We start from the raw sequence: 57671 nt of genomic DNA, 5'->3' as shown, positions 1-57671 counted from the left end.
AGCCGCCGACGACCTTGCCGCGCGGCAGCCGGAACTCGCGTCCGAGGGCGTGCCCGGGCAGGTCCCAGTCGTGGCCGGCCATGCTCGGGCCGTGGATGCCGTCGGCCAGGTGGGACGGGAGGTCGGCGGCCCGGTAGTCGGGCCCGGCCTCCAGCAGGAGCACGCGCCGGTCCGGCTCCTCGCTCAGCCGGGCGGCGACGACGCACCCCGCGGACCCGCCGCCGACGACGATGACGTCAGGAGTTGTCGCATCCATGCGCCCGCCCTGATCCCGCCCGCCGACCGCGCCGGTGCGCGAGTCGGACCGCTCCCAGGGTCGCGCCGGACGGCGCCGGCGTCAACGTCCGGGAACGAGCGGGGCGACGGCGGGGCTCAGCGTTCGCCGGCGAGCTGGGCGGGGCGCTCCGCGGCACGGAGGACGTGCTCGCGCAGGTACTCCGCCATGGCCCAGCCCGTGGCCTCCTCGTGGGCGAGCAGCGCGCGGGCGTCCTCGGGCCGTCGGCCGGTGAACCACCGGGTCACCGACACCCCGTGCCCGGGCCGGTGGGTGACCTCGACCCGGTCGCCGGCCTGGATCGGGCCGGGCGTGAGCACGCGCAGGTAGGCCCCGGTGCGGCCGTGGTCGCTGAAGCGCCGGACCCAGCGCTCCTGCCCGAGCCAGCGGCCGAACGTCGCGCACGGCGTGCGCGGTCCCGTCACCTCGATCTCGAGGGTCTCCCCGATGCGCCAGCGCTCGCCGATCTCGGCGTCGTCGACGGCCAGGCCCGCCACGCGGAGGTTCTCCCCGAAGCGGCCCGGCGGCACCGGCTCGGCCAGCTGGCCGGCCCAGTGGTCGGCCTCGGCCTGGTCGACGGCGTAGAGCGCCTTCTCGCGCCCGCCGTGGTGCTGCCGGTCGGCCTGGACGTCGCCGCGCAGGCCGTAGGCGCCCACGCGCTCCGGACCGTCCACCGGGTGCTTGTCGATGGCGGTCACGCCCACGGTGCCGGCGTCGGGCCGCAGCCGGGCGACCCGGCACACGTGCGTGACGACGGCGGACCCGGGCGCGGTCACTTCTTCCCGGTCGGGGCGTCGGACGTGAGGGCGGCGATGAAGGCCTCCTGGGGCACCTCGACCCGGCCGATGTTCTTCATGCGCTTCTTGCCCTCCTTCTGCTTCTCGAGCAGCTTGCGCTTGCGGCTGATGTCACCGCCGTAGCACTTGGCGAGCATGTCCTTGCGGAGCGCACGGATCGTCTCGCGCGCGATGACACGCGAGCCGATGGCGGCCTGGATCGGCACCTCGAACTGCTGGCGCGGGATGAGCTCCTTGAGCTTCGACGCCATGGTCACGCCGTAGGTGTAGGCCTTCTCCTTGTGCACGATGGCGGAGAAGGCGTCGACCTTCTCGTGGTTGAGGAGGATGTCGACCTTGACCAGCTCGGCCTCCTGGTCGCCGTCGGCCTCGTAGTCCAGCGAGGCGTACCCGCGGGTGCGGGACTTGAGCTGGTCGAAGAAGTCACCGACGATCTCGGCCAGGGGCAGGGTGTACCGGATCTCGACGCGGTCCTCGGAGAGGTAGTCCATGCCGCGCAGGGACCCGCGCCGGCCCTGGCTCAGCTCCATGATCGCGCCGATGAACTCGCTCGGGGCCAGGATCGTCGCGCGCACCACGGGCTCGCGGATCGCGCTGATCTTGCCCTCGGGGAACTCGCTCGGGTTGGTCACGTGGACCTCCGTGCCGTCCTCGGTGACCACGTCGTAGGAGACGTTCGGCGCGGTGGAGATGAGGTCGAGGTTGAACTCGCGCTCGAGCCGCTCGCGGACGATCTCCAGGTGCAGCAGCCCGAGGAACCCGCAGCGGTAGCCGAACCCGAGGGCCACGGAGGTCTCCGGCTCGTAGACGAGGGCGGCGTCGTTGAGCTTGAGCTTGTCCAGGGCGTCGCGCAGCAGCGGGTAGTCCGAGCCGTCGATGGGGTACAGCCCGGAGAAGACCATGGGCTTGGGCTCGCGATAGCCGCCGAGCGGCTCGGGGGCCGGCTTGGACAGGTTGGTGACGGTGTCGCCGACCTTGGACTGGCGCACGTCCTTCACGCCGGTGATGAGGTAGCCGACCTCCCCCACCCCCAGGCCCTGGGACGGGATCGGGTCGGGCGAGATCACGCCGATCTCGAGCAGCTCGTGGCTGGCCCGGGTGCTCATCATCTCGATGCGCTCGCGCGGGCTGAGCTGGCCGTCGACGACGCGCACGTAGGTGACGACGCCGCGGTAGGTGTCGTAGACGGAGTCGAAGATCATCGCCCGGGAGGGGGCGTCGGCGTCGCCGACCGGGGCGGGGATGTCCGCCACGATCCGGTCGAGCAGCTCGGTGACGCCCTCGCCGGTCTTGCCCGAGACCTTCAGGCAGTCCGCGGGGTCCCCGCCGATGAGCCCGGCGAGCTCCTCGGCGTACTTCTCCGGCTGCGCCGCCGGCAGGTCGATCTTGTTCAGCACCGGGATGATCGTGAGGTCGTTCTCCAGCGCCATGTACAGGTTCGCCAGGGTCTGCGCCTCGATGCCCTGGGCCGCGTCGACGAGGAGGATCGCGCCCTCGCAGGCCGCCAGGGAGCGGTTGACCTCGTAGGAGAAGTCCACGTGGCCCGGGGTGTCGATCATGTTCAGGGCGTAGGGCTGCTCGCCCACCTGCCACGGCATGCGCACGGCCTGGGACTTGATGGTGATGCCGCGCTCGCGCTCGATGTCCATGCGGTCGAGGTACTGCGCGCGCATGTCCCGCGGCTGCACCACCCCGGTCAGCTGCAGCATGCGGTCCGCCAACGTCGACTTGCCGTGGTCGATGTGGGCGATGATGCAGAAGTTGCGCAGCAGCGCCGGCGGGGTCGCCGCCGGGCGGATCTGCGCGGCCTGGGCCGGGCTGGGGATCGGTGACACAGCTACCTCTACGCGTGGTGCACGGGCGGCACGTCGGACAAGAACTCGCCCCATGGTCCCACGCCGGGGCACCGGTCGACGACGGCGCTGTTCGCCCACGGATGACGCGTCCTCCCCCGGCGCCGTCGCCGTGCGAGCCTGGTGCCCATGACCGCGACCGGGGACTTCCTCAACCAGGTGGTGCCGACGCTGGTGCGCCTGGCCCGGCGCCCCGGCGGCCTCCTGCTCACCGCCGCCGGCCTGGGCGTGGGCGTCTTCGGCGCCCTGGGCCTGCTCGCCGGCCTCACCGGGACCGGCGGAGGCGCCTGGGTGCCGCTCGTCCTCGCGCTCGTGCTCGCCGTGCCGGTCCTCGTCCTCGCGGTGCGCCGCGAGCGGCTCCAGCGCCAGACCCGCGACCTGCACGTGCGCACCGTGCACCAGCCCTCCCGCGACGTCGTCGTCGTCGAGCCCGGCGCCGTGCCCGACCCCGTGCAGGCCGAGATGGACGCCCTCAGCGCCGCGATGGCCGAGAACGCCGTGCGCACCGCGCGGTTCCTCCCGCGGGTGGAGGCGGCCCAGCGGGCGGCCCTGGCGGCGGCCGGGGGCCCGGTCCGCGCGCCCTATCTCAAGGACGACCTGCGGGTGACCTTGGTCGCCCTGCTCGGCACGCTGGCCGCCGTGCCGCTCTCCGCGATCGGCGCCGTCGCGACCGCCGCGGCGCTGCTGGCCCGCTGACGACCTGCCCGGCGACCGATCTGCCCGGCGACTACCCTGCCCGGATGAGCAGCAGCATCTGGCGCCGCGCCCTGGGGGTGGCGGGTGCCGCGGCCGCGTCCGCCGTCGCCGCACGCCTGCGCAAGGACCGGCCCGCCGCACCACCGCGGCCGCACCGACCCCGGTCCGGCGCCGCCCGCCGGGGCGCCACCTCGCCCGCGGCGAGCCCGGGCGAGCGTCAGGTCCAGGCGGCCTCTCGGGAGACGACCGAGTACGACGTCGCCCGGCTGGGCCTGCCCGACCTGACCTACGCCGCCCGGCACGACGACCAGCCCGACCCCGGCGAGGTCGTGTGGACCTGGGTGCCGTACGACGACGACCCCGACCGGGGCAAGGACCGGCCCGTGCTCGTCCTGGCCCGCGAGGGCGCCGGGCTGGTGGTCGCGCAGATGACCTCCCAGGACCACGACAAGGACGCCGCCGACGAGGCCCGGTGGGGCCGGCGGTGGATCGACGTCGGGTCCGGGGCGTGGGACGCGCGGGGCCGGCCCAGCGAGGTGCGCCTCGACCGGCTGCTGTGGGTGGACCCGGAGGCCGTGCGCCGCCAGGGCGCCGCGCTCGCCCCGGCGCGCTTCGCCGAGGTGGCGCGGGCGCTGCGGGAGCTGCACGGCTGAGGGACGAGACGCCGGCCACACGGCGCGTGCTCGCGGCCCCGGGGGCGCTCCTGCTAGTGTGCTTCCTTGGGTTTGCCGCCTGGTCGGCGGCTGCCCGGCCACCGACCAACCACGAGGTATCCCCACGCCCCAGTCCCGGTCGCGGCACATCCCTCACCGACCGTTGACAGATCGCTCAGGCGAACGTAGAGAGAGTCCAGACGTGGCGAACATCAAGTCCCAGATCAAGCGCATCCGCACCGCCGAGAAGGCGCGCCTGCGCAACAAGGCCGTGAAGTCGGAGCTCAAGACGCACGTGCGTCGGGTCCGCGAGGCCATCAGCACCGGTGACAAGGACGCGGCCAGCGAGGCGCTGAAGACTGCCGGCCGCAAGCTGGACAAGGCGGCCAGCAAGGGCGTCATCCACGCCAACCAGGCCGCGAACCGCAAGTCCAAGCTGGCCAAGCAGGTCGCCGCTCTCTGAGCCGGCTCCGGCCAGGTCGGGTTCGCGCCCGACGGCCGCACGACAGCACCGCACGGCGCCGCTCCCCCCGGGGGCGGCGCCGTCGCCGTCTGTGCGCCCGGCACACGGCCGCGCCGGGGTTCACAGGTGCGAGCGGTTCACACCCGGGCCCGGCGGGCGGCGCCCGCCGCGGCCATCGCGTCGGCGTAGTGGCCCACGATCGCCTCGCCGAGCACGTCCCAGGAGCGGGGCAGCACGCGACGCCGGCCGGCCTCGCCCATGCGGGCCCGCATTGCCGGGTCGGCGACGAGGACGCGCACGGCCCGCTCCAGGGCGGCGTCGTCCTCGGGCGCGTAGAGGTACCCGGTCTCCCCCTCGGCGACGACGTCGAGCGGGCCGCCCGCCGCGGGCGCCACCACGGGCAGGCCGCTGGCCATGGCCTCCTGCAGGGTCTGCCCGAAGGTCTCGGTGGTGCCGGTGTGGACGAAGACGTCCAGCGCCGCGTAGGCCCGGGCCAGGTCCTCCCCGTCGAGCCGGCCCAGGAAGGTCGCCCCGGCGCCGAGGTCACGCTCCAGCGCCGGGCGGGAGGGGCCGTCGCCCACGAGCACCACCCGGGCGCCACGCACCCGTGTGAGGCGGGCCAGCCGCTCGACCCGCTTCTCCGGCGCCAGCCGCCCCACGTACCCCACCAGGGCCGTCCCGGCCGGCGCCCCGGCCAGGAGGCGGGCCCGCAGCGCCGCACCGGCGGGCGAGGTGCGGTGGCGGGGGTGGTAGGTGGCGGCGTCGACCCCGCGGCCCCACCACCGGGTCCGGCCGATGCCGTTGGCGGCCAGGTCGGCGAGGGTGGCGGAGGACGGCGCCAGGGTGAGGTCGGCGTGGGAGTGCACGTGGCGCAGCCACCGCCAGATGCTCGGCGCGGTGGCGGCCAGGCCGTGCTTGCGCGCGAAGCCGGCGACGTCGGTCTGGAAGACCGCGACCGTGGCCACGCCCCGGCGCCGGGCGACGTACAGCGCCTGGGCGCCGAGGCCGAAGGGCGAGGCGGCGTGCAGGACGTCGGGGCGGAAGGCGTCCAGCGCGCGCACCAGCGCGGGCGAGGGCACCGCGGCGCGGAAGCCGCGATAGCTGAAGGCCGGCACCTGCACCACCGGGTACCCGGCGTAGGTGCTCGGCGCCGGGCCCGGGCACACGACGACCGCCTCGTGCCCCCGGCCGGCGAGGTGGTCGAGGACCCGCAGGACCGAGGTGGTGACCCCGTTCGCGGACGGCAGGAAGGACTCGGTGACGACGGCGACGCGCACGTGCCCACCGTGGCCACCCCGGATGGCCCCGCGGGAACCGGGAGCGGTGTGTCCGGTGACGCCTCGGTGAACGCTCGGTCAGCGCCGCGGGCCGCTATCAGGCCTCGAGCGCGATCCCGCGCTGCTCCTTGAGCAGCAGCGCGCCCGCCGCGGCGAGGACGAACGCGATCGCGAAGACGGTGAAGACCAGCCAGAGCTGCCCGACGTGCATGAGCGCGGGGACGGCGAGCGGGGCGAGGATCGAGGCGAGGCGGCCGAAGCCGGCGGCCCAGCCGGCGCCGGTGCCCCGCACGGCGGTGGGGTACATCTCCGGCGTGACGGCGTAGAGGGCGCCCCAGGCGCCCAGGGCGAAGAAGGACAGCAGGCACCCGGCGGTGATCACGCCGGCCGACGTGCTCGCGCTGGCGAAGAGGGCGGCGGACGCGGCGGCGCCGAGGAGGAACGTGGCCAGGGTGGGGCGCCGCCCCCAGCGTTCGATGAGGAAGGCGGCGACCGCGTAGCCGGGCAGCTGGGCGGCGGTGATGATCACCGTGTAGCCGAAGGACCTGACCATGGTCATCCCGTCGGCGACGAGGAGCGTCGGCAACCAGGTGAACGCCCCGTAGTAGGCGAAGTTGAGAAAGAACCACACCGCCCACAGCCCCGCCGTGCGGGTGCGCAGGTCTGGCCGCCACAGGGCGCGGAACCCGCGGGTGGGGCCGGCGTGCTCGACGGGCGGGGCGGCGAGGTCGCCGGCGGGGCGACTGGCGGCCGCGGGTTCGGCGGGCGCGGGTTCGGCGGGCGCGGGTGCCTTCGGGCGGAACATCGGGGCCGAGTCCTCGAACGCGCGGACCGCCGCCTCGGCCTCGGCCTCCCGGCCGGCCGCCTCGAGGAACCGCACCGACTCGGGGATGGACCGGCGCACGTACAGGGCGTAGACCGCGGGCAGGGCGCCGATGGCGAGGGCCCAGCGCCAGCCGTCGTCGTGCGGGGCGACGACGAGGAAGCCGACCAGGGCGGCCGCGAGCCAGCCCACCGCCCAGAACGCCTCGAGGATGACGACGAGCCGGCCGCGGACCCGGGTGGGCGCGTACTCGCTGACCAGGGTGGAGGCGACCGGCAGCTCCGAGCCGAGCCCGAGGCCGACGACGAAGCGCAGCACCAGCAGCGCCGCGACGGAGCTGACCAGCGCGGAGGCGCCGGTGGCCAGGCCGTAGACGAGCAGGGTCAGGGCGAAGACGTTGCGGCGGCCGAACCGGTCGGCGAGCAGCCCGCCCAGGGTCGCGCCCAGGGCCATGCCGACGAACCCGATGGAGCCGATCCAGCCGAGCGTCGTGGGGTCGAGCTGCCACTGCTTCGACAGCGCCGCCATGACGAACGAGATGAGGCCGACGTCCATCGCGTCCAGCGCCCAGCCGATGCCCGACCCGCCGAGGAGGCGGCCGTGGGCACGGGTGAAGGGCAGCCGGTCCAGCCGCTCGGAGCGGGTAAGAGCGGGGGCCGCGGGGCGCCCGGAAGGCGTGATCACGGACAAAACGGTAGTCACCTGCCCCGGCAGACGGGCGGGGCGTCTCGTCGTGCGGCTCCCCCGGCCGCCGGGCCGCGCGGTTGCGCGGAGGTGCCGGCTGCGGGACGGCGCGCGCGGTCGATGGCGGTGGCTGGTGGTGCCGGCGTCGGATCAGTGGCGGCGGCCGTGCGCGGCCGCGACCTTGAGCACGGCCCGCTCGACGGCGAAGACCGGGTCGCGGCCCTGGCCCTTGACCTCGGCATCGGCGGCGGCGACGGCGGTGATGGCGGCGGCGAGCCCCTCGGGGGTCCAGCCGTCGAGCTCCTTGCGGGCGCGGTCGATCTGCCAGGGCGCCAGGCCCAGCTCGCCGGCGGAGATCCCCGACCGCCCGCGGGTGGCGGCGACCTTGGCGAGCGTGCGCAGCTTCATCGCCAGCGCCGCCACGAGCGGCACCGGCCCGGTGCCGGTGGCCACGGCGTGGCGCAGCAGCGCGACGGCGTCCCCGGCGTGACCGGCGACGGCGGCGTCAGCCACCTTGAAGCCGGTGGCCTCTACGCGCCCGCCGTAGTAGCGCTGCACCACCTCCGCCGTGACGACCCCGGTGGTGTCGGCCAGGAGCTGTGTGGTGGCCGCCCCGAGCTCGCGCAGGTCCGCCCCCACCGCCTCCACCAGGGCCTGGACGGCCTCGGCGTCGATGCGGCGGCGGGCGCGCTTGAAGTCGGCGCGGACGAAGTCCACCTTGTCGGAGTCCCGCTTGAGCGGCTCGCAAGCCACCACCGGGTAGCCGGCGGCCGCGATGGCGTCGAGCAGCTTCTTGCCGCGCGTGCCGCCGTTGTGCCGCACGACGAGCCAGACGTCGTCGGGCACGGCGCGCAGGTAGACGAGCGCGTCCTCGAGCAGGGCGTCGGTCATCGCCTCGGCGCCCTCGACGACCACGCACCGGCGCTCGCCGAAGAGCGACGGGCTGGCGACCATCTCGAGCTGGCCGTGCTCGTAGGCAGCGGCCTCGAGCCGGGTGACCTCGACGGCGGCGTCGATCGCGCGGGCCTGCTCGAGCAGGCGGTCGACGGCGCGGTCGGCGAGCAGGCCCTCGGTGCCGCGGACGAGCACCACCGGGGCGAGCTCGACCTGGTCCCAGGTGAGGCCGGGGCTGGTGGTCTTGCGGCGGGAGGGAGGCACGTCCCAAGGGTGCCATGAGCCGCCGACATCGCCGCGCACCCTCACGGCGGCGGGCACCTGGCGGCGGCTCCCAGGCCGTCGCCGGCCGGGACGACGGCGATCGTGCCGCAGGCGTCGGTGCGCAGCACCGCGGCGCCGATCCCCGCGTAGAGCTCGAGCGCCCCGGCGGCCGGGTGGCCGTAGTCGTTGCCTTCCCCGACGCTGACCACCGCGAGGCGCGGAGCGAGCAGCGCCGCAAGCGCGCGGTCCTGCCGCGCCGAGCCGTGATGGGCCATGACGACGACGTCCACCGGTGCCGCGTCCGGCCCGGCGGCCTGGCGCAGCGCACGCAGCAGGCCCGCCTGCCCGGCGATCTCCAGGTCGCCCGGGGCCAGGACGCGCAGACCGGGGCGGCGCAGGTCCAGGGCGAGGGAGAGGTCGTTGACGTCGTCGGCCCCGGAGAGCGCCGGGACCGCGCGGGCCGGCGGCCACAGCACCGTCCAGGCGACGTCCCCGGCGCGCCCGCGCGTCCCCGGGCCGTCGGCCACCGGCCGGGCGACCGGCACGCCGTCGAGCTGGCCGAGGACGGCGGCGACCGTGGCGGCAGGCTCCGGGCCGGGGCCGAGGAGCACGCCGGCGACGTCGACGGCGGCGAGCACCTCGGCCAGGGCCCCGACGTGGTCGGCGTGGGCGTGGGTCAGCACGAGCAGGTCGAGGCGGCGCACGCCGGCCTCGTGCAGGCAGGCCACGGCCGCCCCGCCGGCCGGCCCGACGTCGACCATGACGGCGGCGGCCGGCCCGGAGCGCAGCAGGAACGCCCCGCCCTGGCCGACGTCGCACTGCACCGCCAACCAGCCCGGCGGTGGCCCGGGCCCGGGGAGCAGCCCGCCCGCCAGGTGCCGTGGTCCGGGCAGCACGAGCACCACCAGCGGCAGGAGCGCCGGGACCGCGGCCCAGCGCGGGGCGCGCGGGCCGGCGCGGGCGAGCACCGCCACCGCCGCCGCGGTCAGGACGGCCAGGGCGACCAGCCCGCCCGGGCCGGGCAGCCAGGGCAGCTGCGCGCCGGGGGCCGCGGCCAGGGCGCGGGCGACCGTGGCGATCCACCAGGTGCACCCGGCGGCCAGGTGCACCAGCGCGTGCGCCCCGCCCGGCCACAGCGGCGCCAGCAGCGTGGCCGCCACGCCCAGCACGGTCGCCGGCGGCACGGCGGGCGCGGCGAGCAGGTTCGCGGGCACGGCGTAGGTCGCCACGGCGGGTTGGAGGAGCACCACGACGGGCGCGCACGCCGCCTGGGCGGCGGCGGGCAGCGCCACCGCGGCCGCCAGCCAGCGGGGCACCCAACGGGCCAGCCACCGCGTCCACGGGCGGGCGAGGAGGACGAGGCCGCCGGTGGCGAGCACCGACAGCACGAATCCGTAGGCGCGCCCCAGCCAGGGGTCGACCAGCAGCAGGACGACGACCGCGGTGCACAGCCCCGGCAGGGCGCGGGCCGGGCGCCCGAGCGCCAGCGCGGCGAGCACGACGACGCCCATCACGGCGGCCCTCAGGACACTGGCCTCGGGGCGTACCAGGGTCACGAGCGCGACCAGCACGACGACGGCGGCCCCGGCACGCCAGCGCCTGGGCACCCAGGCCAGAGCCGCGAGGACCACGCCGAGGACGATGGCGACGTGGGCCCCGGAGACGGCGGTGAGGTGGGTCAGGGACGTCGCGCGCATCGCCGCGGCCAGGTCCGCGGGCAGCGCCCGGTCGTCGCCGACGGCGATGCCCGGCACCAGGCCGCGCGCGTGCGGTGGCAGGTCCGCGGTCTGCCCGCGCAGCTCCCGGCGCAGGTCGTTGACCACCGCGAGGTGACCGCCGGGGCGGGCCAGCACCGTCGGCCCCGCCCGGGCCGTGGCCACGGCCGCGGCCGCGTCACCGGGCGGGGTGGCGCGCACGCTGGCGCGGACGCGGACCACCTCCCCCAGCGCGACCTCGGCCCACTCCGGGGGACCGACCAGGACGACCGGCGCCCGGGTGTGCCCGGCCTGCCCGCGGCCGGCGACCTCGGTCAGCCGGAGCTCGAGCCGCTGGCGCGGCAGGCTCTCCCACTCGCGCCGGGACACCGGACGCGGCTCGGCGGTGACGTGGCCGACGAGCACCGCGCTGGCCCCGTCCAGGTCGGCCAGCAGGCCGGTGCTCCGGGCGTGGACCTGCACCGCCGTGGAGGCGAGTCCGGCGCACAGGGCGGCCAGCACCAGCAGCACCGCGGCGGCCGGCCGGGGGCCCGGCGCGTCCCGGTGGCGGCCCCGGGCACGGGCTCGGCGGCGCAGCCGGAGGGCGGCGGCAATGGCGCCGAGGCCCGCCAGGACCGCGGCCGCCCCGAGCAGGGCCGGATCGGCCGCGACGCCCAACCCGGTCGCCGCCCACAGGGTCAGGGCGGCCGGGACGAGGCGGGCGTCCACCGGCGCCGGCGGCGGCCCCGCGGGCGCGCCGGGGCCGGCAGGCCGCGCCGCCGGGTCGCCGTGCTGGTCCGCTGCGGGCGCGGGCACCGGCGGGCCGGTCACACCGTCACCAGGGGACGCAGCCGCTCCATGGTGGCCGGCCCGATGCCGGGGACGGCGTCCAGGTCGTCGACGGAGGTGAACCGGCCGTTGGCGTCGCGCCACTCGAGGATGCGCTGGGCGATGGCCGGGCCCACGCCGGGCAGCGCGTCCAGGTCGGCGAGGGTCGCCGTGTTGAGGTTGACGAGGCCGCCGGAGGCCCCGGCGCCGCCGAGCGGACCGGTCGCGGCTCCGGGATCGGCGCCGCCACCCTGCACCCCGGGGAGGGCTGGCCCTGCCTGCCCCCCGGGGAGGGCCTCGCCCGGGCGGGGCAGGTAGACCTGTTCGCCGTCGACCAGCACGCGGGCGAGGTTGACCGCCGCGAGCTCCGCGTCCTCGGTGGCCCCGCCGGCCGCCTCCACCGCGTCCGCCACCCGGGCCCCGCCCGCCAGCTCGACGACGCCGGGACGTGCGACGGCGCCGGCCACGTGGACGACGACTTGCTGCGCGGGCGCGGTGGCGGCCGGCCCGGGACCGGCGGACGGCGTCCCGGCGGTGGCGCGGTCGGCAGCGGCGTCGGGCGCCTCCCCCGACGCTGCGCTGGGTGCCGGCGAGGCGTCGGCGGCCGGCGGCAGCGGCACCGGGTCAGGTGGCGCGCTCGCCCAGGACCACGCCGCCCAGCCGAGGCCGAGCAGGAGCAGCACCGCCGCCGCGGCGGCTGCGGCCCGGCCGCCCGGCAGCCAGCGACGGGGGGCCGGGACGTCGTCGTCCTCCGGCGCGACCTCGAGGTGCCCGGCGGCGGCGGAGTAGGCCGCGCGGGTCAGCGCGTGCAGGCGGGAGCTGTCCACGTCGGGCACGCTAGGCGCGCCCTCCGTCGCCGCCGGGGGCCGGGCGGCGGGGTTGTGGACGGGCTGGCATGACCGCGCGGCGGGTGAGCGCGCCGCTGGTCTGGGCTCCGGTGGCCGGCGGCCAGGAACCGCCGAGACGACCGCCGTCGGCTCAGCCCGCCGGCGCGATGACGACGCCGAGCACGCCCGGCCCGGTGTGCGCGCCGACCACCGCGGTCAGCTCGCTGCGCAACGTCTCGGCCACGAGGGCGCCGGTGCCCGCCAGCGCCTCGGCCAGCTGATCCTGCAGCTCGCGGGCGTCCGCGGCGTCGCCGAAGTGGTGCACGGCCAGCCGCACCCTGACCGCCGGCGGGTGCGGCACGCGCGCGCCGGGGCCGCCGGCCGCCTGCACCGCACGGGCGACCACCCGACGCCGGGCGCGCGCCAGGCCGCGGACCGTCTCGACCACGGCGATCCGGCCGTCGGCGATACCGAGGACGGGGCGGATGCCCAGCGCGGAACCGACGAGGGCCGCGCCCGCGCCGATCCGGCCGCCGCGCTGGAGCCAGCCGAGCTCCGGCACCGCGAAGAGGACCTGCGCCTTGGCGGCCGTCTCGCGCGCCACCGCGACGACCTGGTCCACCGGCCGGCCGGCGCCTGCGGCCTCCGCCGCCGCGAGGGCGGCCAGCCCGGTGCCGCCGGCCACCGTGCGGGTGTCGAGCACGTGGACCCGGCGGCCCTCGGCCGCGAGCAGGGCCGCGGCGCGCCGCGCCGTGCCCACCGTTCCCGACAGCTCGCCCGACAGGTGCAGGCTCACCACGTCGCGACGGCCGTCCCCGGCGGCCCGGAACGCCTCGACGAGCTCACCGACCGACGGCTGAGAGGTGGTCACGGCGGCACCGGCGCGCATGCGGTCGACCAGCTCGGCGCTGGAGGCGGCGTCGTCGAGCCGGTCCTCCCCGCCGACCACGACGTGCAGCGGCACGACGCCGATGCCGTGCGCGGCCGCCACCCGCGCCGGCAGGCTCGCCGTCGAGTCGGTGACGACGGCGACGTCCGGATTCATGTCCCTCACCCTACGGTCGCCCGTCCCGGGCGCTCGCGTGGGACGCCGCACATAGGATCCCCGCCATGGCCGACACACCGGACGCCGCAGACATCGCCCGCCTGCGCGCCGCGGCCGCCCAGGCGGCCGCCGAGGCGGCGGAGGCCCGCGCGGCCGCCGCCCAGGCCGCGCTCGAGGCCGCGTTGGCGGCGAGCGGCGGTACCGGCGCCGCGACGCCGGCGGCAGGACCCACCGCCCCCGATGCGGCCGCACCGACACCCCCGGCGCCTCCAGCGCCCGAGACGTTGGAGGCCCCGCCGCCCTCGGCCGCGCCGGCATCGGCCGCCCTCACCGGGTACGCCCGCGAGGTCGCTGACGGCTACGACATCACCGGGCCCAGCATCGCGCTCGGGGCGCTGCTGGACGGTGGCGCCCCGGTCCCCGGGGCCCAGGTCCGGCTCCCCCTTGCGATGCTCAACCGCCACGGTCTCGTCGCGGGGGCCACCGGCACGGGCAAGACGCGCACGCTCCAGCTGCTCGCGGAGGAGCTCTCCGGCGCCGGCGTGCCGGTGTTCCTCACCGACATCAAGGGCGACCTCACCGGCCTGGCCGAGCCGGGCGCCTCGAGCGACAAGCTGCTCGCCCGCACCCGCGCGCTCGGCCAGGACTGGGCGCCGTCGTCCTTCCCGGTCGAGTTGCTGGCGCTGGGCGGCGCCGGGGCCGGCGTGCCGCTGCGCACCACCGTGACCGACTTCGGCCCCCTGCTCCTGAGCCGCGTCCTCGGGCTCAACGACACCCAGGAGTCCAGCCTGCAGCTGATCTTCCACTGGGCCGACGCCCAGGGGCTGGCCCTGCTCGACCTCAAGGACCTGCGCTCCACCGTCGCCTACCTCACCAGCGACGCGGGCAAGCCCGAGCTGAAGGAGATCGGCGGCATCTCGACGGCGACCGCCGGGGTGGTCCTGCGCGAGATCGCCGCGCTGCAGGCCCAGGGCGCCGACGCGTTCTTCGGCGAGCCGGCGTTCGAGACCACCGACCTGCTACGCACCGCGCCGGACGGCCGCGGCGTCATCTCCGCCCTGGAGCTGCCGGCCCTGCAGGACCGGCCGGCGCTGTTCTCCACGTTCGTCATGTGGCTCCTCGCCGACCTGTTCGGCTCCCTGCCCGAGGTGGGCGACGCCGACCGCCCCAGGCTCGTGTTCTTCTTCGACGAGGCGCACCTCCTCTTCACCGGGGCCTCGAAGGAGTTCCTCGCCCAGGTGGTGCAGACCGTCCGGCTCGTCCGCTCGCGCGGCGTGGGGATCTTCTTCGTCACCCAGACCCCGCAGGACGTCCCGGCCGACGTGCTGGCCCAGCTCGGCGCCCGGGTCCAGCACGCGCTGCGGGCGTTCACGCCGCAGGACGCCGACGCGCTGCGCGCCACCGTGCGCACCTTCCCCACCTCGCCGCTGGACCTCGAGGCGGTGCTCACCTCCTTGGGCACCGGCGAGGCCGTCGTCACCGTGCTGTCCGAGTCCGGCGCCCCGACGCCGGTGGCCGCCACCCGCGTCCGCGCCCCGCGCTCCACCATGGGCCCGGCGGCACCGGGCACGGCCGAGCGGCTCACCGCCGCGTCCCCGCTCGCCGCCCGCTACCGCGAGCCGGTGGACCGCGAGTCCGCCTACGAGCTGCTCGCCGCGCGGGTGGTCCAGCAGGAGGCGGCCGCCCGGGCCGCGGCGGCGACGGCCGAGGCCGACCGGGCGGCGCGGGCCCAGGCCGAGGAGGCGGAGAAGGCCGCGCGGGCGCGGGACCGGGAGCTGCGGCAGCGGCAGGAACAGCTCGAGCGGGACGCGGCCCGCGAGCGGGCGGGGTCGCGGCGAGCGGCGTCCGCCCGGTCGAGCGCGCTCGACAGCCTGCTCCGCTCCGCCGGGACCCAGCTGGGCCGGGAGATCACCCGCTCCATCTTCGGCACGAGGCGACGGCGGTGACCCTCGCCCCGGGGCGGCACGCCGCGCTGACCGTCGTCGACGTCGCCACCGGCGGGTGCGAGGTGGTGCTGCGGACGGATCGGCACGTCGAGGCGCCGAACTGGAGCCGGGACGGCCGCTGGCTCGTGGTCAACTGCGACGGCGAGCTCTACCGAATGCCCGCCCCCGGCGCCGGCCCCGCCGTCCTCGACCGGATCGTCACGACCGGGGTGCCGCCGATCAACAACGACCACGTCCTCGCGCCCGACGGCACGACCATCTACGTCTCCGGCCGCGACGGCCACCTGTACGCCGTGCCGTGGGCCGGCGGGGCGGGACGCCGGGTGAGCAACGGCCGGGCGGAGGCGCGCCGGTTCAAGCACTACCTGCACGGCGTCTCCGCCGACGGACGCACCCTCAGCTACATCGGCGGCGGCCTGGACGCCGCGGGCCGGTGGGTCACCAACGTCTACACCGTCCCCGCGGCCGGCGGCCCGGACCGGCAGCTGACGGACGACGCCTTCCCCGACGACGGCGCGGAGCTGGCCCCGGACGGGTCGGTGTGGTTCAACTCCGAGCGTGCCTCCCCCGGTCACGCCCAGCTGTTCCGGTGGGCGGGCGAGGACGTCGAACAGGTCACCGACGACGAGCGCGTCAACTGGTTCCCCCACGTCTCCCCCGACGGACGGTGGGTGGTCTACCTCAGCTACCCGCCCGGCACCGCCGGGCACCCGGCCGACCTGGACGTCCTGCTCCGGCTGCTGCCCGCCGACCGGTCCGCTCCCCCGCGCGACCTGGTCGCGCTGCGCGGCGGCCAGGGCACCACCAACGTCAACGGGTGGGCGCCGGACTCGCGACGGTTCGCCTTCGTCGCGTACGCGCCCTGACCCAGTGCGCCCGGTGGAAGCATCGGGACATCCGCCCCGTGACAAAGGACCAGACGTCGTCCCGGGCTAGCGGATCACAGTCAACGGGCCCTCGTCGGCAGTCGGTGGCTCGAAACCGTCGAAGTACCCGGCGGCGAGCTCCTCGGTGAGCACGACGTCGTCGGGGTGGCTGCCGCGCCTGTTCCGGACACGGCTCAGGACCGTTGCCCGATCGGTCGCGAGGTAGACCGTCTCGGGCACGACGCCCGTCGGTGCCAGCAGCGTGCGGTAGTCGTCGCGCATGCGCCGCGACCAGAACGAGAAGTCGAGAACGACATCTGCGCCCGCGGCGACGAGCTCGAGCAGCCGGACCCGCAGGCCCGCCTCGATCTCGTCCCGGACGTCCGGCGGGAGGGGCATCGTCGCCATGCCGTGTTGCCACGTCTCCACGTCGAAGGAGAGCCGTGTCATCCCCTCGCACTCCAGGCGCCGGGCGTACGTCGTCTTCCCGGCTCCGGCCGGGCCGCACATGAAGATCACCCGGCTCACGGGCGGACCATATCGATCGAGGGCCGGCGTGAGGAGCGAACGCGTCAGCCGCGGCGGTAGACGATCCCGCTGACCAGCTGCCGCCGGGCCCCGGGCGCGAGGGCGACCGCCTCGGCCGTGTCCGCCCGGTTGAAGGCGTCGGCCATCAGCTGGCAGGGCTCGACGGCGACCGAGGCGCGCGGGTCCCGGTCGAGCGTGTCGCCGGTGAAGAGGTGCACCACCCGGGCCTGGTCCGGCTCCTGCTCGACCGTGAGGGTGTCGCCGGTGCGCGGGGAGCGCAGCACGGTGGCGACCACGCCGTCCTCGTCGGGCACGAGGTGGGTGAAGGCGTCGTCGAGCACCGCGGTGCCGAGGGGGGCGTACCGTGCCGGGGCGCTCACGCCCGCGTACGCCTGCTCGCCGGCCAGCGGGACGAGGTTCTCGTCGGTGAGCACCCGGGCGCGGGCCGGGATCGTCAGGTCGAGGTCGTTCACGGCGGCGTGCCCGGGCAGGCGCAGGTAGGGGTGCCAGCCCAGGGCCACGGGCGCGGCCGTGTCGCCGGTGTTGACCACGCTGAGCTCGACGTCGAGGCGCGCCTCGCCCTCCGAGCCCACGCCGAGCGAGTAGGTCACCGCGACGTCGAGCGCGAAGGGGTAGCCGGGGTGGTCCCCGGGGGCGATGGCGGTGCGCAGACGCACCGTGCGGTCGCTGTCGCTCGCGGCGACCTGCGCGCGGGTGAACCGTGCCGCGGTGACCAGGCCGTGCAGCGCCTCGCCGTCGTCGTTCGCGACCAGCTCATGCCGTTGTCCGGCGAAGGTGTACGCCGCGTCGCGCACGCGGTTGGACCAGGGCACGAGGACCGCGTTGCGGTAGCCGTCCCGGGCCTCGAGCTCGGCGGCCGAGGTGTACCCGTCGAGCAGGTCCACCGGCCGCCCGTCGGGCCCGGGGACCTGCCAGGACAGGAGCGTCGCCCCGGTCTCCGCGACGACGAGGCGGGCGCCGTCGGGGTGCGTGAGGACCCACGTCGGCTCGCCGTCGAAGGTGCCGCGCTGCACCGTCGCGCGGTTCTCGGGTGCCGCAGTCTCCATCAGTTCGCTCCAGGGTCGGAAGGTTCCTGCCCCAACTGTGGCCGATCCGCGCCCGTCGTGCCGAGGTGTCCACGGAGCGTCCACCCGCCAGGAGCCGGAGAGCCGGTCCGGCGGGCGGTCCGGTCGCAGCCGCACCGCCACTCTGGCCGCGGCCAGGCTGCCGTTCCGGCGACGGCCGGAATGGCAGCCTGGCCGCCGGCGGGCGGGGCCTACTTCGCCGGGACGATGTTGACGAGCTTGGGCGCGCGCACGATCACCGTGCGCACCCCCTTGTCACCGAGGGTCCGCTGCACGGCGGCGGAGTCCAGGGCCATCGCCTTGAGGTCGTCCTCCCCGATGGAGGCCGGCACCTCGAGGCGGTCGCGGACCTTCCCCGCCACCTGCACGACGCAGGTGACGGTGTCCTCGACGAGCAGGGCCGGGTCCGCCGTCGGGAACGGCTCCTTGGCCAGGGACTCGGGGTGTCCCAGGCGGGACCACAGCTCCTCGGCGATGTGCGGGGCGACGGGCGCGACCATGAGCACGAGCGGCTCGACGGCCTCGCGCGGCACCTGCGCCAGCGACGTGAGGTGGTTGTTGAGCACGATCATGCGGGCGATGGCGGTGTTGACCCGCATCGCCGACATCTCCGTCTCCACCTCGGCGACCGTGCGGGCGACGAGCTTGCGGGTCGCGAGGTCGGCGGGCGCGTCCACCACCGTCGTCTCGCCGGTGTGCTCGTCGACGACGTTGCGCCACAGCCGCTGGAGGAACCGCTGGGAGCCGACGACGGCGCGGGTCTCCCAGGGGCGGGAGACGTCCAGCGGGCCCATGGACATCTCGTAGACGCGGAAGGTGTCGGCGCCGTAGGACGCGTACATCTCGTCGGGGGTGACGATGTTCTTCAGCGACTTGCCCATCTTCCCGTACTCACGGAAGACCTCCTGGCCCTGCCAGGTGTACGTGGGCTCACCTGAAGCACTGCCGGCGCCGTCCGTGACTTCTTCGACCTCATCCGCAGGCACGTACTGGCCGCGGGCGTCGGCGAAGGCGTAGGCCTGGATGTAGCCCTGGTTGAAGAGCTTGTGGAAGGGCTCGGAGCTGGAGATGTAGCCCAGGTCGTAGAGCACCTTGTGCCAGAAGCGGGCGTAGAGCAGGTGCAGCACGGCGTGCTCGACGCCGCCGACGTACAGGTCCGCGCCGCCGGAGACGTTCGCGGGCACCGCGGTGCCGTCCGGCAGCGTGGTGGCCGGGCGCGGGCCCATCCAGTACCGCTCGTTCTCCGGGTCGACCAGGGCGGCGTCGTTGTGCGGGTCGAGGTAGCGCAGCTCGTACCAGGACGACCCGGCCCAGTTCGGCATGGTGTTGGTGTCGCGGTGGTAGGTCCTCACCCCGTCGCCCAGGTCCAGCTCCACCTCGACCCACTCGGGCACCCGGCCCAGCGGCGGTTCCGGGGAGGACTCGGCGTCGTCGGCGTCGAAGGTGCGCGGGGAGTAGTCCGGCACCTCGGGCAGGTCCACCGGCAGCATGGAGTCGGGCAGCGCGTGCACGCGGCCCTGCTCGTCGTAGACCACCGGGAACGGCTCGCCCCAGTAGCGCTGGCGGGAGAAGAGCCAGTCGCGCAGCCGGTAGGTGGTCGCGCCGCGGCCCACCCCCTTGCCTTCGAGCCAGGCGGTGATGGTGGTCTTGGCCTCCTCCATGCCCATGCCGTCGAGGGAGATCTCGTCGTTGGCGGAGTTGATGGTCGGGCCCTCACCGGTGAACGCCCCGCCCTCGAAGCCCTCCGGGGGCTGGACGGTGCGCACGACCGGCAGGTCGTAGACCTGGGCGAACTCGTAGTCGCGCTCGTCCTCGGCCGGCACGGCCATGATGGCGCCGGTGCCGTAGCCCATGAGCACGTAGTCGGCGGTGAACACCGGGACGGCGCTGCCGTTGACCGGGTTGGTGGCGAACAGGCCGGTGAACACGCCGGTCTTGGTGCGGCCCTCGTCCTGGCGCTCGGCGTCGGTCTTGGCAGCGGCGGCCGCCTGGTAGGCGCGCACCGCCTCGGCGGGGGTGGCCGCCCCGCCGGTCCACGCCTCCTTGGTGCCCTCCGGCCAGGAGGACGGAACGACGTCGCCGTCGCCTGTGCCGTTGATCAGCGGGTGCTCCGGGGAGACGACCATGAACGTCGCGCCGAACAGGGTGTCCGGGCGGGTGGTGAAGACGGTCAGCGGCTCGGCGACGCCGTCGACGACGAAGTCGACGTGCGCGCCGGTGGACCGGCCGATCCAGTTGCGCTGCATCGAGCGGACCTTCTCGGGCCAGTCGATGGTGTCGAGGTCGTCGACGAGGCGGTCGGCGTAGGCGGTGATGCGCAGCATCCACTGGCGCAGGTTCCGCTTGAAGACCGGGAAGTTCCCCCGCTCGGAGCGCCCCTCGGAGGTGACCTCCTCGTTGGCCAGCACCGTGCCCAGGCCCGGGCACCAGTTGACGGGCGCCTCGGAGATGTAGGCCAGGCGCTGGTCGTCGATGACCTGGCGGCGCTCGTCGGCGCTCAGCTCGGCCCACGCCCGCCCGTCGGGGGTGGGCCGGGTGCCGGCGGCCAGCTCGGCCTCGAGCTCGGCGATCGGGCGGGCCCGGCCGCGGCCGCCGTCGGGGCGCTCGGCGTCGGCGTCGTAGAAGGAGTTGAAGATCTGCAGGAAGATCCACTGCGTCCACCTCACGAACTCCGGGTCCGTGGTGGCGAAGGTGCGGCGCGAGTCGTGGCCCAGCCCCAGCCGGCGCAGCTGGGAGCGCATGTTGGCGATGTTCTCCTCGGTGGTGATCCGAGGGTGCTGGCCCGTCTGGACGGCGTACTGCTCGGCCGGCAGGCCGAAGGCGTCGTAGCCCAGGGCGTGCAGGACGTTCTTGCCCTTCATGCGCTGGTAGCGGCCGACGACGTCGGTGGCGATGTAGCCCAGGGGGTGGCCGACGTGGAGGCCCTTGCCGGAGGGGTAGGGGAACATGTCGAGCAGGTAGAACTTCTCGGCCGGGACCTCGGTGCCGGTGGCCAGGTCGCCGGCGGGGTTGTCGGCCCAGAAGGTGCCGCGCTCCTCCCACCGCTCCTGCCAGGTCCGCTCGATCTCGTTCGCCAGGGCCGCCGTGTAGCGGTAGCCGGTTTCCTGGGCGGTGACGCGCTCTTCGGTGGTGGTGGCGTCGTCGTGCGTGCTCATGGGTGCTCTTCCTGCTCAGTGATGCTCGGGGCTCCGGACATGAGAAAACCTCCCGACAGGGAGGTGAGCCGCGCTGGTGCGGCGCCGGGGGCGCCCGCTGGTGTCAGCGCGGCTGCGTAAGGAGCACCGCGGCCGTCATGGTCCAAGGCTATCGCAGCGCCCCGCCGGCCCCGGTGAGCGGCTCGACGGGCGGCGCCGCAAGGGGCTACCTAGGGTGAGAGGGACCCCATCGTGGCCCCGTTCCGGGGCAGGAAGGAGCATGTCCATGCCCAAGACGCTGCCCGCCATCGTCGAGACGAGCCTGCAGCAGGCGCTCGTCGACCTGGTCGACCTCGCCCTGCAGGGCAAGCAGGCGCACTGGAACCTCCACGGCCCGCGCTTCCGCTCGGTGCACCTCCAGCTCGACGAGATCATCGCCGAGGTGCGCGCCGGGTCCGACGAGGTCGCCGAGCGGCTCGTCGCGGTCGGCGGCACCCCGGACGGCCGGGCCGCCGCCGTGGCCGAGGGCTCGGGCCTGCCGCAGCTCGACGGCGGCCCGCTGGCCGACGACAAGGTCATCCGGATGTTCGAGGAGCGGCTGCAGGGCGCGGCCGACCGGATGAAGGAGCGCCTGGACGAGCTCGACGAGACCGACCCCCTCAGCGCCGACCTGCTCATCGGCATAGCCCGCGGCCTGGAGAAGCAGGCCTGGATGCTCCGGGCCAGCACCAGCGACTGAGCGGGCTCAGCGGCGGCCGCCCCGCCCTCAGCGCCGGCCGGCCCGCCCTCGTGCGGGCCGGCCACGCCGTGCCGGCGCGCGGACGAGGACTACGGGCGCCGCGCACCCGCGGGCACGGCGCGACGCCGGGGCCCGACGCCCGCCCGGCGGGCACCGGCACCCCGGACCCGGACCCGGGCGCGCAGCCGGAGCGTGATGCCACCAAGGAGGGCGGCGATCACGGAGCCGACGATCACGGCGAGCTTCGCCGAGCTGCCGGCATCGGTTCCGCCGAACGAGAGGTCGGCGATGAGCAGGGAGACGGTGAAGCCGATCCCGGCGAGCATCGCGACCCCGAGCAGGTCGGCCAGGTCCACGCCGTTGCCCAGGCGCAGGCGGGTGGTCTTCACCAGCACCGCCACGCCGCCCCAGATGCCGAGCGTCTTGCCGAACACGAGGCCGGCCATGACGCCGAGCGCGATGGGGTCGGAGAGCACCTCGCCGATGCCGCCGGAGTCGACCACGGAGACGCCGGCCGCGAAGAAGGCGAACACCGGCAGCACCACGCCGGCCGACCACGGCTGCACGCGGGTGACGAACCGGTGGGTCATGGCGTCGTGCTCGCCCCGGCCGGCGCGGGCGGGAACGCTCAGCCCGAGCAGCACCCCCGCCACCGTGGCGTGCACGCCCGAGGCGTGCATGAGCCCCCACGCGAGGAGGCCGAGCGGGACCAGCACCCACCAGGCGCTCACGCGTCGCCGCACGAGCAGCGCGAAGACGGCGACGAGCGCCAGCGCCCCGAGCAGCGGCAGCAGGTGGATCTCCTCGGTGTAGAAGATCGCGATGACGGTGATGGCGAGCAGGTCGTCGACGACCGCGAGGGTCATGAGGAACACCCGCAGCGCGGGCGGCAGGCCCTTGCCGAAGATGCCCAGGAGCGCCAGGGCGAAGGCGATGTCCGTGGCCGTGGGGATGGCCCAGCCCGCGGTCGCGCCGGAGCCGGTGCCGACCTGGACGAGGGTGTAGATGATCGCCGGGCCGGCCATGCCGAGGACGGCGGCGAGCATGGGCAGCAGCGCCTCGTTCAGCTTGCGCAGGGAGCCTGTGACGAACTCGGTCTTGAGCTCGAGGCCGACGACGAAGAAGAAGATGGCGAGCAGCCCGTCCGCGGCCCAGGCGGAGACCGGCAGGTCGAGGTGGAGGGCGGCGGGGCCGATCACCGTGCCGGCGAGGGCGAAGTAGCTCTCCCGCCACGGCGAGTTGGCCCACACCAGCGCGAGGACGGCGGCCACGAGCAGGAGCAGGCCGGAGAAGCGCTCGTCCTGCAGGCGCACGGCGAGGCCGCGACGCGGGTGGGTGGTCGGGACGTGGTGGTGCTCACGCGGCTGGGTCACGAAGGGGCTCCTGGGGTCGGCGGCAGCAGTGCCGACCAGACTTCCCGGCTCACCTGCCCCCAGCATACGGGACGGTGCTGCCCCGGTGGCAGGGCCGGCACCCGAGATCGGTGCCACACCCCGTGTGCGGCGGCGCTCGGCGCGCCGCCCCTCGGGCGGGGCGTGAGTCAGGGCCGGTAGGCCCGCAGCTTCGAGGTCAGCGCCAGCAGCGTGCGCAGCTCGTCCTCGTCCAGCGCGCCGCCCACGTAGCGCGCGATGCTGCGCACGTGCTGGCGGCCCACCTGCTTCTGCAGGGCGAGCCCGTCCTCGGTGAGGCCGACGAGGATCCCGCGGGCGTCGTCGGGCGCCGGCTCGCGGGCGACCAGGCCCCGCCGCTCGAGCCGGTCGACCATCCGGCTGAGGCTGGGCTGGCTCATGAAGACCTGGTCGTTGAGGTCGCGCAGCCGCAGCCGCCGGCCCTCGGCGCGGCTGAGGGTGAAGAGCACGTCGTACTCGCGCGGGCGCAGCGGGGCGAAGTCGCCGTCGTTCTCGAACCGGCGCATGAGGGCGACCTGGGTGCGGAAGAGGGACTCCCACGCCTCCGCGGCCAGCCGGCCGGTGGCCGTGGCGGGCGCGGTGACCTGGGCCTTCTCCATGGGCACACCCTACGGGCCCCGCCGCCCCGGGCGGTGTACCGGCGCTAGCGGCGGCGGGCCGCGAGGAACTCGCGGAGCTGACCGACGACGAAGGCATGGTCCTCCGCCTGAGGAAGGCCGGACACGCCCACCGCCCCCACGACGCCGGTGCCGGCCACCTGCACCGGGAACACGCCGCCGTGGGCGGCGAAGGCGTCCGGGTCCAGGCGGCTGTCACGTTCGAAGACGCGGCCCTGGACCCGGAACAGCTCCCCCACGCCCATCGAGCTGCGCCCGTACCGCAGGACGACGGCGGTCTTCCGCGCGAGCCAGGCGTCGTTGTCCGCGCTCGAACCGTCCAGCGCCGAGCGGAACACCTGCTGCTGGCCGAGCACGATGCCGATGACGATCGGCAGGGACCGGGCGAGCGCGGCCGCGCGCATCTGGCAGCCCAGCTCCCAGGCGTCCTGCCGGTCGAAGGACGGGAAGACGATCTCGGCCTCGTCGGCGAGGATGCGCTCGTAGAGCTCGGTGGTGGCGGTGGTCATGGGCGGGGAGTCTACGCAGGCCACCAGCTCTCCCCCGGGACCTCAGTCCCCGGGCGGGACGGCGGCCGGTTCGACCGTGCGCTGCGCGGCGGCCCGACCGGCGAGGTACAGACCGGTCACCGCCCCGGCCCGCTCCGCCAGCAGCTCCGCCGTCCGGCCGGTGAGCTCGGCGAGCGTGGCGGGCCCCGGAGCGATCGAGAGCGCCGCGGCGACGCCGTGCCCGGCCAGCTCGTCCTGGCCCACCCGCACCGCCCCGGCGAGGACGACGACCGCGGGCGGGCGCGGCAGGCCACGGGCCGTGGTCGCGACGAGGTCGACGACCTTGCCGTGGAGGGACTGGTCGTCGCACGCCCCCTCGCCGGTGATCACGAGGTCCGCACCGGTCATCGCCTCGGCCAGGCCGACGGCGTCGGCCACCAGGCGGGAGCCCGGCGCCAGCTCGGCGCCGAGCAGGGCGTGCAGGCCGACCGGTACGCCTCCGGCGGCTCCCCCGCCGGGAAGCGTGGTGAGGCTCGTGGGCTCGCACCCGGCCGCGGTGGCGAGGACACGCGCGTAGCTCTGCAGGCCACGCTCCAGCGCGGCCACGTCGTCGCGGTCAGCGCCCTTCTGCGGGCCGAAGACGGCGGCCGCCCCGCGCGGGCCGGTCAGCGGGTTGTCGACGTCGACGGCGATGCGCCAGCGCACGGCCCGCGCCCGCGGGTGCAGCCCGGTGACGTCGACGGTCGCGATGCGTGCCAGGTGCCGGCCGCCCGGCCGGACGGCCTCGCCCGCGGCGTCCCGGAAGCGGACGCCCAGGGCGTGGAGGATGCCGGTGCCGCCGTCCGTGCTGGCCGAGCCTCCCACCAGCACGAGCACCTCCTCGGCCCCCGCGTCGAGCGCGGCGCGGGCGAGCTCGCCGGCCCCGACCGTGTGAGCGTCGAGCGGCGCGGGCGGCCGGTCGCTCACGCGTGGCAGCCCGGACGCCTCCGCCAGCTCGACCACGGCGGTCCGGCCGCCGGGGGCCAGGCCCAGGCGCGCGGTGCAGGGCCGGCCCAGGGCGTCGACGGTGGTCACCTCGGTGGGCCGCACGTGCCAGGCGGCCATGAGGGCGTCGAGGCTGCCCTCGCCCCCGTCCGCCATCGGCACCGTGGTCACCCGGGCGTCCGGGCAGACCCCGCGGACGCCGGCGGCGACCGCCGCGCAGACCTCCTCGGCGCTGGCCGAGCCCTTGAAGGAGTCGGGGGCGACGAGCACGGAGAGGGGCTGGGCTGCGAGCACGGCCACACCCTAGCCGTGGCGGTGCCCGCACCGGCGCCTCACCGACCGTGCGGCAGGGGCCCCGGGGGCAACAGACGGCAACCGGGCACCCCCTCTGCGGCACGTCCCCGTCCCGTCGGAGACCGTATCGCCGCAGGTCAGCGCGGTGGCGTCGCCCGAGGACGGCGGCGTGGGACGTCGTGCGGCCGGTTGCCTCTCGCGGATGTATCCGGTTACATGCGCCGTAGCCCAACACGACGGAGGTCAACGATGACGGTGCAGTTCCTCACCGCGGAGGAAGCGGCCGCGCACGTGCGCGACGGCGCGACGGTCGCCCTGGCGGCCAACGGCGGCGGCATGCTCGAACCCACGGCGGTCATCGCCGCGGTCGAGCGGCGCTTCCTGGACGGCGCCTCGCCGCGCGACCTCACCCTCGTCCACGCCCTCGGCGTGGGCGACCGCGGCTCCCGCGGCGTCAACGGCTTCGCGCACGAGGGCATGGTCCGCAAGGTCATCGGCGGGCACTGGACCTGGTCCGCCTCGATGATGCAGCTCGCCGCCGAGGAGAAGATCGCGGCGTACGTCATGCCCGCCGGGGTGATCACCCACCTGTACCGCGAGTCCGGCGCCCGCCGGCCCGGCTACATCACCCGGACGGGACTGCACACCTTCGCCGACCCGCGTCTGAAGGGCTGTCGCGCCAACGGTGCCGCCACCGAGGAGCTCGTCGAGGTCCTCGAGCTCGACGGCGAGGAGTTCCTGCGCTACAAGCCGCTCCAGGTCGACGTCGCCATCGTGCGCGGCACCGAGGTGGACGACCAGGGCAACATCGGGGCTGACGCCGAGCCCGCCATCCTCGACGCCCTCGAGGCCGCCCAGGCTGCGCGCGGCAACGGCGGCGTGGTCATCGTCCAGGTCAAGCGGCGGGTGGAGCGGATCGACCCCCGGCGGGTCTTCCTGCCCGGGGCGCTCGTCGACTACGTGGTGGTGGTGCCGGAGCAGACCCAGACCTACGTCTGTGAGGAGGACCCGGCACTGTTCGCACCCGTCGCCCCCGCGAGCCTCGAGGGGCCCGCGGGCATCACCGACCCGATCCGGGCGGTGGTGGCGCGCCGGGCCGCCATGGAGGTCGGGGCGGGCGACGTGCTCAACCTCGGCTTCGGCATGAGCGCGGACGTCGGGAAGGTGCTGCGCGAGGAGGGGCGCCTGGGCACGGTGCAGCTCGCCGTCGAGCAGGGCCTGTACAACGGGGTGCCCGAGCTCGGTGACCTGTTCGGGATGGCCACGGGGCCCAGCGCCCGGGTCAGCTCGGCCGTCCAGTTCGACATCTTCGCCGGCGGCCTCATCGATGTCACCTGCCTGGGCATGGCCCAGACCGACCGGCACGGCAACGTGAACGTCTCCGCCTTCGGCGGCAAGGTCATGGGACCCGGCGGGTTCGTGGACATCAGCCAGAACGCCCGCACCGCCGTCTTCTGCGGCTCCTTCACGGCCAAGGGCCTGCGCGTCCACCTCGAGGACGGTCGGCTGGTCATCGACCAGGAGGGCCAGGTGGCCAAGTTCGTGCCCGAGGTCGAGGAGGTCACCTACGCCGGCCCCTACGCCGCCGCCCAGGGCCGCCGCGCGCTGTACGTCACGGAGCGGTGCGTGTTCCAGCTCACCGCCGACGGCCTGGAGCTCATCGAGGTGGCCCCCGGGATCGACATCGAGCGCGACATCCTCGCCCACCTCGACTTCCGGCCCCTCGTCCGGGCCGTCGCCCCGATGCCCGCCGCCTGCTTCGCCCCGCTCGCCACCACCGACCAGCTCGCGCCCGTGGCGTGAGGAGGAGAGAACCATGATCACCACCCAGCACGACGACCACGTCGTCGTCCAGTTCGACCGGCCCGCCAAGCGCAACTCCATGGACCTCGCCGCCTGGACGGCGCTGCGCGAGGCCGTCGAGCGGGCCGCCGAGAACCCGGCCAACCGCGCGATCGTGCTGCGCGGGGACGCCCGGTCGTTCTGCGCCGGCAACGACATCGACGCCATGCGCGCCCTGGACACCCCGCAGGCCGGCGTCGACTACTTCGTCACCGGCATGCTGCCGACCTTCCGCGCCATCGCCGCCTCCCCCCTCCCGGTCGTCTCGGTCGTCGAGGGCTCGGCGCTGGGCGGCGGGGTGGAGCTCGTGACCTGGAGCGACATCGTCATCGCCGGCCCCGACGCCACGTTCGGGCTCCCGGAGACGAAGATCGGCGTGTGGGCCACCGTCTACTTCGGCGCCATGCCCGCCGCCTCGAGCCGCCGGCTCGGCGCCCGCCTGGCGCTGGCGGGCGACGTCATCGGCCACGCCGAGGCCAAGGAGCTCGGCCTGGCCACCTACGCGGTCGGCGCCGACGAGCTCGAGCCGACGCTCGCCCGTGTCCTGGCCGGCATCGCCGCGGGCGCCCCGGACGCCGTCGCCCGCTCCAAGCGCTGGCTCAACCGTGAGCTGCTCGCCGATGGCGTGGAGGCCTCCGCCGCCGCGCTCACCGAGCTCAGCGAGCACACCCTCCCCGGCGAGGAGTTCGCCGGCCGGATGGCCGACTTCCTCGCCGCCAAGGCGGCGCGGGCGGCCGCGAAGGCGGCCGCCCGATGAGCGAGTTCGCCGGGCGCACCGCCATCGTCACCGGCGCGGCGAGCGGCATCGGACGCGACATCGCCCAGGCCCTCGCCGGAGCGGGCGCCGAGGTGCTGTTCGTCGACCGCAACCCGGCTGTCACGGACGTCGCGGCGGCCGTCTCCCAGGCCGCCCTGCAGGCCGACGTCGCGGCGCCGGACTTCCCCGGCGAGCTGACGGCGTGGCTGGACGGCCGCGGCCTGGACCACCTCGTCGTCGCGGCCGGCATCCAGGTGCGCACCGCGGCGGTCGACATCGCCGAGGCCGACTGGGCCCGGCTGCTCGACGTGAACCTCTCGTCCTTCTACCGCACCGTCCGGGCGCTGGTCGGCGCCCTCCAGCGCGGCACCGACGACCGCCCGGGCAGCGTCCTCGCCATCTCCTCGATGTCCGCGGACCGCGCCGTGCCCGGGATCGTGCCCTACGGCTCGGTCAAGGCGGCCCTGTCCCACCTCGTCCGCGGCCTGGCCGCCGAGCTGGGCGGCACCGGGCCGCGGATCAACGCCATCGCACCGGGGTACATCGTCACCGAGATGACCGCCGAGATGCTCGCCCGGCCCGAGAACCACGACCGGATCCTCGCGCGCACGCCCATGGGCCGCTTCGGCCGGCCCGCGGACGTGACCGGACCCGCCCTGTTCCTGCTGTCCGACGCCGCCGGCTTCGTCACCGGGCACACGCTGCCCGTCGACGGCGGCTACGCCCTGGTCTGAGAAGGAGACACGGTGACTACCACCAGCCTGAGGCGGGCCACGACCGTGGCCCTGCCGCGCCCGGACGGCACGCTCGCCGAGGTCGAGCTGCTGCCCGCCCCGGAGGGGGCGGAGCGAGGCGCCCCGCCGCGCTCCCGGGTGGCCTATGCGGCCGCCCACGTCGTCGCCGACCCGCTGACCAGTGCCACGCCGGCCGCGCCGGGGCAGGTGGACTGGCCCGCCACGCTCGCCGTCCGCGAGCGGGTCTGGGCCACCGGGCTCGGCGTCGCCGAGGCGATGGACACCGCGCAGCGCGGGATGGGCATCACCTGGCCGGACGTCCAGACGCTCGTCGAGGCCTCCCTCGCCCGGTGCACCGAGCTCTACGGCAGCCCGGACGGGCGCGTCGTCGTCGGCGTGGCCACCGACCAGCTCACCGGGCCGGCGGATCTCGCCGCCGTCACCGACGCCTACCTCGAGCAGCTGGACTTCGTGGAGTCCCGCGGCGGTACCGCCGTGCTCATGTGCAGCCGCGAGCTCGCCCGGGCGGCGCGGGGGCCGGAGGACTACGCGGCCGTGTACGGGACGGTGCTGGCGTCCGCGCGGCGGCCCGTCGTGCTGCACTGGCTCGGCGCGGCGTTCGATGCGCAGCTGCGCGGCTACTGGGGCGGAGGCTCGCTCGACGCCGCCACCGAGGTGGTCCGCGCCGTCATCGCCGACAGCGCCGGGAAGGTCGCCGGCATCAAGATGTCCCTCCTCGACGCCGACCGCGAGATCGCGATGCGCCGGGCGCTCCCGGACGGCGTGCGCGTGCTGACCGGGGACGACTACAACTACCTCGACCTCATCGCCGGGGACGAGCAGGGTCACAGCGACGCGCTGCTCGGCGCCTTCGCGCTGTGCGCCCCGACCGCCGCCGCGGCGCTCCGCCGCCTCGACGTGGGTGACGAGGCCGGCTACCGCGAGCTTCTCGGCCCGACCGTCGAGCTCTCCCGTCACGTCTTCGCCGCCCCGACCAGCTACTACAAGACGGGGGTCGCCTTCGTCTCCTACCTCCAGGGCTACCAGGGCCACCCGCGCATGCTCGGCGGCCTGGAGGCGGGCCGCTCCGTGCTGCACCTGGCCCGCCTGGTCGAGCTCGCCGGGCAGGCGCGGATCCTCGTCGACCCCGAGCGCACGGCCCACGTGGTGCGCCGCTGGCTCGCCGCCCTCGGGATCGAGGGGGCCTGATGGAGCTGGCACAGGCGAGCCTCAACGCGTGGACGGTCAAGGACCTGCCGCTCGCGGACCTGCTCGCCCGGGCCCGGGCCCGCGGCTTCGGCGGCGTCGCGCCCTGGCTGGAGACCATCGCGCCGGTGGGGCCGGAGGCCGCGGCGCGGATGATCGCCGACTCCGGCCTCGCGGTGAGCAGCGTGTGCCGTGGGGGTTTCTTCCCCGCCGACGACGCCGGCGAGCGGCGCCGTGCGGTGGACGCGACGAAAGAGGCGATCGACGTCGCCGCCGCGATCGGTGCGCCCACGCTGGTCGTGCTGCCCGGGGGCCTGCCCTCCCCCACCCGCGCCGACGGCGTCACCCTGGCCGACGCGCGACGGCACGTGGCCGAGGGGCTCGCCGCCTGCCTGGACCACGCCCGTGGCGCCGGGGTGCGGCTCGGCCTGGAGCCGCTGCACCCGATGATGGCGGCCGACCGGAGCGTGGTGTGCTCCCTGGAGCAGGCGAACGACGTCATCGACGAGCTCGACGACGACGCCCTCGGCCTCGTCGTCGACATCTACCACTGCTGGTTCGACCACGCCCTGGAACGGGAGCTCGCCCGCGCGGGCGAGCGGGTGCTGGGGGTGCACCTGTCCGACTGGGTGCTGCCCCTCGGCGGGCACCTGTCGAGCCGCGGGATGATCGGCGACGGGTGCATCGACCTGACCGGCACCATCGGGATGGCCCGCCGTCACGGCTACACCGGCCTGTTCGAGATCGAGGTGCTCTCCGACCGCTGGTGGGCCGAGAACCCCGTGGACGTCGTCGACCTCGTCGCCGACCGCTGGGCCCGCCTCCCCGCCCCCGACACCGCCCACTGACCCGCTGACCTGCCGGACCGCCCGGCGGGCCGGCAGGTCAGCAGGTCAGCGGGGCGGTGGAGCGGTGGAGTCCCTCACCACCAGCTGGGCGGGCAGCGGGGCCGGCGAGGCCACCGGCGCGCCGCCCATCCTCCCGTGCAGCAGCCTCCAGCCCTCCCGGCCCAGCTCCTCGCGCGGGGTGCGCACGGTGGTCAGCCGCGGCGAGGAGTAGGCGCTGAACACGATGTCGTCGAACCCGGTCAGCGACACGTCCTCCGGCACGCGGATGCCCAGCTGCTCGAGCCGGTGCAGCGCGCCCAGCGCGACGAGGTCGTTGAAGCCCACGATCGCCGTCGGCCGGTGCTCCAGGGCGGCGTCCGTGGCGTCCAGGCCCGCATCGATGGTCCCGCCGGCCGGGACCACCGTGACGGTCATGCCCAGCCGCTCCGCCTCGGCCACGGCGCGCAGGCGCACCGCGTTCTGGGCTGACGCCGGCGGGCCCGAGAGGTAGGCGACCGTGCGGTGCCCCAGCTCGGCGAGGTGGCGGTAGACGGCCTGCATCCCGCCCAGGTTGTCCACGGTGACGTCGGGCAGCGGCGTGACCCAGCGCGGCCCGATGAGCATCACCACGGGCTTGGTCTCGCCGGCGAGCTCGTCGAGCAGCTCGTGGTCCTCGCGGGGGCCCACGAGCACCAGCGCGTCGACGTACCGCATGAGGTCGTCGACGAGCGCCCGCTCCGCGGCCGGGTCCTCCATCGAGTCGGTGACGACCATCCGGTAGCCGTCCTCCGCGCTGGCCCGGCCGATGCCGCGGATGACGTCGTAGAAGTAGGGGTTCGACAGGTTCGGCACGACGACCCCGACGGACCGTGAGCGGCCCGTGGCCAGGCTCCGGGCCATGGCGTTGGGCCGGTAGCCCAGCCGCTCGGCGGCGGCGAGGACCTGCGTGCGGCGCTCGGCGGTGACCTTCTCGCTGCCGGCCATCACCCGGCTGACGGTGGCCACCGACACGCCGGCCTCCCGGGCGACCGACCGTGCGGTCACCGTGTCCGGTCTGGACCTGCTCACTGCTCCCGCCCCGTCCCGAGGCCCCGCGGTGCGCTCACGCCTCGGCCGGCGTGAGCCGCTCGGGCGCGGAGTCGGCATCCAGGTAGAGCGTGACGTCCGGGTGGGTGCGCAGCGCCGTGGCCGGGTGGGCCGGGCCCACGGGCTCGGTCAGCGCCGCGCGGACCGCGACCCGCTTGGCGCTCCCGGGGACCACGCAGAACAGCCGGGCGGCGTCCAGCAGCCGCGGGATGGTCAGGGTGATGGCGCGGCGCGGCACGCGGTCGAGCGAGGGAAAGCAGCCGTCGTCGACCTGCTGGCGCCGGCAGCTCTCGTCGAGGTCGACGACCTTGACCGCCAGAGGGTCCTCGAGGTCGGCGACCGGCGGGTCGTTGAAGGCGAGGTGGCCGTTCTGCCCGATGCCCAGGCAGACGACGTCGAGCGGTGCCTCGGCCAGGAGCGCGCTGTAGCGGGCGGCCTCGCCCTCGGGGTCGCCGCCGGGATCCAGACGGTGCACGGCGCCGAACGGTACGCGGCCGAACAGCGCAACGTCCAGCCAGCGCGCGAAGCGCTCCGGCGCCTCCGGGGCCAGGCCGAGGTACTCGTCCATGTGGAACGCGGTCACCCGCCGCCAGTCGATGCCCTCCGCGGCCACCAGGCGGTCGAGCATCTCCTGCTGGCTCGGTGCGGCAGCGAACACCATCCGCACCTCAGGCTGCCGGGCCAGGCGAGCGCGCAGCTCCGCGGCCACGTCGGCCGCGGCGGCGGCCCCCATCGCCGCGCGGTCGGGGAACACCCGGGTCCGGAGCCCGCTCATCGGGTGCCTCTTCCTGCCGGCACCAGCGCCGGCACCGCGACACGTTGCCGGCTCCCGGAGGAGGTGAGCGCCAGCTCCCCGAGCTGGACCCCCCGGGCCGCCGACCCCAGATCGTTGGCGTGGGGGCGCCCGGCGGCGACGTCGCGCAGGTAGTCCTCCCACTGCAGCCGGAACGGGCTCGCCGCCGGCCCGGAGGGTGGGACGGCCGCCCACCGCGTCCGCTCGTCCGACAGCGGCCGGGCCGTGTCGCCGGACATCGCCGGGGTGACCGAGGCGTGCTGGGTGACGCAGCTCTGGAACCCCGCCACCGCGGACCCGGCCGTCCCGTCGACCTGGATCTGCAGCACCTCGTCACGGAACATCCGCACCCCCCAGGAGGCGTTGACCACCGCCACGGCCCCGCCGTCGAGATCCAGCGTGCTGTAGACGGCGTCGTCCGCCGTCGCGGCGTAGGGCTCGCCCTGCTCGTCCCACCGCCGCGGCACGTGCGTCGTCGCCACGGCGTAGACCCCGCGCACCGGCGCGACGATGCGCTCGACGAGGTAGTTGAGGTGCGTGAACATGTCGGCGGTGATGCCCCCGCCGTCCTCGGCCCGGTAGTTCCAGCTCGGCCGCTGGCCCGCCCGGTGCTCGCCGTCGAACACCCAGTACCCGAACTCCAGACGCACCGACAGGATCCGTCCGAAGAACCCCTCCGCGGCGAGCCGGCGCAGCGCGGCCGGCCCCGGGAGGTAGAGCATGTGGTGGACGACGCCGGTCGTCACCCCGGCCGCCTCCGCCTGCCGGGCCAGCTCGAACGCCTCCGTCGCGGTCTGGGCGGAGGGCTTCTCGGCGTAGACGTGCTTGCCGGCCGCGATCGCCGTGCGCACCGCCGCGGCGCGGCCCGCGGTGGCCTGGGCGTCGAAGTAGACGTCGACGTCGGACAGCACCGCGTCGAGGTCGGTGCTCCACCGCTCGATGCCGTGCGCAGCGGCGATCTCCTGCAGCCGGTCCGCCCGCCGGCCCACCAGGACGGGCTCCACCTGCACCGTGGAGCCGTCGGGCAGGACCACGCCACCGGCGTCCCGGATGGGCAGGATGGCGTTGCGGAGGTGCTGCCCGTATCCCATGCGTCCGGTGACGCCGTTCATCGCGATGCGCAGCGTGCGCATGTGGACTCCTTCCTTCTCGCGCCGTCCGGCGCGGGTGGGGGCGCGCCGCAGCGCGGGGTGGTTCAGCGGACGGACTGGGGCGCCGGCCGGTCGGCGGCGTCGGCGACGGCGCGAGCGAGGCCGGGCCGGACCGGCAGCAGCGGGACGAGGGTGGCCTGGAGGGCGTGATAGACGTCCGCCTTGCCCTTCTTGATCAGGCTCGACGGCCGGTTGTCGACGTCGAGCTCGTGGTGCCACGAACCCCGGTCGGTGTCCACGAGGTAGGCGCGCACGTAGTCCCACCACGTGTCGTACCAGTGCCGGTAGCGAGGCTCGCCGGTCACCGCCAGCAGGGTCGCCGCGGCCCCGATGGCCTCGGCCGCGACCCAGTGGAGGCGGTTGCGCACGGCGGGGCGGCCCTCCCAGTCCACGGTGTAGACGAAGCCGTCCCGACCGTCGGCGCGCCACCCCTCGGCGACCCCGAGGTCGAAGAGGGCCAGCGCGGACTCGCGCAGCCACGCCGGGGCCGCGCGACCGGCCTCGGCGCAGGCCTGCTCGACGAGCAGGAGCAGCCTGGCCCACTCGAACCAGTGCCCGACCGTGGAGCCGTAAGGCTTGAAGGGGTCGTCGCGCCGCTCGGCGTTGAACCCGAGGAGGGGCCGCCAAGAAGCGTCGAAGTGCTCGGGCAGGCGCCAGCCCTGCGCCCGCGCCGCGTCGCAGGCGCGCTCACTGATCCGCAGGGACCGCTCGAGCAGCTCCGCCCGCCCCGTGGCGGAGAAGGCAGCGAGGTAGGCCTCGAGCATGTGCATGTTGGCGTTGAGGCCGCGGTAGTCGAGCAGCGTGGTGAACGCGCGGTCCCACTGCTCGACGACCATGCCGTCCCGGTCGTCCCAGAACCGCTCGTCCACGACGGCCAGGGCGTCCTCGAGCAGCTCGGCGCCGCCGGCGACCTGGGCGATGCTCGCGGAGGCGCCCGCGAGGATGACGAAGCTGTGGGGGTAGGCGGCCTTGTCGGTGTTCAGCGGGCGACCGGACGCGTCGAGCGCGGTGAACCACCCACCGTGCTCGGCGTCCCGGTAGAGGGTCGACAGGACCCGCACGCCGTGCGCCGCGATCGGTGCGCAGCCGGGGACGCCCAGCAGGCTGCCGAGCGAGTACACGTGCGTCATGCGGCCCGCGATGTAGAGGTGCTGGGGCTCGCCGGGGGTGAGGCGCCCGTCGGCGTCGAGCCAGCCGAAGCCGGAGTCCTCGCGGCATGAGGCCCGGCCGAAGTCGAGCAGGCGAAGGCTCTCGTGCTCGAGCCAGTGCCGGTGGAGCGGGGGCAGTTGCTGCACAGTCGTTCCTGAACTTTCGTGGGGACGGGGCGGGCCGGCCCTCGTCGTGCGAGGGCCGGCCCGGTGGTGCGGGGCGGCGGCGGACCGCCCGCGCGGCCGGTCAGGCCGCCGGCAACCGGATCACGGCGCGGCCATGAGGCCCATCTGGATCGGCAGCCACGTGGTGAGCGAGGGCCAGAAGGCCGTGACGAGCAGTGCGACGACCAGGCCGACGAAGAACGGGACCAGCTTCCGGATCACCGGCTCCACGCGCATGTTCGCCACCCTCGCACCCACGAAGAGCACGTTGCCGACCGGTGGCGTGATGACGCCGACGCAGAAGGCGAAGGTGATGAACACACCGAAGTGGATCGGGTCGTAGCCGAACGACTTCCACAGCGGCAGGAAGATCGGCGTGAAGATGAGGATCGCCGGGGCGGGGTCCATGAAGCAGCCGACCACCAGGAGGATGGCGGTCATGATGAGGATGATCACCACCTGGCTGCTCGAGACGCCGAGCAGGGTCTCGGAGATCAGCTGCGGGATCCGGGCGAAGGACATGACCCAGGACAGCAGGCCGGAGACGGCCACCAGGAGCATGACCACCGCGGTGGTGCGCGCGGCGTCGAGGAGGATCCCGGGCAGCTCGCGCACCTTCACCGTGCGGTAGACGAAGCCGAGGATCAGGCAGTAGACCACCGCGATCACCGACGACTCCGTCGGGGTGAACTGGCCGGTGAGGATGCCGCCGATGACGATGACGATCATCAGCAGCGAGGGCACGGCCCGCCAGATGACCAGGAGCGAGAGCTTCAGGCCGGGGTGGTCGGTGGTCGGCCGGCCACCGTACTTGCGCGACCCGATGTACGCGACGACACCGCACGTCAGCGCCCACAGCAGACCGGGGCCGACACCGCCCATGAACAGCGCGGCGATCGAGGTGCTCGAGGCGAGGGAGTAGATGATCAGCGTGTTGGACGGCGGGATGAGCATGCCCGCGGGTGCCGAGGCGACGTTGACCGCGGTGGCGAAGGACTTGTCGTAGCCCTCCTTGGCCATGCGCGGCGACATCACCGAGCCGATGGCCGCCGCGGCGGCGACCGCCGCGCCGGAGACGGCGCCGAACATGGCGTTGGCGACGACGTTGGTCTGCGCCAGGGAGCTGGGCATCCGGCCGACCATCACCTTGGCGGCGTCGATGAGCCGGCCGGCGATGCCGCCACTGTTCATCAGCACGCCGGCGAGGACGAAGAAGGGGATGGCCAGGAGCGAGAAGTTGTTCACCGCGGTGAACATCCGCTGGGGGGCGGCGATGATCGCGCTGTCGAAACCGAGCACGGCGATGGTGGCCAGCAGCGAGGGCAGCCCGATCGACACGGCGATCGGCACGCCCAGCGCGATGCAGCTGAAGATCCCGACGACGAGGATGATCGCGGCAAGGGTTGCGGGGTCCATGGTCAGCCCTCCCGGCGGGTGGTGTCGGTGCCCGCGCCAGGACGGTCGTCGTCCAGGCCGGACTCGCCGAGCTCGGTGGCGGCGGCGGAGTCGCCGGCGCCGTAGGTGGCGGTGGCGATGGCGGCGGTCTCGTCGTCGCCGTACGTGGCGAGGGCCGCCTCGGCCTCCTCGTCCACCGCGAGCAGCGAGGCGGGGTCCGGGACACGCAGCGCCTCGATGAGGTGGGTGAGGGCGTACCAGACGATGAGCACGCCCGTGATCGGCATGACGGTGTACATCGTGCCGACGGTGAACGGCAGCGCGGACAGCTGCTGTCCCGAGGACTGCTGGACGTACTTCCACCCGCCGTAGATGAAGACGACGGCGGCCAGCGTGATGATCGCGAGCTGGACGAAGATCAGCGCCGCGCGCATGAGCGGCTTGGGGAACAGACGGACGACGAAGTCGACCGCGATGTGGCCACGCTCGGAGAAGACGAGCGCGGACCCGAAGAGGCCGAGCCAGACGAAGATGTAGCGAGCGGCCTCCTCGCTCCAGGTGCTGGGGTTCCCCAGCAGCTGGCGCGAGGCGACCTGCCAGACCACGTCCACCACGAGTACGGCGAACAGGATGATGCAGGCGACGGACAGGACCCTGTCCAGCACTCTGGTGACGGCTTTCAACGCAAACCTACTTTCGTTGCCTCGGCCTCTTCGGGTGTCCGTCAGGCGGCCGGCGCGGCGGCGCGCGTCGCGTCGAGGAGCTTCTGCTGCGTGTCGTTGGTGATGTTCTTCTCGACCAGCGGGGCGAGCTTCTCGGCGAAGGCCTCCTTGTCGGGCTCGGTGAAGGTCACGCCGGCGGCCTTGGCCTCGTCGATGGCCGTGGAGATGGACTCCTCCCACAGGCCGTTGAACTCGTCGAGGAAGCCGTCCCACTGCTCGCGGAAGATCTTCTGGTCGTCCTCGGACATCGACTTCAGCAGGTCGCTGTTGATGACGAGGTAGTCGGTGTTGATGAGGTGGTCCGTGTAGGAGAAGTACTTGGCGACCTCGTAGTGCTTCTGCGTCACGAAGGACGGCTCGGCGTTCTCGGCGCCGTCGATGACGCCGGACTGCAGCGCGGTGTACACCTCACCGAAGGACATCGGCGTGGCCTTGCCGCCCATGGCCTCGATCATCTGGATGTTGGTGTCGGTCTCCTGGACGCGGATCTTCATGCCGGCAAGGTCCTCCGGCGTGTTGATGGGGCCTTCCTTCGTGTAGACGCCACGCATGCCGGCGGTGAAGCCGCCCACGACGCTGATCCCCTGGTCCTCGAGGGAGGAGTACAGCTCGGAGGTGATCTCGGGGTCGTTGATGACCGAGGTCTCGTGCTCCACGCTCTTGAAGACCGTCGGGAGGTTGAAGACGACGAAGTCCTTGTTGAGGTTCTCCAGCTGAGGACCGGCGACGACGGCGAGGTCGACCGCGCCGTCGGCGACGAGCTGCAGGGCCTCGGCCTGCGCGCCGAGCTGCTCGTTCGGGTAGACGTCGACGGACCAGCGGCCGTCGGTCGCCTCGGAGAGGTTCTCGCCGAAGCTGGTGAGGGCCACGGTGGAGGGGTAGTCCTCGGTCTGGTTGATGGCGAGGCGGAGGGTCTTGCCGTCGGCGGCGGCGGCGCCGTCGCTGCCGTCCGCCTTGTCACCGCCCCCGCCGCACGCGGCGAGGGTCAGCGCGGCGGCGCTGACGACAGCCGCGATCGAGAGAGTCTTGCTGCGCTTCATGGTTTCCTCTTCTGCTCGTCGATGAGCCGCTGCGCGGTGGCGGTTTCCCGTGCGCGTCGGATCTGGTGCCGGGCCGGCGATCAGCAGCAGTGCCTCGATCACCGCCCCGGCGGGAGGGGCTAGTCCGCCACCGTAACCGGTTACAGGCCCGGACGGGAAACAGGTGTCCGGATGTCGGTGCGCGGTGAGGTGGACCACACCCATTCAGGCAGATGGCGTCCGGTGTCGGCAAACAGTTGCCATCGCTTGCCTTGCCGCCGGCGCGCGCGAGCGGGGCTCTTCCCGCGGCGTCGGGGGGAGGGCGGCATCGATCCACCAGCAGCGCGCTGGCCATGGTACCCAGCGTCAGGGCACGTCCGCACCCCAACCCGCAGGTCCACGCGCGGCTGGGCAGGGCGTGAGTGACCGACCCGCTGACCAGCGCTGTTGGATCGATCTACCACCGCGCGCTACGGTGCGGGCAACCAAGGAGGGAACGTGGCACGCGCAACTCTCAAGGACGTCGCCGCGCGGGCGGGCGTCTCCCGCTCGACCGCCTCGCTCGTGGTCAGCGGCAGCAGCCGGATCTCGCCCCAGACCTCGGAGCGGGTGCGCCGGGCCATGGCCGAGCTCGGGTACGTCTACGACCGCTCCGCGGCGAACCTGCGACGCGCCCGGACAGGCACGCTCGGGCTGGTCCTCACCGACCTCAGCAACCCCTACTTCGCCGCACTCGTCATGGCCCTCGAGGACCAGGTGCACCGGGAGGGCCGGACGCTGCTCATCGGGTGCTCCAGGGATGACGCGGCCCGGCAGGCGGAGCTGCTCACCGCCATGGCCGAGCACCGCGTCGACGGCGTGCTGCTCCTGCCCGCGCACGCGAGCACCGCCGACGTGACGGCGCCGCTGGACGCGCATGGCATCCCCCTCGTCATGTTCGCCCGGCACCTCTCCGGCCCCACCCCGTACGTCGGGCCCGACAACGTCGAGGCCGGACGCCTGCTGGGCCGGCACCTCGCGGCCACCGGCATGCGCAGCGTCGTGCTGCTCGGCGGCCCACCCGACTCCTCCGCCTGGCGGGAGCGGAGCGAGGGGCTCCGCGCCGGCGCCGCCGGGGCGTTCGAGCTCGTCACGGAGCCGGCGACCGGCGTGGAGACCGCCGCGGCCGCCGCCGACGCGGTCGCGGAGCTCCTGGGCGGCGGGGCGTGGCCGGACTGCATCGTGGGCTACAACGACGTCGTCGCCATGGGCGTGGCCACGGGCCTGCGGCGCGCGGGCGTCACGCCGGGGCCGGACGTGGCGGTCGCCGGCTTCGACGACATCCCCGCCGCCGAGCAGCAGGTGCCCCCGCTGACCTCCGTCGCGACCCGGGCGGAAGAGGTCGGCCGGACGTGCGCCGCCGTGCTGCTGGACCTGCTGGCCGGGCAGACGGTCGTCACGGGGCCCCGGCTCGTCCCGCCGGCCCTCCGGGTGCGCGCCTCGACGGGCTCGTGGCGCCCCCGCCGCCACCGTCCCGACGTGCCCTGACTCCGCCACCACCACCGTCCCGACGTGCCCTGACTCCCCCACCACCACCTCTGCCGCATCGCCGGCCAAGGAGATCGACCATGCAGAAAGTCGCCGTCCTGTCGCCCCGCCAGGCCGCGGACCTCATCGCCGACGACGACGTCGTCACGGTGAGCTCGTCCTCGGCGCTCGGCTGCCCCGACGCCGTGCTGCGCGGCATCGGCGAGCGGTTCGCCGAGACGTCAGCACCCCGGAACCTCACGACCGTCCACCCCATCGCGGCGGGCGACATGTACGGCGTCAAGGGCATCGACCACCTCGCGCACCCGGGGCTGCTCGGGCGTGTCATCGTGGGGTCCTTGCCCTCCGGCCCCTCCGGTGCCACGCCACCGGCCATCTGGCGGATGGTCGAGCGGGAGGAGGTCGCCGCCTACAACTTCCCGTCCGGCGTCCTGTTCCAGATGCACCGTGCCGCGGCGGCGCACCAGCCGGGCGTCCTGACCCCGGTGGGCCTGCGCACGTTCGTGGACCCACGGCTGCAGGGCGGACGGATGAACGCCGCGACGCCGGCCGATCTCGTCGAGGTCACCGAGGTCGCCGACGAGCAGTACCTCTTCTTCCGGGCGCTGGCGCCCCAGGTCGCCGTCGTGCGTGCCACCACCGCCGACGAGTACGGCAACCTCACCTTCGAGGACGAGGGCTCACCGCTCGGGGCGCTGGACCAGGCCTACGCGGCGAAGAACAACGGCGGCATCGTCATCGCCCAGGTCAAGCGCCTTGCTCAGGGCCGGACCCTCCCGGCGCAGAGCGTCCGCGTCCCGGGGATCCTCGTGGACGCCGTCGTGCTCGCACCCGAGCAGACCCAGACCACCGCGACCGTGTTCGACCCGGCGATCGCCGGGCAGGTGCGGCGCCCGGTCGACTCCCTCCCCCCGCTCCCCTTCTCCGTGGAGAAGGTCGTCGCGCGGCGGGGGGCGCTCGAGCTGTCCCGCGGCGAGACCGTGAACCTCGGCTTCGGCGTCTCGGCGCTCGTGCCGCACGTGCTCGTGGAGGAGGGCGAGGGCACGGCGGTGTCGTGGGTGCTCGAGCAGGGCGCGGTCGGTGGTGTGCCGCTGCTCGACTTCGCCTTCGGCTGCGCCCAGAGTCCCGACGCGATCATGCAGAGCGCGGACCAGTTCACCCTCCTCCAGGGCGGCGGGTTCGGGCACTCCCTCCTGTCGTTCCTGGAGATCGGCCCGTCCGGCGACGTCAACGTGCACCACCTCCCCGGGCGCCGGCACGTCACGGCCGGCGTCGGGGGGTTCGCAGACATCACCACCGGCGCGCCGGCCATCGTGTTCCTGGGGTCGTTCACGGCGGGCCGCCGCCGGATCACCGTGACCGAGGACGGCGCGCTGGACATCGTCGAGGACGGGCCACACACCAAGCTCGTCCGTCAGGTCGCCGGCGTGACGTTCAGCGGCGCCCTGTCCCGCGAGCGGGGGCAGCGGGTGCTGTACATCACCGAGCGGTGCGTGCTCGAGCTGCGCGACGAGGGCCTGACCGTCATCGAGCTCGCCCCCGGGGTCGATATCGAGCGGCACGTCCTCGCCCGGAGCGAGGTGCCGCTGCGGGTGGCCGACGACCTCACCGAGATGGACCGCCGGCTGTTCCTCCCCGGACCCGTGGGTCTCGACCTGCCCGAGCTGCCGCGGCACGGCCGCCTGCGTGCCGTACTCGCCCGGTAGGGCAGACGTGAGGGGTGGTGGGGCACGAGGTGCCCCACCACCCCTCACGGCCGGCAGGCCGGGCGCCGGCCGGCGAGCTAGATGTGGCTCGCGGCGTCCTCGCGGGCGAGGATCTCCTCCGCCTTCGCGACGACGGCGGCGACCAGCTCGTCGTCGGGCAGCATGTCCGGCGCGAGCAGGCGCAGCAGCGCCGTGGTGGCCTCGGCGACGTCGCCGTGTGCGGCGGCCAGGACGTCGTCCCGGCGGGCGTCCTTGACCGGCGCGCCATGGCCCTGCAGGTGCAGCACCCAGGCGGCGAGCGGGCGCACCGCGCCGTCGGGCAGGCGGCCGGCCTGCCGTTCCAGGCGCAGCGCGGGCAGGATCCGCACGGGGATCTTCTGCGAACCGTCGGCGGCGATCTGGGCGAGCAGGTGCCGCACGCGGGGGTTGGAGAACCGGTCGAGCAGGGCCTGGCGGTAGCTCGCGACCTCGTCCGCGCTCAGCGGCAGGTGCGGGCCGGCCACGTCCCACCACTCCTCGACCCAGCCGCGCACGGTCGGGTCGGCGACGGCGTCGGCCACGGTCTCGTGGCCGAGGATGGTCGCGGCGTAGGCCATGAGCGAGTGCGAGCCGTTGAGCAGCCACAGCTTGCGCTGCTCGAACGGGCGGACGTCGTCGACCAGGGTCACCCCGGCCGCGTCCCAGGCGGGCCGGCCGGCGGGGAACGCCCCGGCGACGACCCACTCGCTGAACGGCTCGGTGGGCACCGGCGAGGCGTCCTCGTAACCCTCGCTGTCGGCGACGGCCTGGCGCTCGGCGTCGGTGGTGGCGGGCGTGATGCGGTCGACCATCGAGGTGGCCCAGGAGACGTGCTCGTCCATCCACGCCTGCAGCGTCGGGTCGACCTGTGCGGCGAGGTCCTGGACCACGGTCCGGAACGCCGGGCCGTTGTCGGGCAGGTTGTCGCACGGCAGCACGGTCAGCGCACCGGCGCCGGCCGCGCGGCGGGCGAGGAAGCCGCCGACGACCTTGGCCGGGGTGGTGCGCGTGCTCGCCGTCGGGTCGGCCTTGAGGGCCTCGATGTCGGCGGCGACGTCGGCGTTGTCCACCGCCAGGTGCCCGTCGGCGCCGCGCATGTACCCCGCCTCGGTGACGGTCGTGGTGATGATCGCCGTCGTCGGGGCGCGCAGGTAGTCGAGGAACGCGGCGGTCTCGGCGGCGGCGTGGACGGCGGAGAGGGAGCCGATGACCTCGAAGGTGTCCCCCTCGGCCCGCCGGGTGATGAGGGTGTAGAGCCCGTCCTGGGGGGCGAGGGCCTCGGCGGTGTCGGGGCGGCGCCCGGTGAAGGCGGCGATCCCCCACTCGCCCGCGTCCGGGGCGTGCTCGGTGTACCAGGCCTGGTGGGCGCGGGTGAAGTTGCCGATGCCCAGGTGCACGATGCGCACCGGGGCGGCGGGGCGGCCGTGGGCGGACCGCGAGAGGCGGGGCAGGGCGGTGGTCACAGCTTGAACGCCTTCCGGGGCTGGGTGACGACGAGGTCGTACGCGGTGTCGAGCGCCTCGTCCATGGTGAGGCGGTGCTCGCCGACGAGCTCGGCGAGGTACCCGGCGTCGAGGCGCCGGCTCATGTCGTGCCGGGCCGGGATGGAGAGGAAGGCGCGGGTGTCGTCGATGAACCCGGACGTGCGCCCGAAGCCGGCGCCGGAGCCGGTCACGGCCCGGCGGAAGCGGCGGATGGCGTCCGGCTCGTCGATGAACCACCAGGGCACGCCGACGTACACCGACGGGTAGAAGCCGGCCAGAGGCGCGAGCTCGCGGGAGTACACGGTCTCGTCGATGGTGAACAGGACCAGCTGGAAGTTCGGGTTGGTGCCGAACGCCGACAGGAGCGGCCGGAGGTTGTTGGTGAACTCCACCCCCATGGGGATGTCGCCGCCGACGTCGGCGCCGTACCGCTCGAAGCTCTCGGCGTGGTGGTTGCGGTACACGGCCGGGTGCATCGTCATGACCAGCCCGTCCTCGGAGGCCATCCGGGCCTGCTGGAAGACGAAGTCCCGGCGCAGCGCGTCGCCCTCCTCGGGCGTGATCTCACCGGCGCGGGCCTTGGCGTAGAGCCGTTCGGCCTCGGCGTCGTCGAGCTTGACCGCGCCGGGGTCGCGGTGGGAGTGGTCGGAGGAGACGGCGCCGCGGTCCTTGAAGAACGCGCGGCGGTTCTCCATCGCGGCGACCCAGCCGGCGTAGGTGCCGGTGTCCACGCCGGCGACCTCTCCGAGCCGGTCGACCAGGCCGTTCCACGCCTCCGTGGCGGGCTCGAGGTACTTGTCGGGCCGGAACGTCGGGGCGACCTTGCCCTCCCACGTCGGGTCGCCCGCGAGCTTCTCGTGGAAGCGCAGGTCGTCGACGGGGTCGTCGGTGGTGGCGATGAACTCGATGTCGAACTTCTTGTACAGCGCCCGAGGCCGGAACTCGGGCGTGGCGATGGCCTCGGCGATCTGGTCGTAGATGGCGTCGGCGTTGGCCTCGCTGGGCGCGAGCGTGATGCCGAAGATGTCGGCGAGCTCGGACTCGAACCAGAACTTCACCGGGGTGCCGCGGTAGGCCTTCCAGTTCGCGCACAGTAGGCGGAACGCGTTGCGCTTCTGCTCGTCGGTGAAGGTCTCCTGGTTGACGCCGAGGTCGGCGAGGGACACGCCGTTGGCGTGGAGCAGCCGGTTGACGTAGTGGTCGGGCGTGATCAGCAGCGACGTGGGGTCCTCGAACGGGACGTCGTCCGCGAGCCACTGGGGCGGCACGTGCCCGTGCGGCGAGATGATCGGCAGGTCCTTGACGGAGTCGTAGAGCTCGCGCGCGATCGTGCGCAGGCCCGGCTCGGAGGGCAGCAACCGGTCGGGGTGGACGTGGAGGACGTCGTCGTCAGAGGTGGTCATGCCGCCATCGTTCCGGCGGCGGCCGCCGCGCGCCAACGTGTTGCCGCCAGTTGCTTGTCCCGAGCCCCGGGCCGCGGCCTGGAGCGCCCCGGCGCGGTGCGCCGGCGCCGGTCGTCAGCGCACCGGGATCCCGCGCGGCGGCGTCCCGGCGGCGGGCGCCTGGGCGGGGGCCGGGCCGGTGCTCTGCCGCTCGACGAGCTTGACCGGCACGACGACCGGCGGCCCCCCGCGTGGGTGGGCCCCCTTGATCTGGGCGAGGAGGTTGCGCACCGCGGCGGCTCCCAGCGCCCGGCGGGGCGTCGCCACGGTGGTGAGCGGCGGCGTGACCAGGTCGGCGGCGAAGATGTTGTCGTAACCCACCACCGACACGTCCTCCGGCACCCGCACGCCCCGGGAGGTGACGTAGCGGATGAAGCCGATCGCCACGAGGTCGTTGAACCCGATCACCGCGGTGGTGGGCGACTGCAGCCAGGCCTTGGCGCCGGCGACGCCACCCGCCACCGTGGGGGCGAGCGGGCCGAGGCGTCGCACGTGCACGGCCAGCTCGAGGGAGGCCTCTCTCAGCCCCCGCCAGCGCATCCCGTCGGCCCACGACGCCTCCGGCCCGGCGAGGTAGGTCACCGGCTCGTGGCCCAGCTCGCCGAGGTGCTCGAGCGCGCGGCGCACGCCGCGGGAGTTGTCCGGGACGACCGACGGGATCTCCCGCACCGCGCGGTTGATCGCCACCATCGGCCGCTGCTTGGCGATCATCCGGATGGACGCGTCCGACATCCGCGAGGTGCCCAGCACGATGCCCTCCACGATCGGCAGGGCCCGCTCGAGGGCCTCGCGCTCACGACGGTCCGACTCCCGCGAGTCCACCAGCACGACCGTGTAGCCGGCCTCGGCGGCCTCGTCCTGGACGCCGTTGATGATCTCGAAGTACACGGGGTTGGTGATGTCCGGGACGACGAGGGCGAGCAGGCTCGTGTGCGTCGTCGACAGGGCGCGCGCCATGGGGTTCGTCCGATAGCCCAGGTCGGCGGCCACCTGGCGGATGCGCGCGGCCGTCTCGGAGTTGACCCGGCCAGGCCGGGAGAACGTCCGGGACACGGTCGACGGCGCCACGCCGGCGGCCTCGGCCACGTCGTAGATCGTGGGCACCCCGCGTCGCCGGGGACGGCCGGTCGTGACCGGTTCCTCCGGCACCGAGACGGCATCGGCCTCGGTCGCGCCCGTGGTGGCGTTCCCCTCCTCCGGCGCGTCAAGCCCGGGGGCGACCTCCCCCGCCCGCATCGGGGGCGCCTCGCCCGCAGGCGTCTCCGCATCGGGCGCAGGGTCGCTGGGACCGGTGAGGCCAGCGTCCGTCGTGCCGTCGTCGTGCGCCATGCGCGCGTCCCTCCTCGTCCCCGGCACCCACGGTACGTGCCTGGCTGCAAGATATGGCAACCGCTTGCTCCGCAGGCGCTTCTCCGGGTGTCGGAAAGATCGCACGACGGGTCGGGACCTTGGTCCGGCGCGGCGCGGCGCTGCGCGGCGCCGGCCGGGCCGGCGAACGGACTCATTGTCGTGCACCGGCCGCACCCGCGGGCCCGATTGCCCTCCCCCGGGCCCGGTGGGTCAATGGTGCAGACCGGTCTCGCGGCCGTCGCCGACGCCCCCGCGGTGCCACGGGTGCGCCGGTCCCGGCCACCCGCTGACGGGAGCAGCGCATGGCGACCATGACCAGCACGCTGGAGAACGCGGCGGTCCCCCACCTGCCGCGCAAGACGATCGTCGGGTACGGCGCCGGCGACGCGGGCTGCAACATCGCCTTCCAGATGACCGGCCTGTTCCTGCTCGTCTACTACACGAACGTCGAGGGCATCCACCCGGCCGACGCCGGGACCATCTTCCTCGTCGTGAAGGTGTGGGACGCCTTCGCCGACATCTTCGCCGGCCGGATGGTGGACCGGACGATGACGCGGTGGGGCAAGTTCCGCCCCTTCATCCTGTGGTTCTCGCTGCCCCTGCTGGTGTCGAACGTGCTGGCCTTCTCGATGCCGGACTTCTCCACCTACGGCTACAAGCTCGTCTGGGCGTACGCGACCTACGCCCTGCTCGGGGTCCTCTACTCGCTCGTCAACATCCCCTACGGCTCCCTGGCCGGGGCCATGAGCCAGAACCCGGTGGACCGTTCGCGCCTCGCCGCCGCGCGCATGGTCGGCTCGGGCACGACCATCCTGCTCCTCGCCATCGTCCTCGCCCCGCGGATCAAGTCGGCCCCGAACCTCCACCTGACCTTCATCGTCGTGTCCGTCGTCTTCCTCGTCGTGGGCATGGCGATGTTCCTCACCACCTTCTTCACGTCCCGGGAGACGGTCTTCCGGGAGGTCGAACGCGTGAGCCTGCGTGAGACCTTCGCCACCCTGGGGAGGAACGGCCCGCTGGTGCGCCTGTGCCTGTCGTCGTTCTTCTACCTCACCGGCCAGAACGTGGTCTCCGCGCTCACGATCTACCTCGCCAACGACGTGCTGTCCCAGTACGTCACCGGCGCCGCCGGCTGGATCGCGACCGTCGCGACCATCATCACCACGGGCGCGGTCATCTACGTCGGCCCGTTCGGGCCGACCGTCACCCGGCGCCTGGGGAAGAAGCGCGGGTTCATGATCGCCGCCGGCGTCGCCATCCTCGGCGGCCTCGTCTTCTGGGCGAGCAACAGCCTCGTCATCGCCCTGCTCGGGCTCTTCCTCATCGGCCTGGGCATGGCGCTGCTCAACACCATGACCTGGGCACTCGAGGCCGACACCGTCGAGTACGGGGAGTACCAGACGGGCGTGCGCACCGAGGGCGCCACGTACGCCGCCTTCTCCTTCACCCGCAAGGTCGGCCAGGCGGTCGGCGCCGCCATCGCCTCCTACGCCCTGGCCTTCATCGGCTTCCAGCCGTCGACGTCGGACCACCCCGTGAGCCAGACGCCGCAGGTGCTCGCGGGCATGCAGACCGCCGGCGCGGTGCTGCCCGCGGCCTTCTTCCTCGTCGCGCTGCTGATCATGTCGACCTACCCGCTCACCGAGGAGCGGTTCAAGGAGATCGTGCACGGTATCGTCGAGAACCGGGCCAAGCGCCACGCCGAGCTGCACGGGGGCGAGAGCCTCGCCGGCGCCGGCTGATCCGGCCGCAACGGCCGCACCGCCGCATCCCCCACCTGTCGTCCGCCCCGCGTCCGCGCACCCGCGTGACGGTCGGGGCGGCGCGCCGCCGAGGCACGGACCTGGCCCTCGCCGAGCACCCACACGAGAGGAACCCGCATGCTGCGCCCACAGGACACCGCCACCCGCGAACGCCGCTCGCTCACCGGCCTCTGGAGGTTCCGCGCCGATGCCGACGGCGCCGGGCGGGACGAGCGGTGGTTCGCCGGCCCGCTGGCGGACGCGATCGACATGCCGGTCCCGGCCAGCTACAACGACATCGTCCCCGGGCGCGACCTGCACGACCACGTCGGTGAGGTCTGGTACCAGACCACCGCCCGGGTCCCGCGCGGGTGGGCCGGGCAGCGGGTCGTCCTGCGCTTCGACTCCGCCACCCACCACGCCACCGTCTGGGTCGGCGACACCGAGGTGATGTCCCACCAGGGCGGCTACACCCCCTTCGAGGCCGACGTCACCGGCCTCGTCACCCCCGGCGAGGTCGTGCGGATCACCGCGGCGGTGGACAACCGGCTCACGTGGGCGACCATCCCGCCGGGCATCATCGAGGACACCCCGCACGGCAAGCGGCAGAAGTACATGCACGACTTCTTCAACTACGCCGGCCTGCACCGGCCGGTGTGGCTCTACACCACCCCGCCCACCCGCGTCGACGACGTCACCGTCGTCCCGGGCACCACCGGCGACCCGATGGCGGCCGACGTGACGGGCACGGTGGGCTACGCCGTCGAGGTCGCCGGCCCGGACGGCGGCGCCGCCCAGGTGCGGGTGCGGCTGCGGGACGCCGACGGCGCCGAGGTCACCCGCGGCACCGGGGCCGAGGGCGTGCTCGAGGTGCCGAGGGTGCACCTGTGGCAGCCCGGCGAGGGCTACCAGTACGACCTCGTCGTGGAGGTGCTCGCCGCCGACGGGGCCGTGGTGGACAGCTACGTGCAGAAGGTCGGCGTGCGCACGCTGGAGGTGCGCGGCACGGAGTTCCTCATCAACGGCCGCCCGTTCTACTTCCGCGGCTTCGGCATGCACGAGGACCACCTCACCCGGGGCAAGGGCCACGACGACGCGGAGATGGTCCACGACTTCGAGCTGCTGCGGTGGATCGGCGCGAACTCCTTCCGCACCTCGCACTACCCCTACGCCGAGGAGGTGCTCGACTACGCCGACGCCCACGGCGTCGTCGTCATCGACGAGACCCCGGCGGTGGGCATGAACGCCTCGGTCGCCGCCGTCCTGGGCACGAAGATCGACCAGGTCTTCTCCGAGGAGGCGGTGGGCTCCGCCGCGCAGGCGGCCCACGCGCAGGCCATCCGCGAGCTCATCGCCCGCGACAAGAACCACCCCTCCGTGGTCATGTGGTCCATCGCGAACGAGCCGGAGTCCCACACCCCGGAGTCCGAGGAGTACTTCAGGCCGCTGTTCGCCCTCGCCCGCGAGCTCGAGCAGCACCGTCCGGTCGGCTTCGTCAACGTCATGTACTCCAAGGCGGACGTCGACCGGCTCGCCCAGTACAGCGACGTCATCATGATCAACCGCTACTACGGCTGGTACGCCAACACCGGCGACCTCGCCGCCGCCGAAGCCGACCTCGAGGCCGAGCTGCGCGCGTGGGAGGCGCACGGCAAGCCGGTGCTCATGACCGAGTACGGCGCGGACACCGTCGCGGGCCTGCACGACCTCTACGGCGCCCTGTGGTCCGAGGAGTACCAGAGCGAGCTGCTGGACATGTACCACCGGGTCTTCGACCGGGTCGAGGCGGTCCAAGGTGAGCACGTCTGGAACTTCGCCGACTTCCAGACCTCCCGCGGCATCGTCCGGGTGGACGGCAACAAGAAGGGCGTGTTCACCCGCGACCGGCGGCCCAAGGCGGCCGCGCACCTCCTGCGCCGCCGCTGGACCGGACGGGACTGACCCTTCCCCGGGGCGCTGCTCGGCGTCCCCGGCCACGGGTGCCTCGGGCCCGGCTCCGCCTGCGGAGCCGGGCCCGTGCCGTTGCCCGGCGAACGTGGCCCTCGTCACCTCGGCGCACGGGCCTCCGCGCCAGCGCGCCGTTCGAGCCGCCATCGGCCCGGGCAACTCCCGACAACCGTCGTGCAACCCATGGCAAGTGATGGAACTTGCGGGTGCCGGGGACGGATAACAGTTCCAACGCGCTACGACCTTCCGCCCGGCCATGCATGGGGGGCAGCAGAGGGCGAGCATCCTTTTTCCGTCAAGGAGATTCCATGAGCACCGCACAGGCCACGGCCGTCCAGCGGTCAGCACCGAGCGCCCAGGGTCCCCACCTCAGCGTCCGGACGATCTTCGGCTACGGCGCCGGCGACGCCGGCTGCAACATCGCCTTCCAGATGACGGGCCTGTTCCTGCTCGTCTTCTACACCGACGTCGTGGGCATCAGCCCCGCCCACGCCGGCAGCATCTTCCTCTTCGTCAAGATCTGGGACGCCTTCGCGGACCTGTTCGCCGGGCGCATGGTCGACCGCACGATGACCCGCTTCGGCAAGTTCCGGCCGTTCATCCTGTGGTTCTCGCTGCCGCTGCTGGCCTCGAACCTGCTGGCGTTCTGGATCCCGGTCGAGAGCTACGGCCTCAAGCTCGTCTGGGCGACCGTCTCCTACGCCCTGCTCGGCCTGCTCTACTCCCTGGTGAACATCCCCTACGGCTCCCTCGCCGGCGCGATGAGCCAGAACCCGGTGGACCGCTCCCGCCTGTCCGCCGCCCGCATGGTCGGCTCCGGCAGCACCATCCTGCTGCTCTCGGTCATCCTCGCCCCGAAGATCAAGAGCTCGGACAACCTCGCGTCGACCTTCCTGGTCACCGCCGTCATCTTCCTCGTCGTCGGCATGGTCATGTTCATGACCACGTTCTTCACCTCGAAGGAGACGGTCTACCGCGAGGTCGAGCGGGTCACCTTCAAGGAGACCATGCAGACGCTGCGGCACAACGGCCCGCTGCTGCGGCTGTGCGGCTCCTCGCTCTTCTACCTCATCGGCCAGAACATCGTCTCCGCGCTCGGCATCTACATCGCCAACCACGCCCTGGCCCAGTACGCCGGTGCCGGCAACTGGCTGGCCGCCGTCGTCACGATCATCACCACCGGCGCCGTGCTCTACGTCGGTCCGCTCGGCCCCGGCGTCACCCGCAAGCTCGGCAAGAAGCACGGCTTCATGACCGCGGCCGGGATCGGCATCGCCGGCGGCCTCGTCTTCGCGATCGCCAACAGCCTGCTGGTCAGCCTCGTCGGCCTGTTCCTCATCGGCTTCGGCATGGGCCTGCTCAACACCATGACCTGGGCGCTGGAGGCCGACACGGTCGAGTACGGCGAGTACAAGACCGGCATCCGCACCGAGGGCGCCACCTACGCCGCGTTCTCCTTCATCCGCAAGGTCGGCCAGGCGGTCGGCGCCGCCATCGGCGCCTACGTGCTCGGCTTCGTCGGCTACAACGCCACCCTGGAGGTCCAGCCACAGTCGGTGCTCGACGGCATCCAGACCTGGGGCGCGCTGCTGCCCGCGGCGTTCTTCCTCGGCGCCTTCCTCATCATGTCCCGCTACCCGCTCACCGAGGCGAAGTTCCAGGAGATCATGACGAGCATCCAGGAGAACCGCGCCAAGCGGCACGCCGAGCTCCACCCCGACGACGTCGCCTGACCGTTCGTCACCCGAAGGGCGCTGCACCCGCGGCGCCCTTCGGCGCGTCGGGCGCCCGCCACCCCGCGATGCCCCGGCGTGGGCACGGCCGGACGGCCGGACCGTACAGTGATTCACCAGCAACCTGAGGAGGACGCCGTGCCGGCACGCTTCGAGAACCTGACCGGGGAGACGCTCTCCCTGGCCGACGCCGTCGGCGCCCAGCTCGCCGGCGCCGCGCCGCTGGGCGTCGCCTACTCCGGCGGCGTCGACTCCGCGCTGCTGCTCGCCCTGGCCGTGCGCAGCCTCGGCGCCGACGACGTCGTCGCCCTCCTCGGCATCTCCCCCTCCCTCGCCCGCTCCGAGCGGGCCCGCGCCCACGAGACCGCCGCCTTCATCGGCGCCCGGGTCGTCGAGATCGAGACCCACGAGGGCGAGAACCCCGACTACGTCAAGAACGGCGCCGACCGCTGCTTCTTCTGCAAGGACGAGCTCTTCCGCCGCATCTCCGACGAGGTGGTCGCGGCGCACGGCCTGGCCGCCGTGGCCTACGGCGAGAATGCCGACGACGCCCGGCGGCCCGACCGTCCCGGCGCCCAGGCGGCCACCAACCACCGGGTGCTGCGCCCGCTGTCCGTCGCGGGGCTGACCAAGGAGCAGGTCCGCGAGGTGGCCCGGGCCCTCGAGCTGCCGGTCGCCGACAAGCCCGCCGCCCCGTGCCTCGCCTCGCGGATCCCCCACGGCGAGCAGGTCACCCCCGAGAAGCTCCGCCAGGTGGAACGGGCCGAGGAGGTGCTGCGCGAGCTGGGCTTCTCGGACGGGCGGGTGCGCCACCACGGCGACATCGCCCGCATCGAGCTGCCGACGGCGGAGCTCGGCCGGGCCACCGCGGACGACGTGCGGGAGGAGCTGGTGCGCGGGGTCCGCGCGGTCGGCTTCCGGTTCGTCGTCGTCGACCTCAAGGGCATCCAGTCCGGGGCGTTCACCCTCCCGCTGGTGCAGGTGGGCCGCCGTGGCTGACCCGCGCCCGACCGTCGAGTCCCTGACCGCGGCCGGTCCGGCCGCCGGTCCCACCGCCGACCACGCGTTCGACCCCACCGCGGGCATCGCGGAGCTCGACCACGACCGGGCCCGCCGCCGCGGGTACGCCGAGGCCGTCTTCTGCGAGGGCAAGTCCCCCGCCCAGCTGCGGGCCATCGCCACCGCCCTGCGCGAGCGGCACGCCGACGGCGCGCCTGCCGGCGCCCGCACGCTGTTCACCCGGGCCGACGAGGAGCGGGCCGCGGCCATCCTCGACGTCCTGCCCGACGCCCGCCATGAGCCGGAGGCCCGCCTCCTCGCCTGGCCGCCCGAGCCGCCCGAGCCCACCGGGGGCCTGGTCGTCGTCGCCTGCGCCGGCACGTCCGACCTGCCGGTGGCCCGCGAGGCCGAGCTGACCGCCCGGTACCTGGGCCGGCGCACCGAGCTCGTCGTCGACGTCGGCATCGCCGGCCTGCACCGCATCCTCGCCCGTGTGGACACCCTGCGCCGGGCCGCCGCGATCGTCGTCGTCGCCGGCATGGACGGGGCGCTGCCGGGGGTGGTGGCCGGGCTGGTCTCCGCGCCCGTGGTCGCCGTGCCCACCTCGGTGGGCTACGGCGCGAGCTTCCAGGGGATGGCCGCGCTGCTCACCATGCTCAACTCCTGCGCGCCGGGGGTGGGTGTGGTGAACATCGACAACGGCTACGGCGGCGGGCACCTGGCCGCCCAGATCGCGGCCCCGCGACCGGAGTAGCGCTGCCACCGGCCTGGGACCGGCGCCGGCGCCCGAACGGCGACGGTCCCCGGCCGCATGTCAGGATGACGCCATGAGCACCGTCTTCAGCAAGATCATCGCCGGGGAGCTCCCGGGCCGGTTCGTCTGGGCGGACGAGCGCTGCGTGGTCTTCTCCACCATCGCGCCGATCACCGAGGGGCACATGCTCGTGGTCTCCCGCGAGGAGGTCCCGCAGTACACCGACGCCCCCGACGACCTCGTCGCGCACCTCGCGGTGGTCGCCAAGACGGTCGGGCGCGCCCAGATGGCCGCCTTCGACGCCCCCCGGGCCGCGGTGCTGGTGGCGGGCTTCGAGATCGACCACCTCCACCTTCACGTGATGCCGGCGTGGAGCGAGGCGGCGCTGCGGTTCGACAACGCCCGTGAGGACGTGCCCGCCGAGGAGCTCGACGCCGCCGCCGAACGGGTGCGCGAGGCGCTGCGTGCCGCGGGCGAGGGGGCGCACGTGCCCGCCGCGCTCGGCGCGCCCACGCTGGGCTGACCGCGCCGCCTCGGCGGACGCCGGGGCGGTCCCACCGATCAGGGCCTGGCCGGTCGCAGCCCTCAGAGGAGCAGCAGCCAGCGGTCCCAGAAGACCACGACGACGGCCAGGACGACGAGGGCGTACCAGACCGCGACGATCACCCAGCGGTCGAGGACGAGCGCTCGCCGCAGCCGCTCCCCGGCCGCGACGTGCCCGGCCTGGACGGCGCGCGCCCAGGTGTGGACGAACACCGGGATCATCACCGTCCACACGACCAGGCAGAACGGGCACAGGCCGCGGATGACGAACAGCGCCTGGTACTGGAACCAGAACACCCACACCATCCCCAGGCTCACCCCGGTGAGCAGCACCCGCCAGAACCAGCGCGCCACCTGGCCCCGGGCCAGCAGCACGAGCCCGACGGCGGTCAGGGCGCCGAACGCCGCCGTGCCCACCACGGCGTTCGGCGGTCCGAGCACGTGCGCCTGCCAGGTGGTGATGAAGGTGCCGCACCCGACGAGCGGGTTGAAGTCGCAGGCGAGGGAGGCGTTGGGGTTGGCGGCCACGGTGATCTCGGAGAGCACGAGCTCGACGGCGGCCCACAGGCCGAGCACCCCGGCGACGGTGAGCAGCCAGGCGAGCTCGCGGGGCGCGCCGCCCGCGCGCTGGTGCGCGCTGGGCCGGGACCGGTCGAGCGTCGCGAGCTCGCGCTCGAGCTCGTCGTCGCTGAGCCGGTCGAGCTCGGGCCGGTCGTCCGGCCGTGACGGGGTGCGCCTGGCGCTCACGTGACCTCCCTGTTCCGGCCCCAGTATGCGCGCGGGCCCGGTCGTCCCGGAGTGGCCGCCTACGGGGTGGGCGTGGCGCCGTCGGGCGCGGTGGCCTGCTCGCCGGGCGTGCCGCCCGGGGTGGCCTGGTCGGCCGGGGCGCCGGAGGCGGCTGCGCCGTCGGGCAGGTCCGCGGGGGGCGCCGTCGGGAGCGGGGTCCAGGGGCCGAGCGTCACCTGGGCGTCCTTGTCGATCGTAATGCGGCGCAGGGCGTAGGGCACCCCGGTGGCGCGGTCGGCCTGCACCACGGTGAGCGCGGCCGGCGCGGACAGCGGTCCGACCGTGGCGGCGCCGGGGGCGGCGCCGCCGCTCGAGGCGCTGACGTAGCGCACCGCGTGCCCGCGGACCTCCGGGCCCACGGTGCGGTGCCAGTGGCCGGACAGCTGCAGGCTCGCGCAGCCGCGCCGCATGGTGGCGTTGCCGGCGCGCGGGTTGTGCACGAGCAGGATGTCGACCGGGCGTCCGTCGCGCTGCTCCGCGCAGGCGATGTCCGCCAGCCGCCGGCCCATGGCCAAGATCGTCTCGTTGCGCTCGGGCCGGGTGCCTCCGGCGCCGACCGTGGTGACCGTGGGGTCGGTGTCCCCGAGGATCCGCACCCCCTCCACCTCCACCACGTCGCCGCTGAGCACGGTGCGGCCCGCGGCGCGCTCCTGCTGGGCCGTGGTCGCCGAGTCGTGGTTGCCGGTGGACACCACGACCGGCACGTGCCGCGGCACGGCGCGGGCGAAGGCGTTGACGCAGTAGGACTCCACCGAGGTCCCGCTCATCACCGTGTCGCCGCCGTCGAGGAGCACCTGCGCGCCGGACTGCTCCATCGCGGCGGTGATGACCCGCGCCATGCCGACGTTGCAGTGCAGGTCGGACACGAAGAGGAGGGTCACGGGGTCGGCGGGCGGGTCGGCGGCCGGACCCGCGGCGGCTGCGTCCGTGCCCTGGTCGGGCGCCGGCGTCCCGGCACCGGGGGTCTCCACCGACGGCGGGGCGTGCGACGCGGGGTCGGCGGCGTAGGCGGCCGTGAGGTTGCGGGTCACCTCGTCGTAGAACTTCTCGTTACGCTCGTAGGCGTTCTTCACCGTCGGGCCGTAGGCGGCGACGACGTCGGCCAGCCGCCCGGTGATCCGCGCGCCCTGCAGCGGGGTGCCGTCGAGCACGGCCGGGCTGTACCCCGCCGGGCGGTCCGGGGTGGCGGCGGGCACCACGACGACGGCGACGGTGCTCAGGGCGGCGGCCCCGGCCAGCGCGGCGACGCCCGGACGGGCGAGCGCCGCCTTGAGCTCGTCGCGCAGCCGGCCCCCCGAGGCCAGCCGCCCGGCGGCGAGCAGGACGAGCATGATCGACCACGCCACGGCCGTGCGGCCGAGCGCGTCACGGACCAGGCCGGTGACGGCGTCGTGCAGGGCCGCCTCCGGCTCGCTGAAGAGCTGCCCGTACGCCTTGGCGTCCCCCAGCAGCCCCGTGAGCGGGTTGCCCCCGGCGGGGCTGAGGGCGGAGGGGATCTCCTCGACGACGACGTCGACGCCCAGCGGCCAGGGCAGCGGGGAAGCGATGCTCAGCGCGCCCAGCGGGCCGAGCTGGACGGTGACCTGGCGGTCGAGCGTGACATGGAGGTCGGCCCGGTGCGGGCCCAGCGAGGCGTGCGTGGACGCGGTGGTGACGCCGAAGGCGGCGGCGAGCAGACCGGTGACGAGCAGGGTCAGCGCCGTGCGGATGGTGCGCCGGGTGGTGGGGGTCTGTCGGTGCCACCACTCCCAGCGCCGTCGGGGCGTCGTCGTGCTGTCCATCCCGCCCATTCCATCATCTCGGGCGCCGGCGCGAGCCATCGCTGCGCGCGCGGGCCGGGAGACGCGCTGCGGGCCCCGCGCCGACGTGCGACGGCGCGCCGGTCACCGCATGCTGAGAACGACCGGGCCTCGGCGTGAGACCCGGCCGACAGGAGGTGAGCATGGGGCAGGACGTCCAGGCGAAGGTCTACTCGCGGCGGGACCACAGCCGGCACCGGGAGGCCGTGCAGCGCTGCCTCGACGCCCTCGCACGGATGCTCGAGGAGGGCTCGTTCGTCGAGGAGGAGTGGCGCACCGGCCTGGAGATCGAGCTCAACCTCGTCGACGGGAACCTCGACCCGGCGATGAACAACGCCGACGTGCTCGCGCACATCGACGACATGCGCTTCCAGACCGAGCTCGGCCGGTTCAACATCGAGGTGAACATCGAGCCGCGCCGCATCGACGGCCAGTCGCTCGCCCAGCTCGAGAGCGCGCTGCGCAAGAACCTCAACCGGGCCCGCGACCGCGCCGGCGACGTCGGCTCGGACATCTGCATGATCGGCATCCTGCCGACGCTGCCGCGCCCGGAGCACGGCTTCTCGTGGTTCTCCGAGAACGCCCGCTACCGCATGCTCGACCAGGCGGTCATGTCCGCCCGCCGCGAGGACATCGCGCTGGACATCCCCGGCCCGGAGCGGCTGCAGATGACCAACGACACCGTCGCCGTCGAGGCCGCCTGCACCTCGGTGCAGCTGCACCTGCAGGTCCGCCCGGCGAGCTTCCCGCGGTACTGGAACGCCGCCCAGGTCCTCGCCGGACCGCAGCTCGCCGTCGGGGCGAACTCGCCGTACCTGTTCGGCCACCGCCTCATGGCCGAGACGCGCACCGAGCTGTTCCTCCAGGCCACCGACACCCGCCCGCCCGAGCTGCGCAACCAGGGGGTGCGCCCGCTGGTGCCCTTCGGGGACCGGTGGATCAACTCCATCTTCGACCTGTTCGAGGAGAACGTGCGCTACTACCCCGCGCTGCTCCCGGAGGTCAGCGACGAGGACCCGCTCGCCGTCCTCGACGCCGGGGGCACGCCGCAGCTGTCCGAGCTGCGCATGCACAACGGCACCATCTGGCGCTGGAACCGGCCCATCTACGACGTCTCCGACGGGCAGCCGCACCTGCGGGTCGAGAACCGGGTGCTGCCCTCGGGCCCGACGGTGGTCGACGTCATCGCGAACGCGGCCTTCTTCTACGGCGCCGCGGTGGAGATGGTCGCGGACGAGCGGCCGGTGTGGTCGCGGATGAGCTTCGAGGCCGCCCGGCAGAACTTCCACGAGGCGGCGCGCGAGGGCGCCGCCGCGCGGCTGTACTGGCCCGGCGCGGGACAGGTCGACTGGGACGAGCTCGTCCTGCGGGTGCTCCTCCCCCTCGCCCACCGTGGCCTGGAGCGGCTGGGCGTGGCCGCGGACGTGATCGACAAGTACCTCGGGATCATCGAGGCCCGCGCCAAGCTCAAGGTCAACGGCGCGTCGTGGCAGGTCGCCGCGACGGAGGCGTTCGAGGAGCGTGGGATGGACCGCCCGACCGCGCTGCGGGAGATGCTGCGCGAGTACATGCGCCACATGAACGCCAACGAGCCGGTGCACACCTGGCCGGTGCCCTGAGGCCCTGCCCCGTCCCCCTGATGCCCAGCGGGAGGCGGCGTCTCGGGACGGGGCCAGCGCATGCGGACGGCGGAGACTCGGCCATGATCCTGAGTTGGCTCAATTTAGTGCCACGTGCCGTCCGGAGCGTGGATGCGGGTCAGGGCCTGGGTGAGGTCGGCGGGTAGGGGGTCGGCGGCGGTGATGTCGTGGTCGCCGGCGCGGATGGTGATGGT

Annotated in this window: 48 protein-coding genes (1 of these 48 running past the window's edge); 20 read left to right on the top strand and 28 right to left on the bottom strand. The window is 74.4% G+C overall.

Features of this window, described 5'->3' with window-relative positions; all coding sequences use genetic code 11:
- The 3 genes from GD970_RS01365 to lepA all read right to left on the bottom strand — a co-directional run.
- Positions 1-256: the start of a GMC family oxidoreductase gene (locus GD970_RS01365; protein ID WP_152199870.1), read on the bottom strand. 1208 nt of this gene lie to the left of the window's left edge; 256 of the gene's 1464 nt are visible here — the first part of the coding sequence; it begins with the start codon at positions 254-256; the stop codon falls past the left edge of the window.
- Positions 257-372: 116 nt separating this feature from the next.
- Entirely contained in the window at positions 373-1050 is a 678-nt protein-coding gene (locus GD970_RS01360) for an MOSC domain-containing protein (protein WP_193314859.1), read from the bottom strand.
- Positions 1047-2960 carry a translation elongation factor 4 gene (lepA, locus tag GD970_RS01355; RefSeq protein ID WP_152199867.1) on the bottom strand — a complete coding sequence of 638 codons (1914 nt, stop codon included), beginning with the start codon at positions 2958-2960 and terminating at the stop codon, positions 1047-1049. The genes GD970_RS01360 and lepA overlap by 4 nt, the downstream gene beginning before the upstream one ends.
- 93 nt (positions 2961-3053) lie before the next feature.
- Here lepA and GD970_RS01350 point away from each other — a divergent pair, with 93 nt between their 5' ends.
- The 3 genes from GD970_RS01350 (at position 3054) to rpsT (ending at position 4736) form a co-directional block, all read left to right on the top strand.
- On the top strand, positions 3054-3620 hold the full coding sequence (locus tag GD970_RS01350) for a hypothetical protein (protein WP_152199865.1): 567 nt from the start codon (positions 3054-3056) through the stop codon (positions 3618-3620).
- A gap of 44 nt (positions 3621-3664) precedes the next feature.
- The gene (locus GD970_RS01345) at positions 3665-4273 is read left to right on the top strand and encodes a type II toxin-antitoxin system PemK/MazF family toxin (protein WP_152199862.1); all 609 of its coding nucleotides are present in this window, start codon (positions 3665-3667) and stop codon (positions 4271-4273) included.
- A gap of 202 nt (positions 4274-4475) precedes the next feature.
- Positions 4476-4736 (top strand): 30S ribosomal protein S20, encoded by a 261-nt coding sequence (rpsT, locus tag GD970_RS01340; RefSeq protein ID WP_152199860.1) that lies wholly within the window; start codon positions 4476-4478, stop codon positions 4734-4736.
- A gap of 137 nt (positions 4737-4873) precedes the next feature.
- Here rpsT and GD970_RS01335 read toward each other — a convergent pair whose 3' ends face one another.
- The 6 genes from GD970_RS01335 to GD970_RS01310 all read right to left on the bottom strand — a co-directional run bounded on the left by GD970_RS01335 (position 4874) and on the right by GD970_RS01310 (position 13072).
- Positions 4874-6013 carry a glycosyltransferase family 4 protein gene (locus GD970_RS01335; protein ID WP_152199857.1) on the bottom strand — a complete coding sequence of 380 codons (1140 nt, stop codon included), beginning with the start codon at positions 6011-6013 and terminating at the stop codon, positions 4874-4876.
- A gap of 97 nt (positions 6014-6110) precedes the next feature.
- Positions 6111-7520, bottom strand: coding sequence for an MFS transporter (locus GD970_RS01330; protein WP_152199855.1), 1410 nt, complete (start codon positions 7518-7520; stop codon positions 6111-6113).
- A 150-nt stretch (positions 7521-7670) separates the two neighbouring features.
- Complete coding sequence (holA, locus tag GD970_RS01325) at positions 7671-8678, bottom strand: DNA polymerase III subunit delta (RefSeq protein ID WP_152199853.1); 1008 nt, start codon at positions 8676-8678, stop codon at positions 7671-7673.
- A 41-nt stretch (positions 8679-8719) separates the two neighbouring features.
- Entirely contained in the window at positions 8720-11203 is a 2484-nt protein-coding gene (locus tag GD970_RS01320; protein ID WP_226925054.1) for a ComEC/Rec2 family competence protein, read from the bottom strand.
- Positions 11200-12027: a helix-hairpin-helix domain-containing protein gene (locus GD970_RS01315; protein ID WP_226925053.1), complete on the bottom strand. Its 828-nt coding sequence runs from the start codon at positions 12025-12027 to the stop codon at positions 11200-11202. The genes GD970_RS01320 and GD970_RS01315 overlap by 4 nt, the downstream gene beginning before the upstream one ends.
- Before the next feature lie 151 nt (positions 12028-12178).
- A complete protein-coding gene (locus GD970_RS01310; RefSeq protein ID WP_152199848.1) occupies positions 12179-13072 on the bottom strand; it encodes a DegV family protein in 894 nt (297 codons plus the stop codon).
- 65 nt (positions 13073-13137) lie between these two features.
- Here GD970_RS01310 and GD970_RS01305 point away from each other — a divergent pair, with 65 nt between their 5' ends.
- The gene (locus GD970_RS01305; RefSeq protein WP_152199846.1) at positions 13138-15018 is read left to right on the top strand and encodes a helicase HerA-like domain-containing protein; all 1881 of its coding nucleotides are present in this window, start codon (positions 13138-13140) and stop codon (positions 15016-15018) included.
- Entirely contained in the window at positions 15015-15884 is an 870-nt protein-coding gene (locus GD970_RS01300; RefSeq protein ID WP_152199844.1) for a TolB family protein, read from the top strand. The genes GD970_RS01305 and GD970_RS01300 overlap by 4 nt, the downstream gene beginning before the upstream one ends.
- Positions 15885-15950: 66 nt before the next feature.
- Here the strand turns inward: GD970_RS01300 and GD970_RS01295 are convergent, their stop codons facing one another.
- The 3 genes from GD970_RS01295 to GD970_RS01285 all read right to left on the bottom strand — a co-directional run bounded on the left by GD970_RS01295 (position 15951) and on the right by GD970_RS01285 (position 20652).
- Positions 15951-16412 (bottom strand): AAA family ATPase, encoded by a 462-nt coding sequence (locus tag GD970_RS01295; RefSeq protein WP_226925052.1) that lies wholly within the window; start codon positions 16410-16412, stop codon positions 15951-15953.
- 44 nt (positions 16413-16456) lie between these two features.
- A complete protein-coding gene (locus GD970_RS01290) occupies positions 16457-17479 on the bottom strand; it encodes an aldose 1-epimerase (RefSeq protein WP_152199841.1) in 1023 nt (340 codons plus the stop codon).
- A gap of 209 nt (positions 17480-17688) precedes the next feature.
- A complete protein-coding gene (locus GD970_RS01285) occupies positions 17689-20652 on the bottom strand; it encodes a leucine--tRNA ligase (protein ID WP_152199839.1) in 2964 nt (987 codons plus the stop codon).
- 265 nt (positions 20653-20917) lie between these two features.
- On the opposite strand from GD970_RS01285, the gene GD970_RS01280 reads away from it, so the two are divergent.
- Positions 20918-21370 (top strand): Dps family protein, encoded by a 453-nt coding sequence (locus GD970_RS01280; RefSeq protein ID WP_152199837.1) that lies wholly within the window; start codon positions 20918-20920, stop codon positions 21368-21370.
- Positions 21371-21459: 89 nt separating this feature from the next.
- Here GD970_RS01280 and nhaA read toward each other — a convergent pair whose 3' ends face one another.
- The 4 genes from nhaA to GD970_RS01260 all read right to left on the bottom strand — a co-directional run bounded on the left by nhaA (position 21460) and on the right by GD970_RS01260 (position 25162).
- Positions 21460-22743, bottom strand: a complete 1284-nt coding sequence (gene nhaA / locus GD970_RS01275; RefSeq protein WP_226925050.1) for a Na+/H+ antiporter NhaA — start codon at positions 22741-22743, stop codon at positions 21460-21462.
- A gap of 167 nt (positions 22744-22910) precedes the next feature.
- A complete protein-coding gene (locus GD970_RS01270; RefSeq protein WP_152199832.1) occupies positions 22911-23378 on the bottom strand; it encodes a MarR family winged helix-turn-helix transcriptional regulator in 468 nt (155 codons plus the stop codon).
- Positions 23379-23422: 44 nt separating this feature from the next.
- The gene (locus GD970_RS01265; RefSeq protein ID WP_152199829.1) at positions 23423-23905 is read right to left on the bottom strand and encodes a heme-degrading domain-containing protein; all 483 of its coding nucleotides are present in this window, start codon (positions 23903-23905) and stop codon (positions 23423-23425) included.
- A gap of 42 nt (positions 23906-23947) precedes the next feature.
- Positions 23948-25162, bottom strand: a complete 1215-nt coding sequence (locus GD970_RS01260; protein ID WP_226925048.1) for a glycerate kinase — start codon at positions 25160-25162, stop codon at positions 23948-23950.
- Between the two features lie 249 nt (positions 25163-25411).
- Between GD970_RS01260 and GD970_RS01255 the strand changes: the two genes are divergently transcribed.
- Genes GD970_RS01255 through GD970_RS01235 form a run of 5 tightly spaced genes read left to right on the top strand, consistent with a single transcriptional unit; the run spans position 25412 to position 30549 of the window.
- A complete protein-coding gene (locus tag GD970_RS01255) occupies positions 25412-26965 on the top strand; it encodes an acyl CoA:acetate/3-ketoacid CoA transferase (RefSeq protein ID WP_152199824.1) in 1554 nt (517 codons plus the stop codon).
- Between the two features lie 13 nt (positions 26966-26978).
- Complete coding sequence (locus GD970_RS01250) at positions 26979-27761, top strand: enoyl-CoA hydratase/isomerase family protein (protein WP_152199822.1); 783 nt, start codon at positions 26979-26981, stop codon at positions 27759-27761.
- Entirely contained in the window at positions 27758-28495 is a 738-nt protein-coding gene (locus GD970_RS01245) for an SDR family NAD(P)-dependent oxidoreductase (RefSeq protein ID WP_152199820.1), read from the top strand. The genes GD970_RS01250 and GD970_RS01245 overlap by 4 nt, the downstream gene beginning before the upstream one ends.
- 12 nt (positions 28496-28507) lie before the next feature.
- The gene (locus GD970_RS01240) at positions 28508-29704 is read left to right on the top strand and encodes a DUF993 family protein (protein ID WP_226925047.1); all 1197 of its coding nucleotides are present in this window, start codon (positions 28508-28510) and stop codon (positions 29702-29704) included.
- Positions 29704-30549 carry a sugar phosphate isomerase/epimerase family protein gene (locus GD970_RS01235; protein WP_152199817.1) on the top strand — a complete coding sequence of 282 codons (846 nt, stop codon included), beginning with the start codon at positions 29704-29706 and terminating at the stop codon, positions 30547-30549. Before GD970_RS01240 ends, GD970_RS01235 begins: the two co-directional genes overlap by 1 nt.
- 45 nt (positions 30550-30594) lie before the next feature.
- On the opposite strand, the gene GD970_RS01230 is transcribed toward GD970_RS01235, so the two are convergent.
- The 7 genes from GD970_RS01230 to GD970_RS01200 form a co-directional block, all read right to left on the bottom strand.
- On the bottom strand, positions 30595-31572 hold the full coding sequence (locus GD970_RS01230) for a LacI family DNA-binding transcriptional regulator (protein WP_170297226.1): 978 nt from the start codon (positions 31570-31572) through the stop codon (positions 30595-30597).
- A 58-nt stretch (positions 31573-31630) separates the two neighbouring features.
- Positions 31631-32389, bottom strand: a complete 759-nt coding sequence (locus tag GD970_RS01225) for a glucosamine-6-phosphate deaminase (protein WP_211489753.1) — start codon at positions 32387-32389, stop codon at positions 31631-31633.
- Positions 32386-33540, bottom strand: a complete 1155-nt coding sequence (locus tag GD970_RS01220; RefSeq protein ID WP_152199812.1) for a Gfo/Idh/MocA family protein — start codon at positions 33538-33540, stop codon at positions 32386-32388. Before GD970_RS01220 ends, GD970_RS01225 begins: the two co-directional genes overlap by 4 nt.
- A 62-nt stretch (positions 33541-33602) precedes the next feature.
- On the bottom strand, positions 33603-34853 hold the full coding sequence (locus GD970_RS01215; protein WP_152199810.1) for an AGE family epimerase/isomerase: 1251 nt from the start codon (positions 34851-34853) through the stop codon (positions 33603-33605).
- Positions 34854-34973: 120 nt separating this feature from the next.
- Positions 34974-36287, bottom strand: coding sequence for a TRAP transporter large permease (locus GD970_RS01210; RefSeq protein ID WP_152199808.1), 1314 nt, complete (start codon positions 36285-36287; stop codon positions 34974-34976).
- Between the two features lie 2 nt (positions 36288-36289).
- On the bottom strand, positions 36290-36931 hold the full coding sequence (locus GD970_RS01205) for a TRAP transporter small permease (RefSeq protein WP_226925046.1): 642 nt from the start codon (positions 36929-36931) through the stop codon (positions 36290-36292).
- 59 nt (positions 36932-36990) lie between these two features.
- Positions 36991-38028, bottom strand: a complete 1038-nt coding sequence (locus GD970_RS01200) for a TRAP transporter substrate-binding protein (protein ID WP_152199803.1) — start codon at positions 38026-38028, stop codon at positions 36991-36993.
- Between the two features lie 477 nt (positions 38029-38505).
- On the opposite strand from GD970_RS01200, the gene GD970_RS01195 reads away from it, so the two are divergent.
- Complete coding sequence (locus GD970_RS01195) at positions 38506-39534, top strand: LacI family DNA-binding transcriptional regulator (protein WP_152199801.1); 1029 nt, start codon at positions 38506-38508, stop codon at positions 39532-39534.
- Positions 39535-39614: 80 nt separating this feature from the next.
- Positions 39615-41240: an acyl CoA:acetate/3-ketoacid CoA transferase gene (locus GD970_RS01190; RefSeq protein ID WP_152199799.1), complete on the top strand. Its 1626-nt coding sequence runs from the start codon at positions 39615-39617 to the stop codon at positions 41238-41240.
- 77 nt (positions 41241-41317) lie between these two features.
- Here the strand turns inward: GD970_RS01190 and GD970_RS01185 are convergent, their stop codons facing one another.
- The 3 genes from GD970_RS01185 to GD970_RS01175 all read right to left on the bottom strand — a co-directional run bounded on the left by GD970_RS01185 (position 41318) and on the right by GD970_RS01175 (position 45513).
- Entirely contained in the window at positions 41318-42721 is a 1404-nt protein-coding gene (locus GD970_RS01185; protein ID WP_152199797.1) for a mannitol dehydrogenase family protein, read from the bottom strand.
- Complete coding sequence (uxaC, locus tag GD970_RS01180; RefSeq protein ID WP_152199795.1) at positions 42718-44145, bottom strand: glucuronate isomerase; 1428 nt, start codon at positions 44143-44145, stop codon at positions 42718-42720. Before uxaC ends, GD970_RS01185 begins: the two co-directional genes overlap by 4 nt.
- Positions 44146-44259: 114 nt before the next feature.
- Positions 44260-45513: a LacI family DNA-binding transcriptional regulator gene (locus GD970_RS01175; protein ID WP_226925044.1), complete on the bottom strand. Its 1254-nt coding sequence runs from the start codon at positions 45511-45513 to the stop codon at positions 44260-44262.
- Between the two features lie 323 nt (positions 45514-45836).
- Here GD970_RS01175 and GD970_RS01170 point away from each other — a divergent pair, with 323 nt between their 5' ends.
- The 6 genes from GD970_RS01170 to GD970_RS01145 all read left to right on the top strand — a co-directional run bounded on the left by GD970_RS01170 (position 45837) and on the right by GD970_RS01145 (position 53232).
- Positions 45837-47276, top strand: a complete 1440-nt coding sequence (locus GD970_RS01170; protein ID WP_152199793.1) for a glycoside-pentoside-hexuronide (GPH):cation symporter — start codon at positions 45837-45839, stop codon at positions 47274-47276.
- Between the two features lie 138 nt (positions 47277-47414).
- Positions 47415-49217 (top strand): beta-glucuronidase, encoded by a 1803-nt coding sequence (gene uidA, locus GD970_RS01165; RefSeq protein ID WP_152199791.1) that lies wholly within the window; start codon positions 47415-47417, stop codon positions 49215-49217.
- Positions 49218-49531: 314 nt separating this feature from the next.
- Positions 49532-50956 (top strand): glycoside-pentoside-hexuronide (GPH):cation symporter, encoded by a 1425-nt coding sequence (locus GD970_RS01160; RefSeq protein WP_170297227.1) that lies wholly within the window; start codon positions 49532-49534, stop codon positions 50954-50956.
- A gap of 138 nt (positions 50957-51094) precedes the next feature.
- Complete coding sequence (gene larE / locus GD970_RS01155) at positions 51095-51955, top strand: ATP-dependent sacrificial sulfur transferase LarE (RefSeq protein ID WP_152199786.1); 861 nt, start codon at positions 51095-51097, stop codon at positions 51953-51955.
- Positions 51956-52040: 85 nt separating this feature from the next.
- Entirely contained in the window at positions 52041-52709 is a 669-nt protein-coding gene (larB, locus tag GD970_RS01150; RefSeq protein ID WP_152200072.1) for a nickel pincer cofactor biosynthesis protein LarB, read from the top strand.
- A 73-nt stretch (positions 52710-52782) separates the two neighbouring features.
- On the top strand, positions 52783-53232 hold the full coding sequence (locus GD970_RS01145; protein ID WP_152199784.1) for an HIT family protein: 450 nt from the start codon (positions 52783-52785) through the stop codon (positions 53230-53232).
- A gap of 62 nt (positions 53233-53294) precedes the next feature.
- Here the strand turns inward: GD970_RS01145 and GD970_RS01140 are convergent, their stop codons facing one another.
- The gene (locus GD970_RS01140) at positions 53295-53999 is read right to left on the bottom strand and encodes a vitamin K epoxide reductase family protein (RefSeq protein ID WP_170297228.1); all 705 of its coding nucleotides are present in this window, start codon (positions 53997-53999) and stop codon (positions 53295-53297) included.
- A gap of 59 nt (positions 54000-54058) precedes the next feature.
- Complete coding sequence (locus GD970_RS01135; protein WP_152199780.1) at positions 54059-55819, bottom strand: metallophosphoesterase family protein; 1761 nt, start codon at positions 55817-55819, stop codon at positions 54059-54061.
- A 161-nt stretch (positions 55820-55980) separates the two neighbouring features.
- Between GD970_RS01135 and GD970_RS01130 the strand changes: the two genes are divergently transcribed.
- Positions 55981-57456 carry a glutamate-cysteine ligase family protein gene (locus GD970_RS01130; RefSeq protein WP_152199777.1) on the top strand — a complete coding sequence of 492 codons (1476 nt, stop codon included), beginning with the start codon at positions 55981-55983 and terminating at the stop codon, positions 57454-57456.
- Positions 57457-57671 lie beyond the last annotated feature (215 nt).

Origin of the sequence: Georgenia thermotolerans (assembly GCF_009193185.1) — a bacterium.
GTDB classification, from domain to species: Bacteria; Actinomycetota; Actinomycetes; order Actinomycetales; family Actinomycetaceae; genus Georgenia; species Georgenia thermotolerans.
The sequence above is the reverse complement of the archived record's forward strand: the minus strand, read 5'-3'. Positions and strand labels throughout refer to the sequence as shown.

Bases quoted from the DNA above. Each gene is read 5' to 3' on its own strand.
- GD970_RS01280 (WP_152199837.1), top strand. From the start codon at position 20,918: ATGCCCAAGACGCTGCCCGCCATCGTCGAGACGAGCCTGCAGCAGGCG.
- GD970_RS01345 (WP_152199862.1), top strand. From the start codon at position 3,665: ATGAGCAGCAGCATCTGGCGCCGCGCCCTGGGGGTGGCGGGTGCCGCG.
- GD970_RS01285 (WP_152199839.1), bottom strand. From the start codon at position 20,652: ATGAGCACGCACGACGACGCCACCACCACCGAAGAGCGCGTCACCGCC.
- GD970_RS01225 (WP_211489753.1), bottom strand. From the start codon at position 32,389: ATGAGCGGGCTCCGGACCCGGGTGTTCCCCGACCGCGCGGCGATGGGG.
- GD970_RS01265 (WP_152199829.1), bottom strand. From the start codon at position 23,905: ATGACCACCGCCACCACCGAGCTCTACGAGCGCATCCTCGCCGACGAG.
- GD970_RS01160 (WP_170297227.1), top strand. From the start codon at position 49,532: ATGAGCACCGCACAGGCCACGGCCGTCCAGCGGTCAGCACCGAGCGCC.
- GD970_RS01255 (WP_152199824.1), top strand. From the start codon at position 25,412: ATGACGGTGCAGTTCCTCACCGCGGAGGAAGCGGCCGCGCACGTGCGC.
- uxaC (WP_152199795.1), bottom strand. From the start codon at position 44,145: ATGACCACCTCTGACGACGACGTCCTCCACGTCCACCCCGACCGGTTG.
- GD970_RS01270 (WP_152199832.1), bottom strand. From the start codon at position 23,378: ATGGAGAAGGCCCAGGTCACCGCGCCCGCCACGGCCACCGGCCGGCTG.
- GD970_RS01290 (WP_152199841.1), bottom strand. From the start codon at position 17,479: ATGGAGACTGCGGCACCCGAGAACCGCGCGACGGTGCAGCGCGGCACC.
- GD970_RS01245 (WP_152199820.1), top strand. From the start codon at position 27,758: ATGAGCGAGTTCGCCGGGCGCACCGCCATCGTCACCGGCGCGGCGAGC.
- GD970_RS01235 (WP_152199817.1), top strand. From the start codon at position 29,704: ATGGAGCTGGCACAGGCGAGCCTCAACGCGTGGACGGTCAAGGACCTG.
- GD970_RS01175 (WP_226925044.1), bottom strand. From the start codon at position 45,513: ATGGCGCACGACGACGGCACGACGGACGCTGGCCTCACCGGTCCCAGC.
- GD970_RS01220 (WP_152199812.1), bottom strand. From the start codon at position 33,540: ATGCGCACGCTGCGCATCGCGATGAACGGCGTCACCGGACGCATGGGA.
- GD970_RS01305 (WP_152199846.1), top strand. From the start codon at position 13,138: ATGGCCGACACACCGGACGCCGCAGACATCGCCCGCCTGCGCGCCGCG.
- GD970_RS01350 (WP_152199865.1), top strand. From the start codon at position 3,054: ATGACCGCGACCGGGGACTTCCTCAACCAGGTGGTGCCGACGCTGGTG.
- GD970_RS01250 (WP_152199822.1), top strand. From the start codon at position 26,979: ATGATCACCACCCAGCACGACGACCACGTCGTCGTCCAGTTCGACCGG.
- GD970_RS01200 (WP_152199803.1), bottom strand. From the start codon at position 38,028: ATGAAGCGCAGCAAGACTCTCTCGATCGCGGCTGTCGTCAGCGCCGCC.
- GD970_RS01310 (WP_152199848.1), bottom strand. From the start codon at position 13,072: ATGAATCCGGACGTCGCCGTCGTCACCGACTCGACGGCGAGCCTGCCG.
- lepA (WP_152199867.1), bottom strand. From the start codon at position 2,960: ATGGGGCGAGTTCTTGTCCGACGTGCCGCCCGTGCACCACGCGTAGAG.
- GD970_RS01190 (WP_152199799.1), top strand. From the start codon at position 39,615: ATGCAGAAAGTCGCCGTCCTGTCGCCCCGCCAGGCCGCGGACCTCATC.
- GD970_RS01135 (WP_152199780.1), bottom strand. From the start codon at position 55,819: ATGGACAGCACGACGACGCCCCGACGGCGCTGGGAGTGGTGGCACCGA.
- GD970_RS01210 (WP_152199808.1), bottom strand. From the start codon at position 36,287: ATGGACCCCGCAACCCTTGCCGCGATCATCCTCGTCGTCGGGATCTTC.
- GD970_RS01130 (WP_152199777.1), top strand. From the start codon at position 55,981: ATGGGGCAGGACGTCCAGGCGAAGGTCTACTCGCGGCGGGACCACAGC.
- uidA (WP_152199791.1), top strand. From the start codon at position 47,415: ATGCTGCGCCCACAGGACACCGCCACCCGCGAACGCCGCTCGCTCACC.
- GD970_RS01170 (WP_152199793.1), top strand. From the start codon at position 45,837: ATGGCGACCATGACCAGCACGCTGGAGAACGCGGCGGTCCCCCACCTG.
- GD970_RS01145 (WP_152199784.1), top strand. From the start codon at position 52,783: ATGAGCACCGTCTTCAGCAAGATCATCGCCGGGGAGCTCCCGGGCCGG.